The 43,018-nt window shown below is 56.0% G+C and carries 33 protein-coding genes and 1 tRNA gene; 28 read left to right on the top strand and 6 right to left on the bottom strand.

Annotated elements, in window-relative coordinates; all coding sequences use genetic code 11:
* The 12 genes from VM163_00850 to VM163_00795 all read left to right on the top strand — a co-directional run.
* A partial coding sequence (locus VM163_00850) for a hypothetical protein (protein HUT02426.1) occupies window positions 1-181 on the top strand: 181 nt, incomplete at its 5' end.
* Window positions 182-218: 37 nt separating this feature from the next.
* Entirely contained in the window at window positions 219-743 is a 525-nt protein-coding gene (gene hslV, locus VM163_00845; protein HUT02425.1) for an ATP-dependent protease subunit HslV, read from the top strand.
* 64 nt (window positions 744-807) lie between these two features.
* On the top strand, window positions 808-2,367 hold the full coding sequence (hslU, locus tag VM163_00840; protein ID HUT02424.1) for an ATP-dependent protease ATPase subunit HslU: 1,560 nt from the start codon (window positions 808-810) through the stop codon (window positions 2,365-2,367).
* Window positions 2,368-2,471: 104 nt separating this feature from the next.
* Complete coding sequence (locus VM163_00835; GenBank protein ID HUT02423.1) at window positions 2,472-2,762, top strand: hypothetical protein; 291 nt, start codon at window positions 2,472-2,474, stop codon at window positions 2,760-2,762.
* Window positions 2,763-2,835: 73 nt separating this feature from the next.
* The gene (locus VM163_00830; GenBank protein ID HUT02422.1) at window positions 2,836-3,654 is read left to right on the top strand and encodes a BsaWI family type II restriction enzyme; all 819 of its coding nucleotides are present in this window, start codon (window positions 2,836-2,838) and stop codon (window positions 3,652-3,654) included.
* A 176-nt stretch (window positions 3,655-3,830) separates the two neighbouring features.
* The gene (locus VM163_00825) at window positions 3,831-4,997 is read left to right on the top strand and encodes a DNA methyltransferase (protein HUT02421.1); all 1,167 of its coding nucleotides are present in this window, start codon (window positions 3,831-3,833) and stop codon (window positions 4,995-4,997) included.
* A complete protein-coding gene (locus VM163_00820; GenBank protein HUT02420.1) occupies window positions 4,985-5,197 on the top strand; it encodes a DUF2283 domain-containing protein in 213 nt (70 codons plus the stop codon). The genes VM163_00825 and VM163_00820 overlap by 13 nt, the downstream gene beginning before the upstream one ends.
* 79 nt (window positions 5,198-5,276) lie before the next feature.
* On the top strand, window positions 5,277-5,483 hold the full coding sequence (locus VM163_00815) for an addiction module protein (protein ID HUT02419.1): 207 nt from the start codon (window positions 5,277-5,279) through the stop codon (window positions 5,481-5,483).
* 188 nt (window positions 5,484-5,671) lie between these two features.
* Window positions 5,672-6,796, top strand: coding sequence for a hypothetical protein (locus VM163_00810; protein ID HUT02418.1), 1,125 nt, complete (start codon window positions 5,672-5,674; stop codon window positions 6,794-6,796).
* 87 nt (window positions 6,797-6,883) lie between these two features.
* A complete protein-coding gene (gene lgt, locus VM163_00805; protein HUT02417.1) occupies window positions 6,884-7,675 on the top strand; it encodes a prolipoprotein diacylglyceryl transferase in 792 nt (263 codons plus the stop codon).
* A complete protein-coding gene (locus VM163_00800; protein ID HUT02416.1) occupies window positions 7,675-8,625 on the top strand; it encodes an RluA family pseudouridine synthase in 951 nt (316 codons plus the stop codon). Before lgt ends, VM163_00800 begins: the two co-directional genes overlap by 1 nt.
* Window positions 8,626-8,857: 232 nt before the next feature.
* Complete coding sequence (locus VM163_00795; GenBank protein ID HUT02415.1) at window positions 8,858-11,059, top strand: hypothetical protein; 2,202 nt, start codon at window positions 8,858-8,860, stop codon at window positions 11,057-11,059.
* Between the two features lie 181 nt (window positions 11,060-11,240).
* On the opposite strand, the gene amrB is transcribed toward VM163_00795, so the two are convergent.
* Window positions 11,241-12,455: an AmmeMemoRadiSam system protein B gene (amrB, locus tag VM163_00790; GenBank protein ID HUT02414.1), complete on the bottom strand. Its 1,215-nt coding sequence runs from the start codon at window positions 12,453-12,455 to the stop codon at window positions 11,241-11,243.
* A gap of 158 nt (window positions 12,456-12,613) precedes the next feature.
* Between amrB and cysK the strand changes: the two genes are divergently transcribed.
* Window positions 12,614-13,528 carry a cysteine synthase A gene (gene cysK, locus VM163_00785; GenBank protein ID HUT02413.1) on the top strand — a complete coding sequence of 305 codons (915 nt, stop codon included), beginning with the start codon at window positions 12,614-12,616 and terminating at the stop codon, window positions 13,526-13,528.
* 31 nt (window positions 13,529-13,559) lie between these two features.
* Here cysK and VM163_00780 read toward each other — a convergent pair whose 3' ends face one another.
* The 3 genes from VM163_00780 to VM163_00770 all read right to left on the bottom strand — a co-directional run bounded on the left by VM163_00780 (window position 13,560) and on the right by VM163_00770 (window position 18,424).
* Window positions 13,560-13,763, bottom strand: a complete 204-nt coding sequence (locus VM163_00780) for a type II toxin-antitoxin system HicB family antitoxin (GenBank protein HUT02412.1) — start codon at window positions 13,761-13,763, stop codon at window positions 13,560-13,562.
* A 19-nt stretch (window positions 13,764-13,782) separates the two neighbouring features.
* Window positions 13,783-16,860 carry a tetratricopeptide repeat protein gene (locus VM163_00775; GenBank protein ID HUT02411.1) on the bottom strand — a complete coding sequence of 1,026 codons (3,078 nt, stop codon included), beginning with the start codon at window positions 16,858-16,860 and terminating at the stop codon, window positions 13,783-13,785.
* 397 nt (window positions 16,861-17,257) lie between these two features.
* Entirely contained in the window at window positions 17,258-18,424 is a 1,167-nt protein-coding gene (locus VM163_00770) for a hypothetical protein (GenBank protein ID HUT02410.1), read from the bottom strand.
* 327 nt (window positions 18,425-18,751) lie between these two features.
* Between VM163_00770 and VM163_00765 the strand changes: the two genes are divergently transcribed.
* From VM163_00765 to VM163_00750, 4 genes are all read left to right on the top strand, one after another.
* Complete coding sequence (locus VM163_00765) at window positions 18,752-18,961, top strand: hypothetical protein (protein HUT02409.1); 210 nt, start codon at window positions 18,752-18,754, stop codon at window positions 18,959-18,961.
* An 11-nt stretch (window positions 18,962-18,972) separates the two neighbouring features.
* Window positions 18,973-19,350 carry a retropepsin-like aspartic protease gene (locus VM163_00760; protein HUT02408.1) on the top strand — a complete coding sequence of 126 codons (378 nt, stop codon included), beginning with the start codon at window positions 18,973-18,975 and terminating at the stop codon, window positions 19,348-19,350.
* A gap of 901 nt (window positions 19,351-20,251) precedes the next feature.
* Window positions 20,252-21,031 (top strand): slipin family protein, encoded by a 780-nt coding sequence (locus VM163_00755; GenBank protein ID HUT02407.1) that lies wholly within the window; start codon window positions 20,252-20,254, stop codon window positions 21,029-21,031.
* Between the two features lie 745 nt (window positions 21,032-21,776).
* The gene (locus VM163_00750) at window positions 21,777-23,315 is read left to right on the top strand and encodes a sodium-dependent transporter (protein HUT02406.1); all 1,539 of its coding nucleotides are present in this window, start codon (window positions 21,777-21,779) and stop codon (window positions 23,313-23,315) included.
* 249 nt (window positions 23,316-23,564) lie between these two features.
* Here VM163_00750 and VM163_00745 read toward each other — a convergent pair whose 3' ends face one another.
* Window positions 23,565-24,380: a hypothetical protein gene (locus VM163_00745; GenBank protein HUT02405.1), complete on the bottom strand. Its 816-nt coding sequence runs from the start codon at window positions 24,378-24,380 to the stop codon at window positions 23,565-23,567.
* Between the two features lie 304 nt (window positions 24,381-24,684).
* Between VM163_00745 and VM163_00740 the strand changes: the two genes are divergently transcribed.
* The 5 genes from VM163_00740 to VM163_00720 are packed head-to-tail and all read left to right on the top strand — an operon-like array spanning window position 24,685 to window position 30,764.
* Window positions 24,685-26,244 (top strand): NAD(P)H-hydrate dehydratase, encoded by a 1,560-nt coding sequence (locus VM163_00740; GenBank protein ID HUT02404.1) that lies wholly within the window; start codon window positions 24,685-24,687, stop codon window positions 26,242-26,244.
* 57 nt (window positions 26,245-26,301) lie between these two features.
* Window positions 26,302-27,039 carry a redox-sensing transcriptional repressor Rex gene (locus tag VM163_00735; GenBank protein ID HUT02403.1) on the top strand — a complete coding sequence of 246 codons (738 nt, stop codon included), beginning with the start codon at window positions 26,302-26,304 and terminating at the stop codon, window positions 27,037-27,039.
* Window positions 27,036-29,126, top strand: a complete 2,091-nt coding sequence (locus VM163_00730; GenBank protein ID HUT02402.1) for an O-antigen ligase family protein — start codon at window positions 27,036-27,038, stop codon at window positions 29,124-29,126. Before VM163_00735 ends, VM163_00730 begins: the two co-directional genes overlap by 4 nt.
* A complete protein-coding gene (locus VM163_00725) occupies window positions 29,116-29,715 on the top strand; it encodes a hypothetical protein (protein ID HUT02401.1) in 600 nt (199 codons plus the stop codon). Before VM163_00730 ends, VM163_00725 begins: the two co-directional genes overlap by 11 nt.
* 56 nt (window positions 29,716-29,771) lie before the next feature.
* The gene (locus VM163_00720) at window positions 29,772-30,764 is read left to right on the top strand and encodes a hypothetical protein (GenBank protein ID HUT02400.1); all 993 of its coding nucleotides are present in this window, start codon (window positions 29,772-29,774) and stop codon (window positions 30,762-30,764) included.
* 85 nt (window positions 30,765-30,849) lie between these two features.
* On the opposite strand, the gene VM163_00715 is transcribed toward VM163_00720, so the two are convergent.
* A complete protein-coding gene (locus VM163_00715) occupies window positions 30,850-31,023 on the bottom strand; it encodes a hypothetical protein (protein ID HUT02399.1) in 174 nt (57 codons plus the stop codon).
* Between the two features lie 190 nt (window positions 31,024-31,213).
* On the opposite strand from VM163_00715, the gene VM163_00710 reads away from it, so the two are divergent.
* The 6 genes from VM163_00710 to VM163_00685 all read left to right on the top strand — a co-directional run bounded on the left by VM163_00710 (window position 31,214) and on the right by VM163_00685 (window position 42,798).
* Window positions 31,214-31,296 (top strand) — tRNA-Ser (locus tag VM163_00710).
* Between the two features lie 758 nt (window positions 31,297-32,054).
* Complete coding sequence (locus VM163_00705; protein ID HUT02398.1) at window positions 32,055-34,934, top strand: SNF2-related protein; 2,880 nt, start codon at window positions 32,055-32,057, stop codon at window positions 34,932-34,934.
* Between the two features lie 61 nt (window positions 34,935-34,995).
* Window positions 34,996-35,331, top strand: a complete 336-nt coding sequence (locus VM163_00700; GenBank protein HUT02397.1) for a type II toxin-antitoxin system RelE/ParE family toxin — start codon at window positions 34,996-34,998, stop codon at window positions 35,329-35,331.
* The gene (locus VM163_00695; protein HUT02396.1) at window positions 35,331-36,449 is read left to right on the top strand and encodes a HigA family addiction module antitoxin; all 1,119 of its coding nucleotides are present in this window, start codon (window positions 35,331-35,333) and stop codon (window positions 36,447-36,449) included. The genes VM163_00700 and VM163_00695 overlap by 1 nt, the downstream gene beginning before the upstream one ends.
* Window positions 36,446-39,517 (top strand): DNA methyltransferase, encoded by a 3,072-nt coding sequence (locus VM163_00690; protein HUT02395.1) that lies wholly within the window; start codon window positions 36,446-36,448, stop codon window positions 39,515-39,517. The genes VM163_00695 and VM163_00690 overlap by 4 nt, the downstream gene beginning before the upstream one ends.
* Window positions 39,518-39,537: 20 nt before the next feature.
* Window positions 39,538-42,798: a DEAD/DEAH box helicase family protein gene (locus VM163_00685; GenBank protein ID HUT02394.1), complete on the top strand. Its 3,261-nt coding sequence runs from the start codon at window positions 39,538-39,540 to the stop codon at window positions 42,796-42,798.
* Window positions 42,799-43,018 lie beyond the last annotated feature (220 nt).

The following is a 43,018-nucleotide window of genomic DNA, read 5'->3' as shown; positions in this document are numbered from 1 at the left end:
CATCGAGACATTCGCCCAGGTGGAACAAGCGGGGCTGCTTGACGTTTTTAATACCGATGCCATTGTTGTAGTAGAGTGGCCGGAGAAGATAGTGGAGGTTTACGAAGCCAGAGCCCACGTCGAGGTCAGAATCTCGGTTGTTGGGCCAAAGCAGCGGCGTATTCTGGTTTCAGAAGCATGAATGAAGGGGATAGTCATTGTTGAATCACAACCCTGGTGTGAGCGGGACAACTGTAATCGCCGTTAGGCGCGCCGGGCAGGTCGTCATGGCGGGCGATGGGCAGGTTACGCTTCAGGACACAATCATGAAGCATAACGCGAGAAAGATTAGGAAGCTATATTCAGACAAGGTTCTGTGCGGTTTCGCTGGCGCATCGGCGGACTCGTTTGCTTTGTTGTCACGGTTTGACGCTAAGTTGGAGGAATATCGAGGCAATCTGCCGAGAGCAGCGGTTGAGCTAGCCAAGGAGTGGCGCACGGACAAGGCGTTGCGGCGGCTTGAGTCGCTGATTGTGGTTGCGGACAAGGAGCACATGTTGCTGATATCGGGCAATGGGGACGTGATCGAGCCTGATGACGATGTTATCGGAATTGGCAGCGGTGGGGCTTATGCGTTGGCAGCGGCAAGGGCGCTTCTTGCGCATACAAGGCTCAGCGCACGTAAGATCGCTGAGGCCTCAATCAGGATAGCGGCGTTGTTATGTATTTACACGAATGACAAGATAACAATAGACGAGCTGTGATAGCCTACTTCTGAGATTTGCTCGGATTCAAGCCGCATTGAGCGTTCAGGATTCTGGGGAATTAATGAGAGAGCTAACTTTTGGGGAAGTTGTCAAGATTCTGAGGAAAGTAATGGAAGAGCTAACTCCTAGGGAAGTTGTCAAGGAGCTTGACAAGTTCATAATCGGGCAGGACGAGGCCAAGCGAGCCGTGGCGATCAGCCTTCGCAACCGGTGGCGTCGCCAGCATGTAGACGAGTCTCTCCGCAACGAGATAATGCCGAAGAACATAATCATGGTTGGCCCGACGGGCGTGGGCAAGACGGAGATAGCGAGGCGTCTTTCCAATATCGCCATGTCGCCGTTCGTGAAGGTTGAGGCGTCGAAGTTCACGGAGGTGGGATACGTTGGTCGCGATGTTGAGTCGATAATACGTGACCTGATGGAGATCGCGGTCAACGAGGTGCGTTCTGAGCAGATGAAGGAGGTGGCCGAGAACGCAGAGATGCGGGTGGAGGAGGAGATTCTGGACATACTTCTGCCGCCGCCGTTTAGTGAGTGCCCGGCAGCTGATGCGCAGGAGGCCGGTCCTTCTGGAGACAGCGGCGAGAAAGATGTGGAAGTTCGGCAGACTATCCTGCCTTTGCCGGCGGCTCAGGAGCAAGAGCTTCAGTTCGAGGAAGGGCCGTCGGACCAAGAGGAGGCAGAAGAGAGCGCAGAGGCCGTTACCGCCATGGACCCCGAGGCAATAAAGCGCTGGGAGAAGACCAGGGAGAAGATGCGGGCGAAGCTCAAGGCCGGCAAGTTTGACGAGACCATGATAGAGATCGAGGTCAAAGAGGCCATGGGAGCAGTGGGGCTCAACATTCTCTCATCCCCCGGCCTCGAGGAGATGGGTATTGACCTGAAGGGCCTCATCTCGGCGTTGCCGTTTCCTATGGAGAAGCGCACGCGCAGGGAGAAGGTGAGTAAGGCGAGGGAGATACTGAAGAATCAGGAGCTGCAGAGGATGGTGGATATAGACAGCGTGGTCCAGGAGGCGATAACGCGTGTAGAGGAGACCGGCATTGTGTTTCTCGACGAGATCGACAAGATCGTCGGGCGCGAGAGCTTCGGGGGGCCCGATGTCTCGAGGCAGGGCGTGCAGCGCGACATACTCCCGATAGTGGAGGGCACGACCGTGTTGACTAAATACGGGATGGTCAAGACCGATCACATACTCTTCATCGCCGCAGGCTCGTTCCACAACTGCAAGGTCTCGGACCTGATACCGGAGCTTCAGGGCCGATTTCCCGTGAATGTTGAGCTGTCTTCGCTCGGGCGGGATGAGTTCGCAAGGATTCTGACCGAGCCGCAGAATGCGCTGATTAGCCAGTGTAAGGCTTTGCTAGCGGTGGAGGAGATAGAGCTTGAGTTCACGGATGGCGCGATCTCGGAGATAGCGCGAATGGCGGAGATCATAAACACGCAGAACGAGGACATCGGCGCCAGAAGGCTCCACACTGTCGTCGATAAGCTGCTTGACGACATCTCGTTCGAGGCGCCCGAACTTGACAAGACCAAGATCGTCATCGACGCAGCGAACGTCAGGAAACGGCTTTCGGAGCTCGCCGAGAAGAGAGACCTCTCGCAGTTCATCCTCTGATATACGCTATCGGCTCGTGCATTCTGAAGATGGACAGAACGGCGAGGCTTGGGATGTTATGTGGATCAATCTCGTCATTGCTGGTCATAAGGAGGATTGTGCAGATGTCGGAAACGGCGAAATGCGAAAGGACTGGCAATATCATTCCAATTGAAGACGGGTTCTTTGTGGCTTCGCCTTCCACAGGGGAGTGGCAGTTCGTTCCGGTCAATGCGCCAGAAGAGCTCGGAGACTACAACGTTGCAGTCACGCGACTGATCAGGAGTCCGGCCGCTCTGGTTGATTGGCTGGCGCACCTCGACGAGAAAACATGGTTTAAGCGGGATCTTTTCTTTACTTTCTTCACCAGGCTCAGAAAGGAAAACAAACTCTACGGGCATGTTCCTTCATCCTAACACCTCATTCAAGGTGAACAGCCTCTGGGCTAACTTCGGGAGGTTTTCATGCCGATCCGCGTAAGATCTCGTAATGAAGCGCGAGACATGGCGCAAGAGAATTGAATGGAGAGCTCAGATAATGCCGCAGGGAGAGGGCTGGAATCGGGAACTTGAAGGAGAATACAAACAGGCTATCCGGCAGTACTTTGATGGCAAAATAGATTCTGCTTTGGAAAAAGGCAACTCTCTCGAAGTTGGAAACAGACTTGCTGAACTGTTGAAGAGCTCTGAAGAGGACATCGTTGAAATCGTCACGCCAAGAGCCGTAAAGAAATGGGCAAGCCCAGAAACCTTGCCGCTATGGGAGAGATTCTTAGAAAACAAGCAGATGGTCTTGGAACTTCGGGAAATCGGAAAGAGCATAGCGAATTCAATGCGCCCTTTGGCAGGCAACAATTTCGCGATCTGGGTGACAAAGGTGCTGAACAGAGCATTTCAAGACGAGGCATTACCTCTCCTTGCAGTGACAAGGGGCGAAATCAGACAAAACCTCAATCGCGCTTTCGACAAGTACAGTGAACAGACTCAAGGCCTGAAACCAGACATAGACATCGTCGTTGTCAAGACTCCAATCCTGAAACCACTTGCGGTCATTTCAGCCAAGACGACGCTTGCCGAGAGAGTGATGCAGACGATTAGTTGGCGCACTTATATGCAGACGTTGGACCCACAGATTCGCGATATCAAGTTGCTCTTGGTTACGGCTTGGGAAACCTTCAGTACCAAGAGTGCAAATCGACAACGAGTTCAACAGCTTGATGGTGTCTATGTCTGCAATGTCGAAGTGCTCGAATGGGGGAGAATCAAAATCTTCTCTAAGATCCTAAACGACCTAAAGGCTTTGCTATGAGGACCAGCACAGACGCCCCGTCACGTGCGGGGCAACTTACATTGTTGACTCACGCTGAAGAGCACGTTGGACTTAACGATTGGACTTTCAACGGGGCTTCAACCCGGGAACTCACCCATTGCTATCACGATTATCCCGCTCGCATGATTCCACAGGTCGCGGGAAGGTTGCTTGATATGTTCGCAGTTAACGCAGAACTGCTATTTGACCCATATTGCGGGACAGGCACTTCACTCGTAGAAGGACTGATTCGGGGCATCAATGTTGCTGGCACAGACTTGAATCCCTTAGCCCGTCTGATAGCCCAGGCAAAAACATCCACACCCAGCGCGCGGGAAGTAGACAAGCAAATCGCAAGATTCTACAGATTCGCGACTCGCTCAGAATCTGCACCCGCCGCAATCGCGCCAGTCATTCACGGCATCAGCCGCGTTGATTTTTGGTTCAAGCCAGTGGTGACTGAGAAACTCTCTCGCTTAAGGGCGTTTATTGACGAGATAGAAGATGAGTTGGTGCGTCTCTTTTTTCAGGTCGCTTTCAGTGAAACCGTTAGAGAAAGTTCAAACACCCGCAACGAAGAGTTCAAATTGTATCGGTATGGTGCGGATAAATTAGAGGGGTTCGATCCTGATGTTTTTGGAATCATGGCTTTGAAACTAAAGCGCAACCGGACGGGATTGCACAAGTTCCTGGGGATAATGGAGAACCTCAAGCACCCACCCCGTGCGTATATCCATGATTTTAACACGGTAACTGACATGCCGAAGGACAAGGTTGCCTCTGCCAGCGTAGATATTGTAGTTACTTCGCCACCCTACGGAGACTCCCACACCACTGTGGCCTATGGCCAGTATTCGCGACTGTCTGCTGCGTGGCTGGGTCTGAGCGAGCCAGAGAAGGTTGACCGCAAACTCATGGGCGGAAAAGTCGCAAAGAAAGTCCCCGATTTCCCGAATGACGCGCTCAACCAGGCACTCAGCCAGATTGGCAAGGCCGACAAGAAACGAGCTCTTGAAGTTGCGTCCTTCTACTCCGATCTACATCACTCGGTTGCACGTGTGTCGGAATTGATAAAGCCTGCCGGATATGCGTGCTACGTCGTTGGCAATCGAAAGGTCAAAGGGGTCGTCTTACCTACCGACGTAGCGATTCGCGATTTTTTTGAATGTTTTGGTCTTGATCATATAGAGACATTTCATCGTTCCATTCCCAACAAGCGCATGCCACTCCGAAACAGCCCGACTAATGTTGTCGGCGCATTGGACAATACGATGACTCAAGAACACATTGTCGTCATGCGCCGCAAGGCTGTGAAGGAGGGAGTACGAGTATGGCCGAAGTGAAGGTGTTCCTTGACCGGGCGGCGAATACGCTCACCGTTTGGTTCAGCGACCCCCGGGAAGAGCATATCTGTGAAGAGACTGGGGATGAAGTGATCCTAATGAAAGATAGATCGGGGCGAGTAATCGGCTTCGAGAAGCTGAACTTCTCTATGACCGAATCCCAGCAGTGGAAGGTTGCTTTCGAGACGGTAGCAGTTTGACGGAACCAGCCAGCTGCCAATGCTCTCAAACTCTCTCCGGTTGGGTGTTTAAGTTTCACAAGAATGGGAGGTAAATCTCATGAGCAATAAAGAAATACTTAAACAAGCATTGAGATTGAAACCAGACGAGAGGGTTATGGTGGTTGAAGGGCTCATAAAGAGCCTTGATGAGCCGGACAGATCGCTGGACGCGATATGGGCAGAAGAAGCAGAAAAGAGGCTCAAAGCCTATCGTGCAGGCAGCCTGGAAGGAATCCCTATGGAGAAGATCTTCAAGGAAGAATAATGAGGGAAGCTGTCTTGGATCAAATCAAAGCGACAATGGAAGAGAGAAGAGAGCTCATTCGTGGGCATAAGCCGGAGCCGGCTCGTGAGGGAGACGCTAGCCTCGGTCCAATCGGATGCGGGAACGCGGAATCGCCAATCTTCTGCATCCCGGGTTCTGAGCCCGCGCCTCTACCGGACGGTTTGTGCATGAGCCGCACACGCAGGTATTTCGCCTCCGCTCTCCTCGCTGTCTTGGTGCTGACGATTTCTCTTGGCTGCGGCAGGAAAGGCCCACCGCAGGTGCCCAAGGCCCGCGGTCCCGTTCCGGTGATGGACCTCAAGGCTGTAGCAAGGGGCGGCGCAGTAACGCTTCATTTCACGCTTCCTTCTAAGAACATTGACGGGACGCCATTCCGCGGTCTGACGCGCATCGACGTCTATCGCAGGGCGAGGATGGAGGCCCAAGATGGCCTGGACACATCAATGCTCGACAAGCTGTTTGGCCGAAAGGGCAACAAGGCCAAGCTGCTTTTTACCATCAAAGAAGACGAGCTTCACGAGGGCAAGAACCTGCTCGGCAGAGAAGTGCACCTCGTTGACGATGGGAAGGGCCTGGCTCCTGAGAACTGGTTTGCGAACGTGTTTGACTATTTTGTCTTCACGCACGGCGGCCGGTGGCGAAAGAGTCCGCCTTCTAACTTGGCGAGGGCGATGCCGTTGTTGGGTCCCAAATTGCCCGAGAAAGTCACTAAGCAGTCGGGAGATTCTGTTGTTAAGATCGCATGGCAGCCGCAGACGCTGCTCGCAAATGGTTCCCCCATAAAAGGCGAGGTGTTTTACAACGTCTATCGAGTTCCAAACGGAGGCTGGCCGCTCGAGGACCCGCTTAATGAGAAGCTCCTGCTGGCCTGCTCATACCTTGACCACGACGTTAAGAACGACAGCGAGTATCGCTACACGGTGACGACTGTGATTGCGCACGGCGAGCTCTTTGCGGAGAGCGCAACATCGGCGACGGTCTGTGCGACTCCGGTGGACAGGATTGCGCCGCCGGCGCCCGGTGGGCTTGAGGCTGTTGCTGGCCAGGGCAGCGTCAATCTTCTGTGGAAGGAGACCAAGGCGCCTGACCTGCTCGGCTATCGTGTTTACAGAAGGCGGGCGGGCGAGGGAACGTTCATGCTGCTGACGCCGGAGCCGATACTCAGAACACTTTTCCTTGACCGGACAGTTTTCCCTAATGTAGAATACGCTTATTGCGTAACGACGGTTGACAACTCTAGCTCTAGAAATGAGAGCGGGGCGTCGAACGTCGTTGTGGCTAGACCGAGGTAGATTCGCTTGAGCTCTTTGACTCAGCCCGTCTAACCTGCGCAATTTGAGAACTCATTTTTCTCCTCATGATTTGAGGTGCGTGGGCCGATGCATCCGGTTCTCTTTAAGATAGGCGAGTTCAATATCGGCACCTATGGTGTCGCGTTGAGCATTGCTTTCGCGGTCGCGATATTCTTGGCCTATCGGCGGGCCAAGGAAACAGGCGCCAATCCAGAGCGTGTGTTTAACCTGTGTATTTGGGTTATTCTGGGGGGCATTCTGGGCGCTAAACTTCTCCTGCTCCTAGTCGACTTCGGTTACTACTCGAGAAATCCCGAGGCGCTGCTATCCGTCTGGCGCCTCGGGGGTGTTTGGTGGGGCGGGCCAATCGTCGGCGCACTTGTGGCCTGGCTCTATACGAGGCATTACAGGATGGGTTTTCTCAAAAGCGCTGACATCCTCTCTCCTTCTATGGCGATCGGCGTGGCGATCGGGCGCCTCGGCGGGTGCTTCATGGCTGGCTGCTGCTATGGCCGCCCCACAAGCTGTTCCCTGGGCGTTGTTTTCACCAACGAATACTCACACAGGATGTTCGGCACGCCGCTTCACATCCCGATTCACCCCACGCAGGTTTACAACTCTGCGGCTAACCTGATCAATTTCATCATACTGATCCTTATCTACAACAAAAAGAAGTTTAATGGCCAGATATTCCTCTCTTACGTTATGCTCTACTCGGTGGGCAGGTTCATCACAGAGTTCTTCAGGGGCGACCCCAGAGGCTCGGTCTCGATACTGTCCTGGCAGCCTTCCACGTCGCAGTTCATCGCTGTAATCGCCGCCGCCGCCGCCGCAATTGCATATCGTTTGCTCCGGAGGATGGCTATGAGGTCAACATAATGGATGCTGGAGAAAATGACGAGCTGAGCGAGCTGAGCCGGGCCATCACCGCTGATGAGGAGGGCCGGCGGCTGGACGTCTTTGTTGCACAGAGACTGCCTGGCATATCTCGCACACGAATAGGCAAACTGATCCGCGAGGGTAATGTCCTCGTCAATGGAAAAACCACCAAGCCAAGCTACTGGGTCGAACTTGGCGACCGTATCGAGCTGCATCTTCCGCCGCCATCTGGCGAACGCGTGCTCCCCGAGCCCATTGACTTCGACATCATCCACGAAGATGAGGCGCTGGCAATCGTCAACAAGCCGGCAGGCCTCGTCGTTCACTGCACCGAGACGATGCTCTCTGGAACCCTCGTAAATGGGCTCTTGTACCGCATTAAGAGCCTTTCAACGGTCGGCGGGCCGATGCGCCGAGGCATTGTTCACAGACTCGATAGGGAGACCTCGGGTGTCATGGTCATCGCCAAAACAGATGAGGCCCACATTGACCTGATGAAGAAATTTGAGCAGCGCGAGATCAAGAAGCAATACCTTGCGCTTGTTCATGGGACTGCCGTTACCGAGCGCAAAGAGATCGACCTGCCCGTTACGAGGAGCCCCCACAATCGGAAGCTTATGACGGCCAGAGCTGGCCAGGGCAGACCGTCATTCACGCTTGTAGAGACGCTGGAGCGATTTGATGCCGCAACGCTGGTTAAGGTCAGCCCAGCGACCGGAAGAACACACCAGATCCGCGTTCACCTCTCCGCAGTCGGTCACCCCGTCGTCGCGGACAAGCAATACGGCGGAAGGTCTATGTTGAAGCGCCCAACGTTCGGCATGATGCGCCAGGCGCTCCACGCCTCGCGACTCGGCTTCGAGCATCCGCAGACCGGCAACTGGGTTGAGTTCGAGGCGCCGCTGCCGGAGGACATGCTCGCCGCGCTCGCTGTGCTACGGGCAGGGTGATTGTCCGCAGACAGCCGTCGGCCATAGCCTATGGAGTCGGACGATTACGCAGAGAGACGCAGATTGAGGTAAGTCGGACGAAGGTCACAGAGCCCTCGCCGATCGGACCAGTCTGAGGGCGCCGCGAAGACCGGTCGCGTGAACTGCTTGACAACGTGCTGCCCCAAAACCAATACTCTGATCGGCCTACCAGGGGCAAAACTGTGCGGTTGATAAGTTGGTGGAGGTCTGGGTGAACCAAGTGCAACTCTGGCCGGACCACGTGCTGTGCCAGAATCCAAGGGTAAGGCAGTGGTTCGTCGTTGTGCTAGTTCTGTTGCCGTTGGCTCTGAGCATCTCAGGGCTTCGAGCATACTATGTTGGCGCCGCGTGGTCGGACTTCAGACCCCAGACTTGGCAGAAGATAAGTGGCTACATAACCGCGCAGTATGAGGGCAGGCGGCCGGAGTTCTACAGGCCACTAACTAGGATAATCCCCGCAGTTGAATACAAGCTCTTTGGGACCGACCCGTTGATCCCCAGAGCGAACAACATCGCGATCTACTGTGTGACTTGCCTCTTGGCATTTTGGATTCTGGAGGCGCTCTCAAAGAGCTTTCTAATAGGAGCCATCGGTTCGCTTCTTTTTAGCGTTATGCCAAGCCACGTCGAGTCGATCTATGAGATTTCCCCTAATATGGCTGTGAATGCGGCCTTCTTCTCGCTGTTGACTTTCTGGCTTCTAGGCCCTGGCTACCATAGGAAGCGGTCTTGGCTGAACGTTCTCGTTGCGTGCTTGGCGTATCTGGCTGGTCTCCTCACGTATGAATATGTGCTCTTCGTCCCGTTCTTGCTGCTTGTCTATGAGCTGCTCTGGGGCACGCGGCTGGGCGCTGGTGCTGTCAAGAGGCGGCTGATCAGGTTGCATCTTCCGCTGTGGGTTCTTTCCGGGACCTACATAGTCATCAGATTCTATGTGCTGATCGTCTTGGGTCTGCGCAGCCCTGCCGAGGGTATGTATTTGCAGAACATCCAGAACCTGACAGCAGCAATGGTGACGGGAAGGCTGGCCTCAATAGTTTACGCAACCGTATGTCCTCTTCAGCTCTCCCCGGTGCTTTGCCTGGCCGCGCTGTTCCTGCTTTACTTCGGTTTCAGAGCGAATTGGCGGTTTACCTTATTTATTCTGCTGTGGATCGTAATTACCCCGGCGCTTAGCTATCCCGAGCAAGTCGGCTGTGGAGGCTTTCACCGCGTCTTTCTTGCCTCGTTTGGTGCAGCGGGCGTGCTGGGTTATCTCCTAGTCTTCTGCTTGGGAGGCGCGCTCGACACCAAGAGACAATCCGGGCCAAGATCGCTTCTCATTTCAGGTCTGGACTGGGTGATCGTGGTCTCAATAGTGTATTGGGTATTTGAGTTGTGCAGGATAGGCTGGGGTGAGATGTTTGGTGGTAGTGGCTTGACGCATCATTTGAGGTTCTACGCTGCACAAATGGCGGCAATTGCTGTTATCCTCAGGTGCGCCGTTTCTAAAAGCCTTCTGCCGAGACTCTCCCAGACGCCGCTGAGATTCCTATCTGCGGGACTCGCCCTAACAATACTCGGTTGGTATGTTGCCGGCTTCTCCAACGCGCTCGCAGTCTTTACTGCGCATTCGGACAGGGTCGCGCGGCTTCCAAAGGCAGTTATATCGGCTCAACCGGAGATGGCGGACAATACTCTGATACTCATCGTGCCCGGCAAGAAGCCTTCGCTTGACGAGAGAGGCTCTCGCACTCCATACATGATAGGGTCCCTGCCCGGCGAGTATGGCAAGAACAACGTAGGTATGTGTGTCTTTGAGGAATGGGTCCGAGAGCTTCAGTATCAGAGGGTCCCAACCGGTACGACCGTGCTGGCCTTTTGGTTTGATGGCCAAAGGGCCGTCGTGGACGCACAACTTGCTGACCGTATCGTCAGACGGCAGAGATCGTACGATGAGTTATCCTCTGACGTGATATACAGCAGGATGGCCGGCCTGGGTCCTACGACATTCCTCCTCAATCCCAAAGTAGATTCTATGCTAGTTGACGAAGCCACCTTCTGGCTCACGACGCCCGCAAAACAGGCAATCGTCCGGTTTGAGTTTGAATCAAATCGCGCTACCGTTTCTCTCGAGGCGCCCGCTCAGATTCAAGGCACAAAAGCGACTGTTCGCCTTGATCGGCAGCCGCAGTGGCTCTTGGCCGGGGATATAGGCGAGGTCCGCGCAACGGTCTTGGCCGGAGATGAGATTCTCCCTATTCGAGAGGCGACTCTCGTCCAGACCAAAGGTCTAATCAGCGAAATCCCGCTGGAGGTTGCGGCGGAGACGGGCCACGCGCTGATCTTAGATTCGTCAAGGCCTGCCGCATCGGAATCCATCTTCGTCTCCTTACGGACAAAGGATATAGCGCGTTGCGTTGCTCTCCCATAACGTTGGAGCATTACAGCCCATCCGACAACACGTGAAGTACCCCACCAGGCTGCTCTGAAGACCGGCTGTTGGCAGAATAAGATTGCTCGTGTTGCCAGGCCTGGGTTGGTCTCGGCGGGCAGCGCCTGTTGAGACATCGCTTGTTTAGATGGTCCTGACCGCGCCGGGCATCCCGCCGAGCTCAGTCAATCACCATGCTGGCGAACGTTACCGTGCCCATCGGGTCGAACGCCTGCGAGTAGTCGATCAGCCTGAAACTGCCGCCCGTTATCGCCGCCGAGAGCAGGATCGGCATGAACCCGCAGATGTGCCGCGCGTTACCGTCTGACTGGACCTGGTTCGCAAAAGCCGCAATGTCGGGCTTCTCAAGCAGCCTCAAGAGCTCCAAATCCTTCTGCTTCGTGAGCTCGGCCGACTCCTCTGTGATCTCAACTACCATGTCGTCCCCGAATCTCGGCCCAACGTGCGCCAGGTCCGCGCTCGCTACGACGAAGGTCTCGCCCGGCGCCTCGTCAATCAGCTGCCTCGTCGCTGAGACGAAGTCCGCAGCCAGCGGGCTGATAAAAGCACGCTCGGCCCAGGCGGGCTCCTGACGTGCTATCGCAAGCACCGGCACGACCTCAATGTCCGGCCCGAACAGGTATTGAATGAACAGCAGCTGGAACTCTATCGAGTGCTCCGTGCGATGCGAAATCTCGCCCTCAAACGCCCTCGGGCCAACCTTCTGGGCCAACTCGTCAACGAAGGCCTTGTCCGTCCGCACCAGCCCAAGCGGCGTCTCGAAATCCTTCCTCGTCAGCGCCAGCGGCAACTTGAGGTCGAAATGCCCGGTCCCAATCACGATAAACCGCCTCGCCCGACAGCCGGCCGCCGCCGCATGCCAGCCCCTGGCGTAGCACCGCCCGCCTCGCTCGAGGTCGATGTGCGGCAGAACAGCGCCCTTGAGGCGCTCGCCGGCGCCGATCTTCGGTATCTCCCCGGGGCCGCCCTCTCCCAGGAAGACGCTCGACAACATGCATTCAACTCCCTCGGCATCGGCGGGATAGCTCCTCCCCGCATGAAAGCTCCTCCGCACCTCGGCCGCGATGAACTCGTCCTCAACGCCATTCTTATACAGCTCAAACGAGGCGCTTTGCAGCATGTGCGCCTCGTCCAGCCTCTTAACGAGCTCTTTGACCTTGTCGCTGTAAAGAAGGCTCCCAGTGCGGCGCATGTAGGCCGCCTGGATGTCAACGACCGAGTTTGAGCCGTCAAACATCCGCACTATGTTGAAAGCCTCGGGCGAGAGCAACACGACATCCCGGGCCATGTTCGCCGGGTCCCGCAGGCACATCAGCCGCTGGCCCTCCTGTTCCACAGGAAACGCCTCAACCGCCCTCAACTTCGGATATTCCAAAGGCCTACTCCTCGATTAGTCTTCAATTATCGTTTATATATACCGTCTGACATGGGTGTTTGGCATCTACCACTTGACAACCCATGCGTGTTAGTCTCGACCTGTTCTCTTACAGTACTATTTTAGCTTCAAGATATGCTATCAACTAGGGAAATTCTATGAGATGCCATCGCAGCATTCTGGAATTGATCGGCAAAACGCCTCTTCTGCAACTTGCTCGCCTGGCTCCGGAGCACGAGATATACGCCAAATGCGAGTTCATGAATCCGCTGAGCATCAAAGACCGGCCGGTGCTTCAGATCATCGAGGACGCCGAGCGAGCGGGGCTTCTTAAGCCCGGCGACGTCCTGATCGAGATGACGAGCGGTAATACCGGAATGGCTGTGGCTTTCATTGCCGCCATCAAGGGCTACAGAGCCATCCTGGTCATGTCCGAAATCCAGAGCCTGGAGCGTCGAAAGGTGCTCAAGGCGTTCGGCGCCGAACTGATTCTGACGCCTGCCTCGCAGGGCACTGAGGGGGCGAGGCGCAAGCTCAAGGAGATGCTCGCGGAGCATCCCGAGTACTTCTACGTTGGCCAGCACGTCAACCCGTCCAACCCCAAGGCGCACTATGAGAACACGGGGCCTGAGATTTGGGCGGACACCGATGGCCGAGTCGATATCCTGGTCGCGGGACTGGGGACCGGCGGGACGATATGTGGAGCAGGGCGCTATCTGAAGGAGAGGAAGGAGAATGTGCAGCTCATCGCCGTCGAGCCAAAGGAATCGCCCTACATCTCGCAGGGGCTATTCCGGCCTCACCGGATGATGGGCACAGCGCCGGGCTTTTTTCCTGAGACGCTGGACCGGGACATCATAGATGAGATCTACTTGGTGAGCGAACAGGAGGCCTTCGAGTCCTGCCGCGCAATTGCTCGCAAGGAGGGCGTCCTGGTCGGCATCTCATCCGGCGCAGTCGCCCACGCCGCGCTTGAGGTCGCCAAGCGTCCGAAGAACGAAGGCAAACTGATCGTGTGCGTCTTCGCGGACACCGGCCAAAGATATTTGAGCGTGGAGGGGCTGTTTTCGTGAGCCTAGGATAGATCCTTGCCCGATGCCGCCTTCATAGGGCGATTTCAACAGCTCGGGCACTCGCCTCGGAAACTGGCGCCTCAACCTCTACCGACAGGCAGCCCTCGATCGCCTCCCGAACGTTGCTCAGCAAGTCTTCGAGCGTCTCGCCCTGGGTTGCGCATCCGGGAATCGCTGGAACCTCCGCCCAGAACCCGCCCTCCTCCGCCTCATGCACTACGACTTTGATCTTCATCTCTCAACCTGTCTTCGCCTCAAAGCCAGATCCTCATCTCTTCTCCGCTCAGCTTCTTCCAGGAGGTGCCGTCGTGTCTATACCAGTTGCCGATTTTCGATCTTTCGCCAGTTCGGTCCCCGAGCAAGAGGCTGGTAATTATCATCATCTCGCCCTTGGCCTCGAAGAGCTTGTGCTCGACGCCGTCTTTCGGTCGGAAGCCGTTCTGTATGTAGAAGTCATTGGAATAGGGCAAATCCGATCCGATTATGCAGGACCCGCCTCCTCCTCCCTTTCTCGTAATGGTTTCAACCTCCACCGGATTTGCGAAGAGCGTGAATGTTCGGCTTCGCGAGGAGTCGGACTTGGCGATGCCTATGCTGGCCAATTGCTGGAAATGGTGATCTCGATCCGGGTCCCATCGTGGGCTGAGGACTAGGTCCGGCTCTAGTTCGCTTATCTGATGTAGCTCGTCGTTGAAGTCTCTGCAAATCGCAACGAGGACTTTCCCGAACCGTGTCTGAAAAAGGGGAATAGTCCGGCCAGGGACCATGTCGAACGGGGCCTTATCCTCCAGCACAGAGGGATGGCATTTGGCGTATGGATAGCTCTTTCCTCCAATCACGATTTCACAGACATTGCGCCGGTTCGCATCGTAATACGTTCCGCACACGACTAGCATATCCCCTGACATCAACTTGACTTCTTCAATCCACTCCCCTGCAAAACTCAGCTCCGGAAAACAGATGACATTTACCTTTTCCTCCGCCGCTGTTTGGAGGGAGTCAAGGACCTTCTTCTTTAGTCCTCGCTTACATTTGTCAGTCAATACGTATGGGAAAGTCCTTGTAACCTCGAAGTCGAGCTGCACAACGCAAACCCTCACCCAGTTCGCTTGTCTATCCGCGATGTAAACTGACTTTATCTCAACGCGCTCCTTGAGTGCTGACGGTTCAGCCGGGCGAGGCTCCCCGTTGAACGTCGCCATCATTTCTCGGCTCAAGTCCCCGTCGAGCATTTGTACACCACGTAGAGACATCAGAAGGGCCCTTTGCTCCTTTTCGGGGATCCGTTCTACCGGTCCAGGGCGATACATCTCGAGCTTATGGCCGAGCGCGCGAATATCCTCTAGCGCAAATACGAATTCGACCAGCCCCTGCTCCTTGAAGACCGCCTTTGCCTTTCCCAGTGCCTTGGCTTTCAGCTTTCTGAAGGACACTGCGTCCAGAAGCGCTCCGAAGCACGCCTGTTTGCTCCTGAGCAGGGAACCCGCGTCACCCGGTATTCTCTTCCTCCGAAATGCCCTGCCGACACCGTTGATTGCCGTCACGCAGGACGCGGCTCGATGTGCCAGCTCTGCCAGAGATGGGGTTTTCAGCGAAGCCATGAAATCCTCGTCAACTGGGTGGAGCATCTCCATCAACTGGTGTCCATTGCGGGCCAATCTTGCCTGCCTGGTCGCGTCTCGGGCGTTGCCCCTCTCCCCTCTTTCCTGATACGCGCTTGCCGCCCGCGAGAAGCACCCTTCTGCCTCCCGATATTGGTGGGTCGAGCCCAGCGCAACGCCCTTGTTGTACCGTGCATCGGCGAGGTTCGGGTCGAGCTCCAACGCCTTGTCGTAGGCCGCCAGCGCCTCTTCATAACGGCCGAGATTATGTAGTGCAACGCCCTTGTTGAACAATGCCTTCGCGTCGTTCGGGTCGAGCTGCAGAGCCCTATCGAAGGCGGCGAGCGCCTCTTCATAGCGGCCCAGATTATGTAGTGCAACGCCCTTACCGTACCATGCCTTGCCGTCGTTCGGGTCAAGTTCCAGAGCTTCATCCGAGGCTGCGAGGGCATCTTCATACCTGCCAAGCTTCTCGAGAGTGACGCCCTTATTGTGCCGTGCATCGGCCAGGTTCGGGTCGAGCTGCAAAGCCTTATGGAAGGCCGCGAGCGCCTCTTCATACCCGCCAACATTGTGCAGTGCAACGGCCTTGTTGTACCATGCCTCGGCTAGGTTCGGGTCGAGCTGCAAAGCCTTGTCGTGGGCCCCGAGCGCCTCCTCATACCGGCCAAGATTGCCCAGAGCAATGCCCTTATTAGACCATCCTTTCGCATCGTTCCGGTCGAGCTCTAAAGCCTTGCCGTGGGCCGCGAGCGCATCTTCATAGCGGCCCAGATTATGCAGTGCAACGCCCTTGTTGGACCATGCTTTCGCGTTGTTCGGGTCGAGCTGCAAAGCGTTGTCGAAAGCCAAGAGCGCATGTTGATCCCGACCCAGGCTATGCAGTGTAGTCCCCTTGTTGTACCATGCCTCGGCCAAGTTCCGGTCGACCTGTAAAGCCTTGTCGAAAGCCGAGAGCGCATCTTCATGTCGGCCGAGATTACCCAGTCCAACCCCCTTGTTGCACCATGCCTTGGCGTCATTCGGGTCGAGCTCCAAAGCCTTATGGTGGGCCGCGAGCGCATCTTCATGCCGGCCGAGATTGTTCAGAGCATTGCCCTTGTTGGACCATGCTTTGGCGTCATTCGGGTCGAGCTCCAAAGCCTTGTCGACAGCCGCGAGCGCCTGTTCATACCGCCCGAGAATACCGAGTGCGGCAGCCTTGTTGCACCATGCCTCCTCCAGATTCGGGTCGACCTTTAAGGCCTCGTCCAAAGCCGCGAGCGCCTCTTCATACCGGCCAAGCTTGGCGAGAGCAAGGCCTTTGCGGTACCGTGCTTTGGCGTTGTTCGGGTCGAGCCGTAAAGCCTTGTCGTAGGGCGCGAGCGCCCCTTCATACCGGCCAAGCTTGGCGAGAGCAAGGCCTTTGCCGTACGGTGCTTTGGGGTCGTTTGGGTCGAGCTCCGAAGCCTTATGGAAGCCCGCCAGGGCCTCCTCATGTCGGCCCAGATTACCGAGTGCAACCCCACGACCGAGCCAGGCTTCCGCGAGGTCAGGGCTTAGTTCCGTTGCCCTTGTGAATACCCTGTCCGCAAGGTCGTGAGCGCCTTCAGAATTAAGCTGCCACCCCAGGCTAATAAGGGCCTGAACGTCATCTGCCCCTGCAAGGTTAAGCCTTTCCTCCACTGCGCCTTCGCGGACGAGCCTGGCCATGTCTGTGATCTTGTCTTCTTTGCCCTTTGTTCTGGCCACGTTTTCTACTCCCGATCATCTAATAGTATTCGTCACTCGCCATTTCGATCTCCTTTTGGGAACAGGAGAATAACGAAATGAGAAGCGTTGGGCAAGCGTTTCAGAGTCTGTGTGCGGCGGCGGTCTTGGGGGAAGAGGGTGCGTCGTCGCGTATCGTCAATCCGCCCATCTGAAGATGGGGGTTAATGAAATGGCAGCCCAAGGGATCGCCTCGGCTGAAGCCGGGCGATGTATACCCTCTCATCTGCATCGAAGGCAGATTTGGAAACGCCTTACATCAGCAATTAGACGACGACTATCAAGGGCAGACACAAGGCCTGCCCCTACACGAATCGGTCGTTCTCCTTTGACCTATTGTCCCTTATTGGCAGGCTGGAAAGCTCGTCCCACACCTCTCTCACTCCACCGCACTCTGAACCGTGACGAAGTCCCAGAGGTCGATGTCGCCTGGCGCACCGTCGAGGCTCGTGTCGAGGGCGCCGTAGAAGGTGTAGTCGCCCGGCGCGCCGAGGCAGCCCTCGAAGACAGGGAAGTCGGCCACGTCAACCATGCCATCCTCCTCGAAGTCAATCGTTCGCGCAAGTCCCGGCTGCCAGCCGGTCGGATAGACATACGAGAACCAACCAAAAGGCGTCTCGGCGGCTATCCAGACCTCGTAAGGCGGAGTAGAGTATCCGTTGTCGCCCAGATTGAGCGTAACGGTTACTGTCTCATCGCAGCTTATGGCGAGGAATTCCGGCTCGCCGTTGGCGTGAAGGTTGATGTAAGGCCCCTGTGCGTTGGGGTCCCAGCCGGCGAGGCGCGCCATCATCCACCAGAACGCGCGGCCCTTCTGTTCGCAGCTTTCATAAGTGGTGTGTCCCGCCTCGCTCCCATTGAAATGCGGGTGCTCCGACGGGATCATAGTGCCGTCATACTCATAACTGTGCAGCTCGCCGTCGAACCAGCAGTCCAGGTCCCCAAAATCGAACAGGACCTTGTTATTGTCGAGGCAGAACTGGCGGACCTGCTCGTTGAACCGATAGCGGTTGTAGCCGCTTTCGCCCGTTGCTTGAGCGTTTCCAGTCATGTATATGAATGTTACGTCGGGGTTTGCTGCCTCGAACGCCTGCATTCTGTCGAGATACTCGTTCAGAATGTCCTGCCAGTCGCTGTCCGTGGCCTGGCAGCACCAGCCAAACATCGAGTAGTTCATTTGGGGGTTGCTGTCCAGAATGCCCTGTGTGTTGGCGTAGTATTGGGACGGATCGTTGCTGGGATGGTACATACACAGAGCCCCCTCGATCTCCGGCAGGCCATTAGTGCTCATGGCTACTGCGAAGCTCCTGTCATCATTCTCGATCCTCTGAAGCCCCGTTACGAGCTGCGACCCGTGCGACGTGTGGCCGTAGTGTAGCTTGATGGCGTCCTGCGCCTCGTTTATCCAGTCGGACGGGACGGCATACAGATCGATGCAGTTGTGGTCGATGATGATCGCCTCGGAAGCATTCGTCACTGCCCCCACAGACAAGCAGACGAAGATAGCCAGATAACATGCAAGATAGGTCCTCGCTCGATAACCCATTGACCATGCCCTCCTGTCAGTTTAGGTCCAATCCGTCAATTAAGCTAACCGCACACTGCTAGGCGTCGTTGCTCTGCATCGAAAAAGCACTATTAGCACGCTCATGCTGAGCGAGCGTATCAAAGATACCATCAGCTTCTGCATTGGGAAAGCGCACGGACATTGCAGCGGCGGCCTCGTCTCAACGCAGACAAGGCGACAGAGTCACAGTGGCTTCCGATGGCGCCGTTGCGCAAATCAATTGCAGAATCGGTTGCGCTAACCGTATATTGAGAAACTGCATTGACCAAGGATTTGCGGGCTGATTTAAGGTGCGAGGCGAATAACATGAAGCTTGCAGAAGCAAGGACGCTATATCAGGGAGAGTGGATTGCCTTTCGTGAGTTGGAGGAGGTCGAAGACCCCGAGGGCGAGGTAGTCCTGCACAACAGCAACCGTCGGGCCTTTGACAAGGAGCTCCTGGAGCTTGGGCTGACTGGCCTTTACATCACTTTTGCCGGTCCACCTGTGCCCGAGGGCTACGCGGCGATCTTCTGACGGACAGGCCCATGCGCTTTCCAGCTAGTATCCCTCTGGTCGCGAGGAATGTTAAGATCGTCGGACCTAAAGGCTTTCTGAAGATCGACATGATCGTTGATACCGGTGCCGTGTTTACTGCCGTTTCTTGGTCTGACCTCAAGGCCATCGGCTATGATCCAGCGACAGTGCCCGACCGTCAGGAGATCATTACGGCCAACGGCGTCATCGAGGTTCCGAAGTTGTGCGTTGCGAGGATAGCTCTGGGAGATGTGGAAGCGAGCGAGGTGGAAGTCATCTGCCATGACATACCTGAATTGGCGGGGATTCGAGGGCTTCTGGGCCTGAGTTTTCTGAGGCACTTCAGAAACGTGATTGACTACCGCGAGGGTTATTTCGAGTTCTCGTGAGGTTAGGCGTCTGCGGCGCCAATCGGGGACCCTGAGCAAATCCCAATCGTCTGTCCGACACTGACGGCCCCAGGCACGCTTCGATTCCCCTTTCCGCTACTACCACGAGCCCCAACGCACCGGGCCAGAGCCCGTCCGGCTAACGATCGCATACCCCCTCCCGCGTGCCCATCCCTTGCTGCGTCGCTGAGCCGCGTGTCGCCGCAGTGCAAGTAGGTCTCTGCCATGTTTTTGTTCCCCTGTCGTCTCAATGTGTCGATGAGCTCAGGGATGACCTCTTCTTTCCCTAACGCAATGAATGTGTACACTGCGTTCTGGACAACGGTGTCTTTCCCTGAGTAAAGGTCCGGGAGCAAAGTCCGCTTCGTGTCGGCCCACATCCCTAACAACTCGCCACGATCTCGCTTCGCCGCGCAGTAATGGACCTTATCTTTGCGTGAGGCCGCTTGCCAGCCAAGCGCATCCAAAGCTGCCGCGGCGGACTTCCCAGCGTCACAATTTCGCTGTCAACCAACCTAGACCGTAACCTCATACAGCGCTCTACTCCCTGAAGATTCTCAAAGACTGACTTTAGGATACATAGCCCTCAGTTCGGATTCAAGTCATACATGCTTTGCCTTTGGGGGAGAGGGTTGTCAGCTGGCACGGATTCCCCACGTTACACGTGGGGCTATTCACGTTAACCCCCTTGCGGGGATTTGCTGCGGGGGTTATGTCCTAAAAAGAGCAACGCGCAGCCGGTGTGAAGCCCCATAAAACCAAAAGGCTGCCATGAGCCAATCCAAAAACAGCATGGGGAAACTCTTCTGTTGGTTATCTTGACTTTGTGCGGTGAGCTCGTATCCTTGAGAGCCGTTGTCTGATGATTCTTCTAACGTTGAATGCTTAGGAGGGTATTTGTATGGCTTTCTTGCTGATCATCCTAATTCTGGTTGTCCTTTATGTTCTCAGCTGTATCAAGATACTCAGCGAGTATGAGCGAGGCGTCATCTTTCGATTGGGACGTCTTCTGGACAGGCCCAAGGGCCCGGGGCTCTTTTTCCTGTTCAAGCCGATCGACAGGATGGTGAGGGTCGATCTGAGGCTCGTGGCTATGGATGTCCCGCCGCAGGACGTCATCACAAAAGACAACATCTCCATAACCGTAAACGCCGTCGTCTATTTCAGGGTCATGGAACCAAGCAATGCCATCGTGAAGGTCGAGGACTATCAATACGCGACGTCGCAGCTTGCCCAGACCACGTTGAGGAGCGTTCTTGGGCAAGCGGACCTCGACACCCTTCTATCTGATAGAACCAGGATCAACACCGACCTTCAGACGATTCTCGATGCCGACACCGACCCCTGGGGCATCAAGGTGGCCAAGGTTGAGATCAAGCACGTCGATCTGCCAACCGAGATGAAGCGCGCCATAGCAAGGCAGGCCGAGGCGGAGCGAGAGAGAAGGGCCAAGGTCATCAATGCGGAGGGCGAATACCAGGCGGCCGCGAGGCTCGCTGATGCCGCAACCATAATAGGCAAGCATCCCATGGCGCTTCAAATGCGCTACTTGCAGACGCTGACCGAGGTGGCGGCTGAGAACAACTCGACGATCGTATTCCCGATCCCGATCGACCTGTTCAAGCCGTTCATCAAGTTTGCGGAGTTACTGAAAGAGCAGGGCGAGGCTAAGAGCGAATAGGAGAAGTCGCGCATCTGGGCGATTTGCGTAGCGGCGATTCATCCGAGCTTGGAACATAGATGGACAGGACCTTTGTGGGGGCAGGCCTTGTGTTTGCCCGACCTCAAACGGCTGAGGGCTTGTGAGCGCGAACGACCGGGGCCCCTGCAAGATGACGCGGCGTTCAATCCGACTGCGCGGATTTGACTACGGAAGGGGAGGAGCGTATTTCATAACGGTCTGTACCGAAGAACGCTGCTGCATTCTGGATGACTCCGGTATGATCGACATGATTGCCTCAGAGTGGCGAGGGCTTTCCAGTCGATTCTGTCGCGCACAGCCTGATGTTCTCGTTGTTATGCCGAATCACTTCCACGGCGTAGTTTTCTTGCACCCCCACACGCATCAACGGTTGTCTGAACCACGCCTAGGCGACATCATCTGTGCATTCAAGTCGATCACTACTGTGAAGTATCTCAAGGCGTTAAGCAGCGAGGTTGGGAACCAGTGAAGCGCCGGCTATGGCAGCGCAACTATTACGAAAGGTTTATACGGAACGAAAAAGAGCTGTTCCGCATCCGGGAGTACATCTCCAACAACCCCAGATTGTGGGATATGGATCGAGAAAACCCAGACTGCGTGACTGAACATGAGTTCTATAAATGGTTATACGGGTAGCGCGTTAAGGATCGGGCCCTGAGCACAACGGGCGGAGACAAGCCCCGCCCCTACACGCTAAGGGATACCATTGAGAAAGGAGCGATGTTTGGCGGATACACGAGAGAGATGGAAGAGTAGAACGGGTTTTCTGCTGGCGTCGATCGGCTCGGCAATCGGTCTGGGCAACATCTGGCGGTTCAACTACGTCTGCTACAAGAACGGTGGTGGGGCGTTTCTCATCCCATATCTGACGGCGCTCGTGGTCGCAGGTATTTCGCTTCTTCTGCTCGAGTATGCGGTCGGCCATAGGACGCGCGGCTCGGCGCCTGTCGCCTACAAGCAAGTCGGCAAGGGCTGGGAGTGGGTCGGCTGGATGACCATCAACATCGCGATGTTCGGCATTCTCATTTACTACGCCGTCGTTCTGGCCTGGTGCGCCAACTTCCTCACCTACTCCTACTCCTTAAAGTGGGGCGCTGACCCGGACAAGTTCTTTATGTCAGAGTTCCTCAACATCACCAAGGGCCCCTGGGAATTGGGCTCCATCCAGTGGCACATAGTTATAGCGCTTGCGGTCGTATGGGCCCTGAACTGGTTCATCACTTTCAAGGGCGTGCAACGAGGCATCGAGATAGCCTGCAAGGTCTTCATGCCGCTTCTACTCGTGCTGACCGTGATCTTGGTCATTCGAGGCGTTACACTGCCCGGAGCGATGACTGGGATCAAGTGGTATTTGACTCCGGATTTCGGCAAGCTTGGTGAGTTTCAGGTTTGGCGGGACGCATTCTGCCAGGTGTTCTTCTCGATTGGTGTGGGCTTCGGGATCATGATCGCCTACGCGAGCTATCTACCCAAGAGGGCTAACCTCACTGGCAACGCAGCGATAACTGCTTTGACGAACAGCGGCTTCTCGCTCTTTATGGCGTTTGCAGTTTTCGGGACGCTCGGCTACATGGCCACTGCCACCGGCAAGCCCGCCAGCGAGGTGGTTACCTCGGGTCCCACACTTGCGTTCGTGGTCTTTCCAAAGGCGATCAGCCTGATGCCCTTTGCGCCTCATCTGTTCGCCGTTCTGTTCTTCACGTGCCTTTTGGTTGCGGGGCTATCCTCCTCAATCTCTATCGTCGAAGGCTTTGGCTCCGGGCTGATGGATAAGTTCGGCATCTCCCGGAAGTCGGCCGTAACACTTCTTTGCGGAATCGGTTTCTTGGGCGGACTGATCTATTGCACCGGGGCTGGGCTTTACTGGTTGGACATCGTCGATCATTTCGTCATGCACTATGGCGCTGTTCCGTTGGCGATTGTGGAGTGCATAGTGTTTGGCTGGCTGATACGGGGCACAGTAAAGGGGAAAACTGCTCGAGGCGCACAATTCCTAAGGATGCACATCAACCGGGTCTCGGACCGCAAGATAGGGGCATGGTGGGTCTGGGTGGTGAGAATCGTCATACCGGCCATACTCTTCTGTTTCACGATCGTGGGCGTGATCGATATTTTCCAAAAGGGCTACGGGGGCTACACAAGCGGCCAGCTTGTCGGCATCGGTCTTGGTTCGGTGGTCCTATTCTTCGTCTTGGCGCTGGTCCTCACCTTCAGGTCTTGGCACAGGGAAAGGCACGCCGGCTGGGAGGACGACGAGGAGTAGCGCTGCCAGGGCTGGCCTCGCAACCCGATCCCCCATCTCAAGATGGGGTTGGGGCAAGGATAGCCTTCTCGCATGGCCATCGCCTGCGCCGGGCGGTGAGGTCGCTCAGGCCGGACGGCTCCTTTCTATGAATCACCGCGTTTCAATGCGGTGATATAGACGGCTCTCATTATCCTAACACCCGAATTCATTCGGGTGGACTGGGAAGGCGAGCCGCCTCCCCTGCCCCATGGACAGACGCAACGTTACCTACAATGCAGGCTTGCCCCCGCGTGATCGCGCTAGCTCGACTAAAGACGGCGTCATCTCCCTCACCGCTCTGGTCAAGAGGCCGTGGCCGGCTACGATCTTTTTGAGCTTCTCGGCATCGGCCGAATAAGGCAGGTGGCCTAAGAGCTTGTTGTCCGTCACGACCATAACCGCAAGCGCCGCAACGTTATAGCTCTTGGCGATCGCATAAACAGCGGCAGTCTCCATATCCACTGCCTCGCCGGACTCTGCCCACTTGCGAAGCATCTCGTCCGTCTGCGCGAAGAAGAGGTCAACGGTGCAGACCTGGCCAACGTGAAGCGGGATGCCCGCTCTCTGGGCCATTGGCCGAAGCCGTTCCGTAAAAAGCGCAAGAAGTCCGCTGTCCGCCGGGACTTGCGCCTGACCGTAGTAGTGCCGGGCTACTTGGTCGAAACTCCTCGCTGCCGAGGCGATAAAAATGTCCCCAACAGCTACATCCGGAGATAGCGCTCCGCAGAAATCCACCCGCAGAAGCACCTTTGCTCCCCCCTTGCAGACAAGATTGCCCACGAGCTCGACCGACGGCGCTCCGATGCCGCTCTCAACAACGCTGACGAACTTGCCCCGGCAGAAGACCTTTCGCGTCCTGCCGGAGCGAATTGAGAACGGAAACTCCTTCACAAGCCGCTTCGAGGAAGGCACCGACGCCGGAAAGAGCACAAAATCCGACAGCGAGAACGTCCGAAGTCCAAAGAACGCCTCGCGCCTCGCCGGCGTCATCTTTCTTCCCATTCGACCAGCAAGCAGAAGCGCAATCCTGTCCCTAAACCGCAATCTGATTCCCCTATCTTTGTTGATTAGAAATCGCGCACAGCCTATACCGGTCACGCCGCACCCCGCAACCTTCGACTTCTCGCGGAATGGATTCGCGGAGCGGTTTCACGTGGAGATCGGCCAGAGAAACGTCTTCGTGGTGCAGCCGATGTGTTCGCGGGCGTTTGCTTTGAAAACACCTACATCGCGGGTCAGAGCGACTGCGGCCGCACTAAGATGCAGCTCGCCGCTCTCCAGTGGGATTTGACAAAGGGCAGCCTATGCACGTAGGCTTTGCCCATCAAAAGACCTTAGAGGGAGACAGATGGAAGTCGTAACAGCCGCCGAGATGCAAGCGCTCGACCGTGATGCGATCGAGGTTTTGGGTATCCCGGGGCCGGTCCTGATGGAGAACGCCGGCAGGAGCGTCGTTGAGCACCTGAAGCGCCGTTTCGGGGACATTAGCACGAGGCAGGTCGTCGTCCTTTGCGGGAAGGGCAACAACGGGGGTGACGGCTTCGTTGTGAGCCGCTGGCTCAATGGGATGGGCGTCCCGACTAGGACCATCGTTCTGGCGAATCTGGACGATATCAAGGGCGACGCGAGGCTGAACCTCGAGATACTTCGTCGCATCGGTGTCTCGGTTGATTTTGCCCCTGGTCTGGCGAGTTTCCGGAAGTTCACTGATACTCTTTTCTCCTGCGATATTATTGTGGATGCGATGCTGGGGACTGGGCTTACGCGTGGCGCTTCTGGCATCTTTGGTGAGGTCATCGAGATGGTCAACAGCATGCCGGGCTACGTGGTCTCGGTCGATATGCCTTCAGGGCTCTCGTCCGACACTCCGCAACTGCTGGGGAGCGTGGTCAGGGCGGCCACCACCGTAACCTTCGGGCTGCCCAAGGTCGGCCAGCTGCTCTATCCGGGCGCCGAGTTTGTCGGCGAGCTTGTCGTCGCAGACATCGGCATCCCGCCCGAGACCGTCGCCAAGAGCAACGTTAAGACCTATCGCATGGACGCGGATGAGCTCGACCTGGGCATATTCTTGCGCAAGCCAGATACACACAAGGGAACGTTTGGACACGTCCTGATCGTTGGCGGCTCGACCGGCAAGACCGGAGCGGTTGCGCTCGCAGCTGAGGCCGCGATGAGGGCCGGGGCCGGGCTTTGCACGGCCGCTATTCCCGCCTCGTTGAGCGCGATTATGGAGGTGAAGACCACCGAGGCAATGACAATTCCGGTGGCAGAGGGGAAGGCTGGCGGTATCTCTCCTGCCGCTACCGATCAGATACTACAAGCAATCGAGAGGCTCAGAATCACCGCTATCGCTGTCGGCCCGGGACTTGGGACAGCGCCCGAGACGGTTGAGTTCGTCTGTCAGCTGCTCCCGAGGATAGAAGCCGTCCCGATAGTTCTCGACGCAGACGGCATCAACGCTCTGGCCGGGAAGGCCGATCTGCTGAAAGGGCTAGATGCGCCCGTCATTGTAACGCCTCATCCGAAGGAGCTCTCGCGGCTCAGCGGAAGGGCCATGTCGGACATTCTGAAGGACCGCTTGGGGGCTGCTCGCGAGTCTGCACGCTCTTTGGGCGTGTTTCTGTTGCTCAAGGGAGCGAGAAGCATCGTTGCGGCTCCCGATGGGACTGCATTCATCAACATGACAGGCAATCCGGGCATGGCGAGCGGCGGGACGGGGGATGTTCTGACGGGGCTTGTCGCGGCCTTCGCCGGGCAGGGTGCCCCACCGCTCGAGGCTGCCAAGCTTGGCGCCTATCTTCACGGACTAGCCGGCGACGTGGCTGTCGAGTCTCTTGGCGAGGCGAGCCTGGTGGCTTCTGACATTCTCGATTTCTTGCCTGAGGCAATCGACCGAGTTGTTGGCTAGAGTCGCGCGAGCAAGGGAGGAAAAATGACATGAGTCGGGCGACCCGACGGCGCTAACGTGAAAAGGATCAAGGCGCACGGCCAAAGCGCGCGGGAGCGAGGCAAATCTGTCGGCCACGGTGTCTCATCTCTTACGCTCTTTAGGGCTTCCCTCTATGTCAGGCATTTGGCAGACTTGGAAGCCGAGGGTAGGGAAACCATCTCTTCGAGGGAGCTTGCCGGCAAGTTCTCGATCAGCGCTGCGCTCGTGCGCAAGGACCTGGGGCTATTTGGCGCATTTGGCAAAGCCGGGGTTGGGTACTATGTCAAGGGGCTGAGAGAAGCTCTGCTTCAGAAGCTTGGGCTGAAGAGAACGTGGAACGTGGCCATCGTGGGCGCCGGGAGACTAGGTATCGCCCTGTCGAGGCATAAGGGTCTTGCCGAAAGCGCGTTCCGAGTGGCTGCCATTGTTGACAAATATCCTGAAGCCACGGCAGCGAAGCGAGATTCTGGACTTGAGGTATTCCATGTCGATGATCTGCCTCGATTAGTCAACGAAAGATGCATAGAACTTGGGATAATCGCTGTGCCCGCGTCGAGCGCACAGGATGCGGCCGACACGATCGCGCAGGCGGGCATAAAAGCGATATTGAACTTCGCACCCACTCATATCGATGTTCCCCAAGGCATCTTCGTGCATAATGTGGATTTCACTATCTACCTCGAGAATCTCGCCTACTACGCAAACCAGGCCTATTATCGCGACGGCCACCCTTGCGACCTAGGTGATAAGGATTGGCTCGGACATCAAGAGTGAAAGACGACTTGCGAGGCGGGCGGATTAAGCGCCGAAAGAAGCCGGCTCGCAGTCTCTCTATGCTCGCCGGGCAGAACATCCTGCTCCTAATGCTATTGGCTGTCCCACTGGCGTTCACGCCTCTTACCTTAGACAGGTATAGCCAGATCAAGTGGGCCATCCTCCAACTCCTGGTGCCGTTTCTCCTGGCGGCGGCGCTTGTTTTCAGAAGGACTATAAGGGAGGTTTTTTTCACAGGACCCATGATGGTTCCCGCGCTCGTGTTTGTGGCCTGTGGCTTCGTCTCGGTCCTGTTCGCACAGAACAGGCCCTGGGCCGCGCGGAGCGCCGTCAATCTGCTCTACATGTTGGCGCTCATGCTCGCCTGCAAGACGCTGGTGCAGACGGGGCTTGATCTCCGCAAGGTTCTCGTGGCCATTATCATCGCCAGCACCCTGGTGGCCCTGCTTGGCATCATCCAGTATTATGGGCTTTTCGGCCAGAGACGTATCCCCGATTCGTATGGCGAGCTGCAAACACCTTCCACCATCGGCCACAACAACTTCGCGGCAGCATTCATCATAATGGCCATCCCGGCGACGCTTGCGGTCTTGGCCTCGGCAAGCCGGGCATGGGTAACTGTTGCATACTCGGTGAGCCTGTCCGTTCAGCTTTATTACCTCATAATAACCGCAAGCAGGGGCGCCTGGACCGGCTGCTTCGTGGGTTCGTTTTTCTGGGCGGTCTGGGCGTTCGTTCTCCCAGCGCTCAGTCGCTCCAAAGGCCCGAGGCGGTCGCGAAAGGCGATCGTCGTCGTGCTGCCGTTGGTCTGTGCCGTCGTGGCGCTAATCATCGCAAGTCCCTCAACAAGGTCGCTCGTCATCGACAAGGCCGCCTCGATGATCAACTTCAACGACAAGCCCATACAGTTCCGGCTGCTGACCTGGAGGTCAACCATATCGATGATCGCGGAGCGGCCCTTGGGAGTGGGGCTAGCCAATTATGAGATGCGCTACCCGGAATACCGCTCTCCGGAAGAACACCGAATAACGGGCCGGTTCAAGAAGGTTCAACACGCACACAACGAGTACCTCCAGACCACGGCGGAGCTTGGTGTTTATGGCACAGTTGCCTTCCTATTTCTCATTGTATCGTTCTTCAGGGCGGGCGCGAGCGCAGCAAGAAATGCCCAGGCTCGCAGAGATAAACTCATGCTTCAGGCCGTCTTAGTTGGGCAGCTGGCCATGCTCGTCCACTCAATCTTCAGCTTCCCAGCTCATCTTCCAGTAACGCTCATGATGTTCTGGGTCTATTGCGGACTTGTGGCTGCGCCGATACGTCTCGAAACTGGAGCAGCGATCGCCAGCAAGAACCCCCACCGCCGCTCCGCACCAGCGCTACTGATCGCGGCCCTCGTGCTCGCAATCCTTCAACTCTCCGCCTCCGAACTCATCTCAGAATATCATCAATCCAGAGGCATCTTGCTTAAGAACAAGGCCGAATACGAGCAGGCGGCGGCCCAGTTTCAGAAGGCGGCCGAGTTCTGCAACTCCAACTTCCTGAACCACTACCTCGCCTCGGTATGCCTCCGCAACATGGGCAAACTCGACGATGCCATCGACGAGAGCCTGAAGAGCCTCAAGTACAACCCTAACGACCGCCATTCGATCTTCAACCTCGGGGCGCTTTACTCCTACAAGGGCAGGACGGACGAGGCGATCGGGCTTTGGAAACGTGTTCTTTCTCTCGATCCTGACTATGCTCAAGCTTACTTCAATATGGGAGCTGTTTACGAACACTTGGGCAAGCCCGCTCTCGCGCTGAGCGCCTACAAGAACGCGCTCGGGATAGCCCCTGGGATGAAGGGTGCCTGCCACAATTTGGTCGTCATGCTCGAGAGGATGGCCAGGTTTTCAGAGGCTAGGGATGCCCTTGTGCACTGCCTCGAGAACGTTCAGGACCTTCAGCTGCAGCTCGACCTTGCACGAGTCTATACGACGCTGGGTGAGACCGGGAATGCCCAGCGCACGCTCATCGACGCGAGGCGCCTCTTCGGCGAAGACGAGCGCATCGAGGCACTGCTTCGCAGCTTGGAGAATGAACATTAGCAGCCGCATCGCTGGCGCCGCTGCATGGGTCTTTTTAGCCGTCATAGTCCTCGTTATAGGCATACTTCAGCTAACGGACTTTCTGCCCGGGGCTTGCCGAGAGTTGGACGTGTCCGAAGAGGCACCCCAAGTTAGTTCCGAGCTGCCCCCTGCTGGCTCGCTCAGGGACTTTCTCAACTCCAACCCCCACGGGTCCATCGTTATCATCTGCGTCAATGGGCGACCGTCACAGCAGACGTGGCAAGCGCTTCGGCGAGGCATGGTCCGCATCGGAGCACAGCGCGAGATAGGTCCCATTTTGGGCGCCTCCTTCGTCCTCATTGGAGTGATGGACGCCCGGCCTGGCTCGGCGGTATTCAAGATGGGTGTTCAGGAGATCGAGATCAGGCTCAGAAAAGGCCAAGAGATCGGCTCAACGGGCGTTGTTGCGCCTCAAAGCATCGTGGCCAAGAGCATCGGCGATTCGGAGAGCATCGGAAGGGCGGTTATATCGGTGGCCGGCGTCTGGCTTTCGCCAAACAAGGTGGGCGTAAACGTGGTGGTCATCGACGGCGGTGGACGTTGCATAAGACGCGGGAGTTTTCAATAACAGATGCTGCCAGCAGGTTTTTGGGTCTCAGCACTAGGTTTGACCGAGGGGATTTTATGAGCGTGGCGGAAGTTCTTGGCGCGATAGACATCGGGACGGGCTCCGTGCTCTGCCTCGCAGTTGAAAAGAGAGTGAATGGGTTGGGGCAAGAGCTTCTCAACGAGAGCATTATCACGGGGCTTGGCGCTGGGACAGCGAGCGACCCTGCGATGCGGAGGGAGAGCATCGAGCGCACGCTGGCCGCGGTGGTCGAGTACGTTGATAAGCTGCGGGAGGTTGGCGCAGCTAGCATCTCCATTGTGGGGACGAGCGCGCTTCGGAAGGCGCCCAACAGAGACGAGTTCGCGGCAGCAGTCAGGCAGAGTACCGGCCTTGAGGTAGAGGTAATAAGCGGCAACGAGGAGGCCCGGCTGACGTTCTGGGGTGCGACCTGTGGCATTACCTGTGGCATTCCGCTCTCGACCAGCCGGATTGCTGTGATGGACGTGGGCGGCGGCAGCACGGAGCTTGTTCTGGGCAGCGCTAGCTCAAAAGAGGCGAGCGAGCCGACCCCGCCGGAGCTTGCGGTCAGTATCCCGCTCGGAGCGCTGACCCTAACGGACCGCTTCATCACGCTCTATCCGCTCGATTTGGCCGTGACCGCACAATTGAGGGCCGCCATTCGCGACGAGCTGAAGGGAACAGAGACCGAAAAGCTCGTGGAAAAGGCGACAAGCGGCCCCGTCAATCCGCTGCTAGTAGCAGTGGGCGGGTCGGCGACCACACTCGTGGCGATGGAGCACAATATCGTGCCATACGCACCCGAGCGGGTTCAAGGAGTTCGGGTTACGCAGGATGTCATACTGAAGCACATTGACAGGCTGGGGAAGATGTCGCTTGCCCAGCGGCATCAAATCCCGTCGTTGCCGAAGGGACGTGCGCCGGTGATAGACGCGGGGCTTCTGATACTGCACGAGCTACTGTCCTTATTCGGCGCTTCGGCCATGACGGTCTCGGATAGGGGCCTAAGATACGGCGTCATCGTCCGGGACAGCCTGCGGCACTCTTGAAAGGCAGCGCACACCTGGCGAGCAGACCACCATCCCGGCAAGCACGCCTCGTGCCCATTTCCGCTCGGGCTCGCTTTTGTAACCCTCAGCGAAAGAGCTTCCTCAGACCTTTCCCGATCGCCCGACCGACGAGGCGCCTACCAACCCGCTTGCTGATTCTCTTGGGGCTTCCGCCGCTCAAAGCCTGAAGGTCGCCCAGAAAACGGCCCAGCTTGTAAGTCCCACTCCTAACAGAACGCGAGAACATCCTTTTTGTCATTCAGTCACACCTCCTCGCTGTTCAGCACTCTACGTGATCCTTATCATATAGAAAAGTCCCGCAATTGGCCCAAATTGTCAAGAGGTTCTCAACGCCGCCCGTGCCCGGCCCCAGGAGTTTAACCGGCCAACCCGAGGCGCAACCTGACTTGCATCCGCTCGCAGACAGCCTATATTTGGATGCGCGATAAGGAGGGGTGGCCGAGAGGTCGAAGGCGGCGGTCTTGAAAACCGCAGACCGAAAGGTCCGTGGGTTCGAATCCTACCCCCTCCGAGCCGCTTTCCGGCGATTGAGCGCGGAAAACTCTCTCAAGACCTACTTTCCCTGTTTAGCCTTGTTGTTACATTGTGATGCTCAGGTAAACGGCACAATAGCGGCACAAAGATTGGGGTTGATGTGAAGTGTCGGCGAAGTTATGTGTATCGTTCAGGGCAAGGCTACCAAAGCAGGATTGCACTCAAGAACGGCACAATAGCGGCACACTGACCTTGGTCTTAGGCAAGAATGAACACCACGGAACCCCAAGGGCAGGGCGAAACGGAGTTGTGCGGGCTTCTGACTATCAGAGTAGTATCAGACATCACATAAGGGGCGAAACGTCTCTACGGGCGTCTGGCGCAATTTCTCGGATCGGACATCCCGCTCACCGCATCCCCTCGAATTTGCACTCCGAATCCAGGTCTTCTCGCACTCTAGTTGGCGTGGCGCCGATAAGCCCGAACAGAGCAAACCTCAATGAGCTGGATTTACCCGACCATCTGATCTTTGAGCCTGCAAATATCACACCGGCATGCCGAGGCTTGTATCTGCGCCATCGAGCGGAGAATACCGTAACATACTGCCGGTTCTTGATTCAGCCGCAGACTTGTGTTTCAATCCCTAAACCCAAGACGGGCCATCGCGACGTATTGTGCACGAAGCTGAAGGCGCCGAGGCGTTCCTTCTCGGTTCCTGACCGTCAAGGTCGCGTAACACGAATTTGCCCTCGTGGCATATATAAATGGGGAGTCTGCCAAGAAAGCACCTGCGGCATGACCACAGCCTATCACGCCAAGTATTTCGCATATAGATTGACCCGCCAAGGTGGCTTCAGTGCCGAGCGACTCTCTAGGTCACTCTTTGACGCGTGCGTCGATCTGAATCCCCACCAGATAGAGGCCGCCGCATTCGCCATCAGATCGCCATTGTCAGCGGGGACCCTCCTCGCCGATGAAGTAGGGCTCGGCAAGACCATCGAGGCCGGGATAGTCCTTTGCCAATACTGGGCTGAATCTCAACGAAAGCTCCTAGTCATCTGCCCAGCATCGCTACGAAAGCAGTGGGGACTGGAGCTGGAGGAGAAGTTCAGCCTCCCAGTCTTAATCCTGGACGCAAAGACCTATCGCCTCGCAACAGCACAGGGCAATCCCAACCCATTCGAGGCTAACGCAGTAGTGATCACTTCTATACACTTCGCCAGTCGCCAATGCGCCCAGCTGCGTCCCCGAGAATGGGATTTGGTCGTCATCGACGAGGCGCATAAGCTTCGCAATTCATACAGGCCCAGCAACAAGATGGGGCAGAACATACGATGGGCACTCGAGAATCGGCGCAAGATACTGGTCACAGCAACGCCTCTACAAAACTCGCTTATGGAGATTTACGGCTTATCAACCTTGATCGACGAACGTATGTTCGGCAATCCAGGCTCATTCAGAAGCCAATACGGAAACGTTGCCTCCGATCTTGACGCATTGCGCAACAGACTGGTTCCCTTCTGCAAGAGGACACTCCGAAGACAAGTTGTGGAATACGTTCGGTTCACCGAACGACGGCTGCTCACCTGCCCATTTCAACCCTCTGAACAGGAGCACGGACTATACAAGGCCGTCTCAAGTTTCCTCCAGCGAGATGATACCTATGCACTACCGACCCAGCAACGCCACCTGACAGTTCTCATCGCCCGCAAACTCCTCGCCTCATCCTCAATTGCCATCGCCAAGACGCTCGAAGCCATGAAGGATCGATTGATCAAGCTTCGCGACGGCCAACCGCCCGAGCAAGAGAGCCTGGCCGAGAAGATCATCGAAGGCGAGGAAATCGGCGACGATCTCCTCGATGAGTTCCCAGAGACCGACCAGGAGGATCAAGAGGCCACACCGCCCTCGGACGATGAACCCATCAGAATCGACCGCAAGAAGCTAGAGGCCGAAATCCAGGAACTGGAGAGATACATCCTCTGGGCCCAGAGCATAGGAATCGACACCAAGACCCGAGCCCTGCTAAAGGCCCTCGACGTCGGCTTCAAGCAGCTGGTCAAGATGGGTGCAGCCCGCAAAGCCGTGGTCTTCACCGAGTCAAGGCGCACCCAGGAGTATCTCACTCGTTTCCTCGAATCGAACGGGTACGCCGGACAGGTATGCACCTTCAACGGCAGCAACACCGACCCCGACTCCCGAAGTATCTATGAACGTTGGCTCGAGGCCAATCGGAACACCGGAAGGTCAAGCGGCTCACGACAGGTGGACTGCAGAACTGCCATCATTGAACACTTCCGGGACCAGGCCAGCATCATGATCGCAACCGAAGCAGCGGCAGAAGGCATAAACCTCCAGTTCTGCTCTATGGTTATCAACTACGACCTCCCGTGGAACCCCCAGCGCATTGAGCAACGCATCGGCCGATGCCACCGCTACGGACAGGAGTTCGACGTCGTTGTCATCAACTTCCTAAACGAACGAAATGCTGCCGATCAACGCGTCTACGAGCTGCTCGACGAGAAGCTCCACCTTTTTCGAGGCCTGTTCGGCGCATCCGACGAGGTCCTGGGCGCGATTGAATCCGGCGTGGACTTTGAGCGTCGCATCCTGGACATATACCAGCAATGCCGCACCCCCGAGGAGATCGAAGCCGCTTTCCAAGAGCTCCGTCAGCAGCTCGAGGAGACAATCGAGAGCAAGCTCGCCGCAACCCGGCGCACACTCCTGGAGCAATTTGATGAGGAAGTTCACGCGCGCCTCCGTGTTAATCTGGAGGGCACCCGGCAACAGCTGGACCAGATAGGCAAGCTGTTCTGGACGCTCACCAAATTCGTCCTGTCCGACCTCGCAACCTTCAACGATAGCGACCTCACCTTCAACCTGTCCCGATCCCCTGTGGAAGGCACGCAGCCGGGCACGTATCATCTCATCTCTAAGACCGAGCGAAACGTCAAAAGCGACTTCCTTTATCGACTCTCACATCCCCTCGGCCAGCACGTTATCGAGACCGCAAAAGCCTATCCGGCGCCGTTGGCTTCCCTCACATTCGACATCTCTAATCACCCAGTCAAGATCTCCCTCGTTGAAGCCTTGAAGGGGCAGTCCGGCTGGCTCCACCTCCAGCGACTCACCATTCATTCCTTCGAGCTTGAGGAGCATCTTCTCTTTTCAGCCTTGGGTGACGATGGCAGCGCACTCGGCCAAGAAGTCTGCGAGAAGCTCTTCAATTGCCACGCCACTGTCGGCCCCCGAAGGAACATCTCACCCAGTATAAGGACCCGACTCGAAGGAGAGGCGGAGCGACATGCCAAGTCTACCATCAGCCTATCCGTGGAGAACAACAGCCGATATTTCAACGAGGAACGTGAGCGTCTCGAGCAATGGGCTGAAGACGTTGTGTTTGCGGCTGAGAAGGATCTCAAGGACACGAAGAATCAGATCAAGTTGCTGAACCGACAATCCAGACAATCACCAACGCTTAACGAGCAACACAAGTTACAGGACAAGATACGGCAACTGGAGAAGAAAAAACGACGCCAGAGACAACAGATATTCGACACCGAGGATGAGATAATCGACAAGCGCGACAAACTCATCTCAGCATTAGAGAAGAGAATGGCCCAGCGGACCTCGATCGAATCCTTGTTCACCATCCGCTGGTCTGTAAAATGAAGCACCGACTCGAAACGACTTGAAATACTTTACCTATTAGGTAATCTTAATTGTTGAATCTATGGACATAAAGTTCAGGTTGAAGAAGCTCGCAAAGGTCTTTAACTCAGACCCGCGACTTCGTAGAGAATACGGGAAACAAATGGCAGAGATTATCGAGAATCGACTGAAGGTCCTAAAGGCGGCTCCATGCTTGGGGGCAGTCCCGAAGATCAAACCCGAGAGGTTGCATCCATTGGCGGGAAAAAGGAAAGGACAGTACGCGGTGGACTTGAAGCAGCCATATCGCTTGATCTTCGAACCCAACGTAACAGCATTGCCAGAGAAACCGGATGGCTCGATTGATCTTGCGCAAATCAAGGAGATCATCATTCTTGAAGTGAGGGATTATCACTGATGTCTAGCCTGCAACTGTATCAGTATGAACCAGATTATGCTGTCCATCCTGGAAAGATACTGAAGGAGCATCTCTCCGCTCGAAACATGAAGCAATCTGACCTGGCAAGGCTCTGCGGATTGTCTGCCAAACACATTAGCCAGATCATCAGCGGAAATGCCCCGGTTACGCCTGAAACGGCTATCCAACTCGAGCGAGTTCTTGGGATGTCTGCAAACATCTGGAACAACCTCGATGCGGATTATCGCCTTCATATCGCGAAGGAAGAAGAACGCAAACGACTCAGTGCGGCGGTTCAGTGGTTGAAGCAATTCCCCGTCAGAGAACTGAAGAAAGGGGGCTTCTTGCCCAAGTCGAGAGATACGGTCGATATAGCTAGAGGTCTCTTGAGTTTCCTTGGCGTTGGGAGCTTCGAAAATTGGGAAGCCAGCTACAACATCTTGGCCGTGTCCTGTCGACAGTCTCCCGCCTTCAAGAGCTCAAAGGAATCAGTGGCGGCATGGCTCAGGATTGGGGAGTTAATGGCTGAGAACATCTCGACCCAATCCTATGACAGAGACACGTTTGAGGAATCGCTGAGAGCGATTAGAGCATTGACTCGAGAACTCCCTAGTGTTTTTGAGCCCAGGATGAGGGAACTATGTCGACAATCAGGTGTGGCCCTAGTATTCGTCGCGGAGCTCCCAGGCACCCATCTCTCTGGAGCAACAAGATGGCTCAACCGCAATAAGGCCTTGATAATTCAGAGCCTCCGCTACAAGAAAGATGATCATTTCTGGTTCACCTTCTTCCACGAGGCAGCCCACATCCTGCTCCATGGGAAGAACAGGAAAAGCCTCTTTATCGATGACACAAAGATGGACTCGAGTGATAAGGAAGATGAGGCCAACCACTTCGCCGCAAATGCCCTGATACCTGAGGCGAAGTATCTGTCATTTGTTAGCAAAGGTCGCTTCTATGAAGAACATATTGTCGCATTCGCCAGACAATTGGGCATCGCACCGGGCATCGTCGTTGGCCGCCTCCAGTACGATAGGAAGATCAAGCCCAGCTGGCAAAACAAGTTAAAGCGCTCATTCGAGCTCGTGGAGAGCACCCGCGAGGACCAGGCTGAATGAGTAGCTTCGATGATCTGAAGGCCAAGCTCGCCGAGATATTCCAGCTCGACCAAGCGGACCTGGACTTTGGCATCTATCGCATCATGAACCAGAAGCGGGATGAGATTGAGCGCTTCTTGGATGATGATCTCCTGCCCCAGGTGCGTCAGGCCTTCGAGGAATATCAGACAGGCGACCGTGCTCACATCGAGGATGAGCTGAAAGAGGCGGTGAAGCAGGCTGAGTCGCTTGGCGTTGATCCTGATGCCAGCTCGAAGGTCAAGGAGCTCCGGGAGAAACTGGCCGAGGCGCCGGATATCGCCGCTCTTGAGAATGAGGTCTATTCGCACCTGTACAACTTCTTCCGCCGCTACTACCACCAGGGCGACTTCCTAAGCCTCAGACGCTACAAGGAGGGTGTCTATGCCATCCCCTACGAGGGCGAGGAGGTCAAGCTCCACTGGGCGAACCACGACCAATACTACATTAAGACCTCCGAGTATTTCCGGGACTACACGTTCAAGCTGTCTTCCGGGAAACGCGTCCACTTCAAGCTAGTTGAGGCAGACACCGAGAAGGACAACCAGCAGCCGCAACGCGGCAACGAGCGACGGTTCATTATCGCAGCCGAGGACCCGATATGCGAACAGGACGGCGAGCTCTTCATCCGCTTTGAATACGCGCCCGATCCTGAGAACAGAAAGCAAGCCGAGCTCAACGCCGAGGCAGTCCAAAGGGTTCTTGCCCTTCTCGGGCGAGGCGAATGGCTAACCGAGGAGCGACGGGAGTGGTTCAACGGTCTGTCTGAACTGAAGGCGACGGAGAAGAACCCGAAACGCACTCTTCTTGACAAGCGCCTCGCCGACTACACGGCGCGGAACACGTTCGACTACTTCATCCACAAGGACCTGGGCGGCTTCTTGAGGCGCGAACTCGACTTCTACATCAAGAATGAGGTGATGCACCTCGACGACATCGAGAGCGAGGCCGCGCCTCGAGTCGAGCAATACCTCAGCAAGATCAAGGTCATCCGCAGGATAGCGCACAAGATCATCGAGTTCCTTGCCCAGATTGAGGACTTTCAGAAGAAGCTCTGGCTCAAGAAGAAGTTCGTCGTCGAGACCAACTACTGCGTGACGCTCGACCGCGTGCCCGAGGAGCTATACCCAGAGATCGCTGCCAATGATACCCAGCGAGAGGAGTGGGTCCGGCTGTTCGCCATTGATGAAATGAAGAGCGATCCCGCCGGTTCCGCTGCCTATTCAGAGCCCTTGTCGGTCGAATTCCTGAAGGCCAATCCCTTCTTGGTCATTGATACGAAGCACTTCAGCCGGGAGTTCAAGGATAGGTTGCTCGCCAGCTTCGACGATGTTGACACGAAGTGCGACGGGCTGCTGGTGTATAGTGAGAATTTACAGGCCCTGAACCTGCTGTTGGAGAAGCACCGTCGACGGGTCCAATGTATCCACATTGACCCTCCTTACAATACCCAGACCAGCGGCTTCCTTTACAAGAATGAATATCAGCATTCTAGTTGGCTTGCCATGATGGAGAGTCGAGCAAAAACAAGCCTTCCATTGCTCGCCGCGGACGGATCGTGTTTGTGCCATATCGACGAGAATGAACATGAACTTCTCCATATGCTTTACTGCGCCCTCGGCATCCCTGATGGTGGGACGATAGTGTGGGACAAGAGGAACCCCATGTTGGGGCGAAAAGGTATCGCAACCCAGCACGAATATGTGATTTGGCGCACATGGCGGGAAGGGCCGATTTATCTCAAGCCTACGAACGTCCGAATGATCATCGGCAAGGCCCAATCAATTGTAAGCCATTATGGCGGGGTAACATCCCAGGCCCGCGACGACTTCAAGAACTGGATCACTAGTTGCGGTGAGCTTACGGGAGGGGAGAAGGCATACCGGTTCCTGGATGACGACGGCCGTGTGTTCCGTGGGGTTGCCATGGGGGCCCCTGAACCTCGGACCCACCCGAAGTTTCATATCCCACTAGTTCATCCCGTCACCAAGAAGGAATGTCCCGTTCCACCCAACGGATGGTCTCGAACACCCGAGACTCTCCAGAAGCTAATGGATAACGGCGAGATTCTTTTCGGTGATGACGAGACCGTTCAGCCGCAGAAGAAAGTACTTCTTACTGAAGACTCCAAGCGTCAACTATCGTCCGTGATCAGCGATGCCTCCAGAGGCAAAGCTGACGTCGACAAGCTTGGCCTCGAGTTCCCTTATTGCCATCCAGTTTCCCTCTATGAGGAGCTCTTAGGAGCAGAATGCCAGACTTCGGGCGATGTCGTTCTCGACTTCTTCGCGGGCTCCGGGACAACAGGTCATGCGGCCATCAATCTCAACCGTGAAGATGGAGGCAATCGGGCATACATTCTGGTTGAGATGGCCGATTACTTTGACACGGTGATGACGCCGCGCATCAAGAAGGTCGTGTATTCGAAGGACTGGCGTGATGGCAAGCCGGTGTCCCGCGAGGGGATCAGCCATACGTTCAAGTATCTTCGCCTGGAGTCATACGAGGACGCGCTTAACAACCTGGAGCTTAAGCGGACCAAGGAGCAGGAAGACCTGCTCGCGGAGTCCGATTCGTTTCGGGAGAGCTACATGCTGTCCTACATCCTCGACGTGGAAAGCAGGGGGAGCGCCTCGCTCCTGAACGTCGAACAGTTCGAGGACCCTTTCAACTACAAGCTGAAGATCGCAACCGGAAGCGTGGGCGAGACGAAGCCCGTCACGGTCGATCTCGTCGAGACGTTCAACTACCTGATCGGTCTGAAGGTGCGACACATCGATCACATCCGGGGCTTCCGAGTAGTCCAGGGCACGAATCCTGACGGCGAGAAGGTGCTCGTGATATGGCGCAACACGAGAGAGACGAGCAATGAGAACCTCGACAAGTTCTTTGACAAGCAGGAATACAATCCGAAGGACACGGAGTTCGACCTGATCTACGTCAACGGCGACAACAACCTCGAGAACCTGAGGCGCGATGACGAGACCTGGAAGGTGCGACTCATCGAGGAGGAGTTCCACCGGCTGATGTTTGACGTGCAGGACGTGTGAGCCGTCTGGCGCCCACTGACATGACCACACCTGAACCAACTACGCCTCTAACGCTCTCGCCAACGCCTGGGACCGCACGGCGACGCGGCCGCCGGCCCGCTCGTCCGAGAGTCAGGTTCGAGGACAAGCTCGTCCTTTTCCAGTGGATGCTGAGCCTGTTCGAGGTCGATTCCTTCCAGAAGCTCGCAGACCTTCTTAAACAAGCATCCCTGGGCTTCAATGAGGACAACGTCTCCTACTACTGCCAGGCCCTTCAAGCCCGGATATTTGAGCGCGAGCACTTATCGGCGGACCTGCTTCTCCGATATGACCAGAACATCGTCCGCCACTGGAAGCAGATAACTGAGAAGCGCAACCGGAAGGGGCACATCCTCTATCCCAAATACTTCCAATACTTGGCCTTGCTTTTCACGGAGATATATCTCGACCGGTTCTTTTCAGACCCCTCGTCATTGCTCGCAGATTTGAACGCGCAGGCCGAGGTGCTTAACGCTGATCGGGCCAGAGGCGACAGGGTGAAGCCCTACAATCCCGAGGACCTGAATAAGGTAGCATTGTGGTGTGCGACGGGCTCCGGCAAGACGCTTTTGATGCATATTAACATCCTCCAATACAGGCACTATCTGAGACTGCACGGTCAGGAGAAAAGCCTCAACATGACGATACTCCTGACACCCAATGAGGGCCTTTCACGACAGCATCTTGCGGAATTCGGGCTCTCGGGAATCAAAGCCGAGCTCTTCGCCAAAGAAGGCGGTCGCCTCTTCGGCGGAAGGGACGTGGAGATCATCGACATCCACAAACTGAAAGAGGAAACTGGCCCGAAGACGGTGGCGGTCGAGAGCTTCGAGGGCAACAACTTGGTGCTTGTTGACGAGGGCCACAGCGGGGCCAGCAGCACCGACCTCGGCCATTGGATGACCATGAGAAGAAGCCTCTGCGCGCACGGCTTCTCGTTTGAGTATTCAGCCACGTTCGGCCAGGCGGTCGGCAAGCATCGTCAGGAGAACTTAGAGCAGCTATATGCGAAGTGCATCATCTTGGATTACTCCTACAAGTTTTTCTACCGCGATGGCTACGGCAAGGAATACCGCATCCTCAACCTCGCGGACGACTCCGACGAGGCGATAAGGCTGAGGTATCTGACGGCAAGCCTGCTGGCCTTTTATCAGCAGCAGAAGCTCTATGCGGACAGGAAGCATGAGCTGCGCCCATTCCTACTTGAACGCCCGTTGTGGGTCTTTGTGGGGCACAGCGTCAACGCCGTCAGCAAAGAAAGTGGCCGGGATGTCTCTGATGTCCTGGATATCCTGCTATTCCTCTCATACTTCGTCAGGCACCGAGAGCAGGTTGAGGAGTACCTCGGACAGCTCCTTCAGGGCCGCTCAGGCATTCTTGACAGGCATGGCACGGATACCTTCTCAAACGTGTTCACTTACCTATACTCGCTCAACACGTCACCGCAGGACCTCTACAATGACGTCCTAAAGGTTCTCTTCAATGCGAGCTCCGCCGGCTCGATACATATCGAGAACCTGAAGGGCACCGGCGGCGAGATCGCAGTCCGGGTGGGAGACAACGAGCCATTCGGCTTAATCTACGTGGGGGACGCGCCTAAGCTCTGCAAGCTCTGTGAGGACCACACGGAGCTCGTAGTCCAGTCACAGGAGTTCTCGGGTTCTCTATTCCACTCGCTCAATGAGGGAGATTCCACGATCAAGGTGCTCATCGGCTCCAGAAAGTTCACTGAGGGCTGGAACAGCTGGCGAGTCAGCACCATGGGCCTCATGAATGTCGGCAGGAAGAAGGGCGTTGAGATCATACAGCTCTTCGGTCGCGGAGTTCGACTCAAGGGCCACAACCTCACGCTGAAGCGGAGCAGTCAGGTGCCCGGCTTGAAAGCGCCTCGCCATACTGAGCTCCTCGAGACACTAAACATCTTTGGCATTCGAGCGAACTACATGAAACAGTTCAAGGAGTATCTCGAGGAAGAGGGGCTACCGACTGAGGATCAGAGAGACGAGATAATCCTCCCGGTGATAAAGAACCTCGGCACGAAGAGGCTGAAGATGATCCGCCTTCCAAAGGAGCTCGACTTCAAGAGAGACGGGCCGAAGCCAACCCTTGGTCTTTCTGATAACGGCGCGAATAGATGCAGAGTTTTTCTTGATTGGTATCCCAAAGTTCAGGCAATGGCCAGTAAACGCATCCGCCAGCCTCTCGAGCTCGCCAAGAAGAATGAGGCATCCTTTTCCCGGAAGCACACAGCGTTTATGAACCTCGAGGAGATCTTCTTTGAGCTTCAGCGCTACAAGAATGAGAAGACCTGGTTCAACCTAAATCTCCGAATGGAAAGCCTCAAAGTTCTGCTCGAGGACCCGTCCTGGTATCAGCTCTACATCCCCGCCGAGGAGCTTGAGTTTACGGACTTCGACAGGATTCGACGGTGGCAGGAGATCGCGACAACATTGCTCAAGAAATACTGCGATCGCTACTACAAGCTTTGCAGACAGGAGTGGGAGAGCAAGCACCTGGAGTACATCGAACTGAGCGAGGACGACCCCAACTTCATAGAGCAATACCGGTTTCTCGTTGAGCAGTCGAGACAGGACATCGTTGAGAAGCTTCTGGAATTGAAGGGTTATATTGAGCAAGGCCATCTGCGCGAACTCGAATTCCAGGGCCTTTCGGTAATCACGTTCAGCAACCACCTCTACGAGCCCTTGGTCTATGTAACGGGTGGCCTGGTTGAGGTCAGACCCGTAGTCCTTCAGAACGAGGGTGAGAGGGATTTCGTCCTCGACCTGCGCAAGTTCTGCAACGCGAAGCGAGAGTTCTTTGAAGGCAAGGAGCTCTATCTCCTGCGTAACATGAGCCGCGGGAGGGGGATAGGTTTCTTTGAGGCGGGCAATTTCCATCCCGATTTCATCATGTGGCTTGTCAATGGCGACAAGCAACACATAGCCTTCATTGACCCCAAAGGACTGCGCAATCTTGAGGGCCCCAATGATCCCAAGATCGCGTTCTACAAGACGGTCAAACGTCTGAAGGAACAGCCCCAGCTCGCCGATCCGCACGTAATACTCAGCTCCTTCATCATAGCAAGCACGCCATACAACATCATCAAATGGTGGGGCCTGACCAAATCCGAGCTCGAGGAGCGCAATGTCCTGTTCCAGAGGGATAATAGGGACACCTATATCTCGAATCTCCTGGGTAAACTTACTTCGCCCCAACCGGCGTTCGCCAGGATGGAGATCAGCCCGCTAAAACCGATGTAGCCGAGGATGACCTCCAATAGGACACCTGGTAGCCGCCAGCTATCGGGACACAATCCACGTCGCAGGCCGGGCTTTACGGCATCAGCCACAACGGAGAGACTCTCCCATTGGTTATGATAGGCGACGCGTCTTTGTCTGGCGAGAACCGAGACAGACCAAATCAAACCACATCAACTCGACTACCCAAACCTCCTGACTATCCCGCCCTACCCAATCCCCT

The sequence above is a fragment of the bacterium genome (assembly GCA_035527515.1).
Taxonomy (GTDB): domain Bacteria; phylum B130-G9; class B130-G9; order B130-G9; family B130-G9; genus B130-G9.
Note: the sequence above shows the minus strand (reverse complement) of the source record. Positions and strands in the feature narration are given on the sequence as shown.

What these genes read in the sequence shown, in the direction of transcription:
- hslU (HUT02424.1), top strand. Translation starts at nt 808, where the DNA reads ATGAGAGAGCTAACTTTTGGGGAAGTTGTCAAGATTCTGAGGAAAGTA.
- VM163_00835 (HUT02423.1), top strand. Translation starts at nt 2,472, where the DNA reads ATGTCGGAAACGGCGAAATGCGAAAGGACTGGCAATATCATTCCAATT.
- VM163_00830 (HUT02422.1), top strand. Translation starts at nt 2,836, where the DNA reads ATGAAGCGCGAGACATGGCGCAAGAGAATTGAATGGAGAGCTCAGATA.
- VM163_00825 (HUT02421.1), top strand. Translation starts at nt 3,831, where the DNA reads ATGTTCGCAGTTAACGCAGAACTGCTATTTGACCCATATTGCGGGACA.
- VM163_00820 (HUT02420.1), top strand. Translation starts at nt 4,985, where the DNA reads ATGGCCGAAGTGAAGGTGTTCCTTGACCGGGCGGCGAATACGCTCACC.
- VM163_00815 (HUT02419.1), top strand. Translation starts at nt 5,277, where the DNA reads ATGAGCAATAAAGAAATACTTAAACAAGCATTGAGATTGAAACCAGAC.
- VM163_00810 (HUT02418.1), top strand. Translation starts at nt 5,672, where the DNA reads ATGAGCCGCACACGCAGGTATTTCGCCTCCGCTCTCCTCGCTGTCTTG.
- lgt (HUT02417.1), top strand. Translation starts at nt 6,884, where the DNA reads ATGCATCCGGTTCTCTTTAAGATAGGCGAGTTCAATATCGGCACCTAT.
- VM163_00800 (HUT02416.1), top strand. Translation starts at nt 7,675, where the DNA reads ATGGATGCTGGAGAAAATGACGAGCTGAGCGAGCTGAGCCGGGCCATC.
- cysK (HUT02413.1), top strand. Translation starts at nt 12,614, where the DNA reads ATGAGATGCCATCGCAGCATTCTGGAATTGATCGGCAAAACGCCTCTT.
- VM163_00780 (HUT02412.1), bottom strand. Translation starts at nt 13,763, where the DNA reads ATGAAGATCAAAGTCGTAGTGCATGAGGCGGAGGAGGGCGGGTTCTGG.
- VM163_00770 (HUT02410.1), bottom strand. Translation starts at nt 18,424, where the DNA reads ATGGGTTATCGAGCGAGGACCTATCTTGCATGTTATCTGGCTATCTTC.
- VM163_00765 (HUT02409.1), top strand. Translation starts at nt 18,752, where the DNA reads ATGAAGCTTGCAGAAGCAAGGACGCTATATCAGGGAGAGTGGATTGCC.
- VM163_00760 (HUT02408.1), top strand. Translation starts at nt 18,973, where the DNA reads ATGCGCTTTCCAGCTAGTATCCCTCTGGTCGCGAGGAATGTTAAGATC.
- VM163_00755 (HUT02407.1), top strand. Translation starts at nt 20,252, where the DNA reads ATGGCTTTCTTGCTGATCATCCTAATTCTGGTTGTCCTTTATGTTCTC.
- VM163_00740 (HUT02404.1), top strand. Translation starts at nt 24,685, where the DNA reads ATGGAAGTCGTAACAGCCGCCGAGATGCAAGCGCTCGACCGTGATGCG.
- VM163_00725 (HUT02401.1), top strand. Translation starts at nt 29,116, where the DNA reads ATGAACATTAGCAGCCGCATCGCTGGCGCCGCTGCATGGGTCTTTTTA.
- VM163_00720 (HUT02400.1), top strand. Translation starts at nt 29,772, where the DNA reads ATGAGCGTGGCGGAAGTTCTTGGCGCGATAGACATCGGGACGGGCTCC.
- VM163_00715 (HUT02399.1), bottom strand. Translation starts at nt 31,023, where the DNA reads ATGACAAAAAGGATGTTCTCGCGTTCTGTTAGGAGTGGGACTTACAAG.
- VM163_00705 (HUT02398.1), top strand. Translation starts at nt 32,055, where the DNA reads ATGACCACAGCCTATCACGCCAAGTATTTCGCATATAGATTGACCCGC.
- VM163_00700 (HUT02397.1), top strand. Translation starts at nt 34,996, where the DNA reads ATGGACATAAAGTTCAGGTTGAAGAAGCTCGCAAAGGTCTTTAACTCA.
- VM163_00695 (HUT02396.1), top strand. Translation starts at nt 35,331, where the DNA reads ATGTCTAGCCTGCAACTGTATCAGTATGAACCAGATTATGCTGTCCAT.
- VM163_00690 (HUT02395.1), top strand. Translation starts at nt 36,446, where the DNA reads ATGAGTAGCTTCGATGATCTGAAGGCCAAGCTCGCCGAGATATTCCAG.
- VM163_00685 (HUT02394.1), top strand. Translation starts at nt 39,538, where the DNA reads ATGACCACACCTGAACCAACTACGCCTCTAACGCTCTCGCCAACGCCT.